At 60.9% G+C, this 57,671-nt stretch carries 47 protein-coding genes and 4 pseudogenes (1 of these 51 cut by a window edge); 28 read left to right on the plus strand and 23 right to left on the minus strand.

All coding sequences use genetic code 11. The features are described 5' to 3' along the window. Together ACFOHJ_RS01180 and ACFOHJ_RS01185 are read right to left on the minus strand one after the other, a co-directional pair. Nucleotides 1–304: the 5' portion of a RidA family protein gene (locus tag ACFOHJ_RS01180; protein ID WP_378217648.1), read on the minus strand. Its footprint begins 92 nt before the window's first position; only the first 304 of its 396 coding nucleotides appear in the window; the start codon lies at nucleotides 302–304; its stop codon lies beyond the left edge, outside the window. Between the two features lie 169 nt (nucleotides 305–473). After that, on the minus strand, nucleotides 474–911 hold the full coding sequence (locus ACFOHJ_RS01185; protein ID WP_378217650.1) for a VOC family protein: 438 nt from the start codon (nucleotides 909–911) through the stop codon (nucleotides 474–476). Between the two features lie 327 nt (nucleotides 912–1,238). On the opposite strand from ACFOHJ_RS01185, the gene ACFOHJ_RS01190 reads away from it, so the two are divergent. Further along, a complete protein-coding gene (locus ACFOHJ_RS01190; protein ID WP_378217652.1) occupies nucleotides 1,239–1,616 on the plus strand; it encodes a DoxX family protein in 378 nt (125 codons plus the stop codon). A 147-nt stretch (nucleotides 1,617–1,763) separates the two neighbouring features. Continuing rightward, a complete protein-coding gene (locus tag ACFOHJ_RS01195) occupies nucleotides 1,764–3,380 on the plus strand; it encodes an FAD-dependent oxidoreductase (protein ID WP_378217654.1) in 1,617 nt (538 codons plus the stop codon). Between the two features lie 234 nt (nucleotides 3,381–3,614). Here ACFOHJ_RS01195 and ACFOHJ_RS01200 read toward each other — a convergent pair whose 3' ends face one another. From ACFOHJ_RS01200 to ACFOHJ_RS01220, 5 genes are all read right to left on the minus strand, one after another. Next, nucleotides 3,615–4,367, minus strand: a complete 753-nt coding sequence (locus tag ACFOHJ_RS01200; RefSeq protein WP_378217656.1) for an amino acid ABC transporter ATP-binding protein — start codon at nucleotides 4,365–4,367, stop codon at nucleotides 3,615–3,617. 8 nt (nucleotides 4,368–4,375) lie between these two features. Continuing rightward, nucleotides 4,376–5,347 carry an amino acid ABC transporter permease gene (locus ACFOHJ_RS01205; RefSeq protein ID WP_378218054.1) on the minus strand — a complete coding sequence of 324 codons (972 nt, stop codon included), beginning with the start codon at nucleotides 5,345–5,347 and terminating at the stop codon, nucleotides 4,376–4,378. 183 nt (nucleotides 5,348–5,530) lie between these two features. Further along, nucleotides 5,531–6,442 (minus strand): ABC transporter substrate-binding protein, encoded by a 912-nt coding sequence (locus tag ACFOHJ_RS01210; RefSeq protein ID WP_378217659.1) that lies wholly within the window; start codon nucleotides 6,440–6,442, stop codon nucleotides 5,531–5,533. Nucleotides 6,443–6,578: 136 nt separating this feature from the next. Beyond that, nucleotides 6,579–8,270 carry a thiamine pyrophosphate-binding protein gene (locus tag ACFOHJ_RS01215; RefSeq protein WP_378217661.1) on the minus strand — a complete coding sequence of 564 codons (1,692 nt, stop codon included), beginning with the start codon at nucleotides 8,268–8,270 and terminating at the stop codon, nucleotides 6,579–6,581. Between the two features lie 45 nt (nucleotides 8,271–8,315). After that, complete coding sequence (locus tag ACFOHJ_RS01220; RefSeq protein ID WP_378217663.1) at nucleotides 8,316–9,803, minus strand: aldehyde dehydrogenase; 1,488 nt, start codon at nucleotides 9,801–9,803, stop codon at nucleotides 8,316–8,318. Nucleotides 9,804–10,272: 469 nt separating this feature from the next. Between ACFOHJ_RS01220 and ACFOHJ_RS01225 the strand changes: the two genes are divergently transcribed. Together ACFOHJ_RS01225 and ACFOHJ_RS01230 are read left to right on the plus strand one after the other, a co-directional pair. Further along, nucleotides 10,273–10,611: a type II toxin-antitoxin system TacA family antitoxin gene (locus ACFOHJ_RS01225; protein ID WP_378218056.1), complete on the plus strand. Its 339-nt coding sequence runs from the start codon at nucleotides 10,273–10,275 to the stop codon at nucleotides 10,609–10,611. A gap of 6 nt (nucleotides 10,612–10,617) precedes the next feature. Next, entirely contained in the window at nucleotides 10,618–11,130 is a 513-nt protein-coding gene (locus tag ACFOHJ_RS01230; RefSeq protein WP_378217665.1) for a GNAT family N-acetyltransferase, read from the plus strand. A 450-nt stretch (nucleotides 11,131–11,580) separates the two neighbouring features. Here the strand turns inward: ACFOHJ_RS01230 and ACFOHJ_RS01235 are convergent, their stop codons facing one another. The 4 genes and pseudogenes from ACFOHJ_RS01235 to ACFOHJ_RS01250 all read right to left on the minus strand — a co-directional run bounded on the left by ACFOHJ_RS01235 (nucleotide 11,581) and on the right by ACFOHJ_RS01250 (nucleotide 13,739). Continuing rightward, entirely contained in the window at nucleotides 11,581–12,204 is a 624-nt protein-coding gene (locus tag ACFOHJ_RS01235) for a cysteine hydrolase family protein (RefSeq protein WP_378217666.1), read from the minus strand. After that, entirely contained in the window at nucleotides 12,201–12,677 is a 477-nt protein-coding gene (locus tag ACFOHJ_RS01240; RefSeq protein WP_378218058.1) for an inorganic diphosphatase, read from the minus strand. Before ACFOHJ_RS01240 ends, ACFOHJ_RS01235 begins: the two co-directional genes overlap by 4 nt. 81 nt (nucleotides 12,678–12,758) lie before the next feature. Next, on the minus strand, nucleotides 12,759–13,541 hold the full coding sequence (xth, locus tag ACFOHJ_RS01245; RefSeq protein ID WP_378217668.1) for an exodeoxyribonuclease III: 783 nt from the start codon (nucleotides 13,539–13,541) through the stop codon (nucleotides 12,759–12,761). 14 nt (nucleotides 13,542–13,555) lie between these two features. Next, nucleotides 13,556–13,739: pseudogene (locus ACFOHJ_RS01250) on the minus strand (DUF3606 domain-containing protein). 245 nt (nucleotides 13,740–13,984) lie between these two features. On the opposite strand from ACFOHJ_RS01250, the gene ACFOHJ_RS01255 reads away from it, so the two are divergent. Together ACFOHJ_RS01255 and ligD (ACFOHJ_RS01260) are read left to right on the plus strand one after the other, a co-directional pair. Next, entirely contained in the window at nucleotides 13,985–14,473 is a 489-nt protein-coding gene (locus ACFOHJ_RS01255) for an Hsp20 family protein (protein ID WP_378217670.1), read from the plus strand. A 649-nt stretch (nucleotides 14,474–15,122) separates the two neighbouring features. Further along, the gene (gene ligD / locus ACFOHJ_RS01260; protein ID WP_378217672.1) at nucleotides 15,123–17,762 is read left to right on the plus strand and encodes a DNA ligase D; all 2,640 of its coding nucleotides are present in this window, start codon (nucleotides 15,123–15,125) and stop codon (nucleotides 17,760–17,762) included. Here ligD (ACFOHJ_RS01260) and ligD (ACFOHJ_RS01265) read toward each other — a convergent pair whose 3' ends face one another. The 3 genes from ligD (ACFOHJ_RS01265) to ku (ACFOHJ_RS01275) are packed head-to-tail and all read right to left on the minus strand — an operon-like array spanning nucleotide 17,763 to nucleotide 20,508. Next, the gene (gene ligD, locus ACFOHJ_RS01265) at nucleotides 17,763–18,818 is read right to left on the minus strand and encodes a non-homologous end-joining DNA ligase (protein WP_378217674.1); all 1,056 of its coding nucleotides are present in this window, start codon (nucleotides 18,816–18,818) and stop codon (nucleotides 17,763–17,765) included. Between the two features lies 1 nt (nucleotide 18,819). Further along, complete coding sequence (gene ku / locus ACFOHJ_RS01270) at nucleotides 18,820–19,629, minus strand: non-homologous end joining protein Ku (protein WP_378217676.1); 810 nt, start codon at nucleotides 19,627–19,629, stop codon at nucleotides 18,820–18,822. A 15-nt stretch (nucleotides 19,630–19,644) separates the two neighbouring features. Continuing rightward, complete coding sequence (gene ku, locus ACFOHJ_RS01275) at nucleotides 19,645–20,508, minus strand: non-homologous end joining protein Ku (RefSeq protein WP_378217678.1); 864 nt, start codon at nucleotides 20,506–20,508, stop codon at nucleotides 19,645–19,647. A 420-nt stretch (nucleotides 20,509–20,928) separates the two neighbouring features. Between ku (ACFOHJ_RS01275) and ACFOHJ_RS01280 the strand changes: the two genes are divergently transcribed. From ACFOHJ_RS01280 to ACFOHJ_RS01320, 9 genes are all read left to right on the plus strand, one after another. Further along, nucleotides 20,929–21,087 (plus strand): hypothetical protein, encoded by a 159-nt coding sequence (locus ACFOHJ_RS01280; protein ID WP_378217680.1) that lies wholly within the window; start codon nucleotides 20,929–20,931, stop codon nucleotides 21,085–21,087. 299 nt (nucleotides 21,088–21,386) lie between these two features. Continuing rightward, on the plus strand, nucleotides 21,387–22,292 hold the full coding sequence (locus ACFOHJ_RS01285; RefSeq protein WP_378217682.1) for an ankyrin repeat domain-containing protein: 906 nt from the start codon (nucleotides 21,387–21,389) through the stop codon (nucleotides 22,290–22,292). Nucleotides 22,293–23,036: 744 nt separating this feature from the next. Then, nucleotides 23,037–24,653: a methyl-accepting chemotaxis protein gene (locus ACFOHJ_RS01290; RefSeq protein ID WP_378217684.1), complete on the plus strand. Its 1,617-nt coding sequence runs from the start codon at nucleotides 23,037–23,039 to the stop codon at nucleotides 24,651–24,653. A 24-nt stretch (nucleotides 24,654–24,677) separates the two neighbouring features. Next, nucleotides 24,678–25,082, plus strand: coding sequence for a chemotaxis protein CheW (locus ACFOHJ_RS01295; protein ID WP_378217686.1), 405 nt, complete (start codon nucleotides 24,678–24,680; stop codon nucleotides 25,080–25,082). Then, nucleotides 25,079–26,320 carry a CheR family methyltransferase gene (locus ACFOHJ_RS01300; RefSeq protein ID WP_378217688.1) on the plus strand — a complete coding sequence of 414 codons (1,242 nt, stop codon included), beginning with the start codon at nucleotides 25,079–25,081 and terminating at the stop codon, nucleotides 26,318–26,320. Before ACFOHJ_RS01295 ends, ACFOHJ_RS01300 begins: the two co-directional genes overlap by 4 nt. A 134-nt stretch (nucleotides 26,321–26,454) precedes the next feature. Then, a complete protein-coding gene (locus ACFOHJ_RS01305; RefSeq protein WP_378217691.1) occupies nucleotides 26,455–26,994 on the plus strand; it encodes a chemotaxis protein CheW in 540 nt (179 codons plus the stop codon). Beyond that, complete coding sequence (locus tag ACFOHJ_RS01310) at nucleotides 26,991–29,240, plus strand: hybrid sensor histidine kinase/response regulator (protein WP_378217693.1); 2,250 nt, start codon at nucleotides 26,991–26,993, stop codon at nucleotides 29,238–29,240. Before ACFOHJ_RS01305 ends, ACFOHJ_RS01310 begins: the two co-directional genes overlap by 4 nt. Then, nucleotides 29,237–30,262, plus strand: coding sequence for a chemotaxis response regulator protein-glutamate methylesterase (gene cheB, locus ACFOHJ_RS01315; protein ID WP_378217695.1), 1,026 nt, complete (start codon nucleotides 29,237–29,239; stop codon nucleotides 30,260–30,262). Before ACFOHJ_RS01310 ends, cheB begins: the two co-directional genes overlap by 4 nt. Nucleotide 30,263: 1 nt before the next feature. Further along, entirely contained in the window at nucleotides 30,264–31,301 is a 1,038-nt protein-coding gene (locus ACFOHJ_RS01320; RefSeq protein ID WP_378217697.1) for a diguanylate cyclase, read from the plus strand. A gap of 552 nt (nucleotides 31,302–31,853) precedes the next feature. Here ACFOHJ_RS01320 and ACFOHJ_RS01325 read toward each other — a convergent pair. Further along, nucleotides 31,854–32,425, minus strand: a pseudogene (locus ACFOHJ_RS01325) (NADPH-dependent FMN reductase). A gap of 469 nt (nucleotides 32,426–32,894) precedes the next feature. On the opposite strand from ACFOHJ_RS01325, the pseudogene ACFOHJ_RS01330 reads away from it, so the two are divergent. Further along, a pseudogene (locus ACFOHJ_RS01330) lies at nucleotides 32,895–34,005 on the plus strand (ATP-dependent metallopeptidase FtsH/Yme1/Tma family protein). Between the two features lie 186 nt (nucleotides 34,006–34,191). Then, a pseudogene (locus ACFOHJ_RS01335) lies at nucleotides 34,192–34,410 on the plus strand (helix-turn-helix domain-containing protein); the annotation flags it as partial. A 184-nt stretch (nucleotides 34,411–34,594) separates the two neighbouring features. Here ACFOHJ_RS01335 and ACFOHJ_RS01340 read toward each other — a convergent pair. Genes ACFOHJ_RS01340 through ACFOHJ_RS01350 form a run of 3 tightly spaced genes read right to left on the minus strand, consistent with a single transcriptional unit; the run spans nucleotide 34,595 to nucleotide 36,966 of the window. Further along, the gene (locus ACFOHJ_RS01340) at nucleotides 34,595–35,536 is read right to left on the minus strand and encodes an SDR family oxidoreductase (RefSeq protein ID WP_378217699.1); all 942 of its coding nucleotides are present in this window, start codon (nucleotides 35,534–35,536) and stop codon (nucleotides 34,595–34,597) included. Nucleotides 35,537–35,584: 48 nt separating this feature from the next. Continuing rightward, nucleotides 35,585–36,187 (minus strand): NADPH-dependent F420 reductase, encoded by a 603-nt coding sequence (locus tag ACFOHJ_RS01345; RefSeq protein ID WP_378217701.1) that lies wholly within the window; start codon nucleotides 36,185–36,187, stop codon nucleotides 35,585–35,587. Between the two features lie 44 nt (nucleotides 36,188–36,231). Beyond that, nucleotides 36,232–36,966, minus strand: a complete 735-nt coding sequence (locus ACFOHJ_RS01350; RefSeq protein WP_378217703.1) for an SDR family NAD(P)-dependent oxidoreductase — start codon at nucleotides 36,964–36,966, stop codon at nucleotides 36,232–36,234. 266 nt (nucleotides 36,967–37,232) lie between these two features. Between ACFOHJ_RS01350 and ACFOHJ_RS01355 the strand changes: the two genes are divergently transcribed. Beyond that, complete coding sequence (locus tag ACFOHJ_RS01355) at nucleotides 37,233–38,129, plus strand: LysR family transcriptional regulator (RefSeq protein ID WP_378217705.1); 897 nt, start codon at nucleotides 37,233–37,235, stop codon at nucleotides 38,127–38,129. A 267-nt stretch (nucleotides 38,130–38,396) separates the two neighbouring features. Here the strand turns inward: ACFOHJ_RS01355 and ACFOHJ_RS01360 are convergent, their stop codons facing one another. Further along, nucleotides 38,397–39,437: a histone deacetylase family protein gene (locus ACFOHJ_RS01360; protein WP_378217707.1), complete on the minus strand. Its 1,041-nt coding sequence runs from the start codon at nucleotides 39,435–39,437 to the stop codon at nucleotides 38,397–38,399. Between the two features lie 6 nt (nucleotides 39,438–39,443). Then, a complete protein-coding gene (locus ACFOHJ_RS01365) occupies nucleotides 39,444–40,079 on the minus strand; it encodes a TetR/AcrR family transcriptional regulator (protein WP_378217709.1) in 636 nt (211 codons plus the stop codon). Between the two features lie 209 nt (nucleotides 40,080–40,288). Between ACFOHJ_RS01365 and ACFOHJ_RS01370 the strand changes: the two genes are divergently transcribed. The 8 genes from ACFOHJ_RS01370 to ACFOHJ_RS01405 all read left to right on the plus strand — a co-directional run bounded on the left by ACFOHJ_RS01370 (nucleotide 40,289) and on the right by ACFOHJ_RS01405 (nucleotide 48,879). Then, nucleotides 40,289–41,956: an amidohydrolase gene (locus tag ACFOHJ_RS01370; RefSeq protein ID WP_378217711.1), complete on the plus strand. Its 1,668-nt coding sequence runs from the start codon at nucleotides 40,289–40,291 to the stop codon at nucleotides 41,954–41,956. Between the two features lie 131 nt (nucleotides 41,957–42,087). Next, nucleotides 42,088–43,188: an ABC transporter ATP-binding protein gene (locus tag ACFOHJ_RS01375; RefSeq protein WP_378217713.1), complete on the plus strand. Its 1,101-nt coding sequence runs from the start codon at nucleotides 42,088–42,090 to the stop codon at nucleotides 43,186–43,188. 2 nt (nucleotides 43,189–43,190) lie between these two features. Further along, nucleotides 43,191–44,111, plus strand: coding sequence for an ABC transporter permease (locus ACFOHJ_RS01380; RefSeq protein ID WP_378217715.1), 921 nt, complete (start codon nucleotides 43,191–43,193; stop codon nucleotides 44,109–44,111). Then, nucleotides 44,104–44,904, plus strand: a complete 801-nt coding sequence (locus ACFOHJ_RS01385) for an ABC transporter permease (protein WP_378217717.1) — start codon at nucleotides 44,104–44,106, stop codon at nucleotides 44,902–44,904. The genes ACFOHJ_RS01380 and ACFOHJ_RS01385 overlap by 8 nt, the downstream gene beginning before the upstream one ends. 23 nt (nucleotides 44,905–44,927) lie before the next feature. Next, nucleotides 44,928–45,962, plus strand: coding sequence for an extracellular solute-binding protein (locus ACFOHJ_RS01390; protein ID WP_378217719.1), 1,035 nt, complete (start codon nucleotides 44,928–44,930; stop codon nucleotides 45,960–45,962). A 106-nt stretch (nucleotides 45,963–46,068) separates the two neighbouring features. After that, nucleotides 46,069–47,253, plus strand: coding sequence for a serine hydrolase domain-containing protein (locus ACFOHJ_RS01395; RefSeq protein WP_378217721.1), 1,185 nt, complete (start codon nucleotides 46,069–46,071; stop codon nucleotides 47,251–47,253). Nucleotides 47,254–47,573: 320 nt separating this feature from the next. After that, nucleotides 47,574–47,759, plus strand: coding sequence for a hypothetical protein (locus tag ACFOHJ_RS01400; RefSeq protein ID WP_378217723.1), 186 nt, complete (start codon nucleotides 47,574–47,576; stop codon nucleotides 47,757–47,759). Between the two features lie 171 nt (nucleotides 47,760–47,930). After that, nucleotides 47,931–48,879, plus strand: a protein-coding gene (locus ACFOHJ_RS01405; protein ID WP_378217725.1) for an IS630 family transposase whose coding sequence is annotated in 2 segments (ribosomal slippage) — nucleotides 47,931–48,266 and nucleotides 48,268–48,879 — 948 coding nt in all. Because the reading frame shifts where the segments join, the coding sequence is not laid out codon by codon here. 100 nt (nucleotides 48,880–48,979) lie between these two features. On the opposite strand, the gene ACFOHJ_RS01410 is transcribed toward ACFOHJ_RS01405, so the two are convergent. Both ACFOHJ_RS01410 and ACFOHJ_RS01415 read right to left on the minus strand, forming a co-directional pair. After that, nucleotides 48,980–50,965, minus strand: coding sequence for an oxidoreductase (locus tag ACFOHJ_RS01410; protein WP_378217727.1), 1,986 nt, complete (start codon nucleotides 50,963–50,965; stop codon nucleotides 48,980–48,982). A 121-nt stretch (nucleotides 50,966–51,086) separates the two neighbouring features. Next, a complete protein-coding gene (locus ACFOHJ_RS01415) occupies nucleotides 51,087–51,716 on the minus strand; it encodes a TetR/AcrR family transcriptional regulator (protein ID WP_378217729.1) in 630 nt (209 codons plus the stop codon). A 144-nt stretch (nucleotides 51,717–51,860) separates the two neighbouring features. On the opposite strand from ACFOHJ_RS01415, the gene ACFOHJ_RS01420 reads away from it, so the two are divergent. After that, on the plus strand, nucleotides 51,861–53,897 hold the full coding sequence (locus tag ACFOHJ_RS01420) for an oxidoreductase (protein WP_378217731.1): 2,037 nt from the start codon (nucleotides 51,861–51,863) through the stop codon (nucleotides 53,895–53,897). An 85-nt stretch (nucleotides 53,898–53,982) separates the two neighbouring features. Continuing rightward, the gene (locus ACFOHJ_RS01425) at nucleotides 53,983–55,632 is read left to right on the plus strand and encodes an ABC transporter substrate-binding protein (protein ID WP_378217733.1); all 1,650 of its coding nucleotides are present in this window, start codon (nucleotides 53,983–53,985) and stop codon (nucleotides 55,630–55,632) included. A gap of 1,581 nt (nucleotides 55,633–57,213) precedes the next feature. Here ACFOHJ_RS01425 and ACFOHJ_RS01430 read toward each other — a convergent pair. Next, nucleotides 57,214–57,396 (minus strand): hypothetical protein, encoded by a 183-nt coding sequence (locus ACFOHJ_RS01430; protein WP_378218089.1) that lies wholly within the window; start codon nucleotides 57,394–57,396, stop codon nucleotides 57,214–57,216. Nucleotides 57,397–57,671 lie beyond the last annotated feature (275 nt).

Here is a 57,671-nt window from a genome sequence, read left to right on the forward strand (position 1 = left end):
TTGTAGGTCTGATGTCGGCAAAGACTTCACCAAGAACCTGGGTAACGGCCGATGCCGCCTCGGCATCCGTGACGAAGACGCGGCTAACCACAGCATCGGCCAAGCTTGATCCCGCCTGACGAAGAGTGTCGTTGATCGATGAGAGGGCATTTCGTGCCTGCTGGGCAGGATCCTCGGGAAACTCGTTTGTGACTGGATCGCGTCCAGTCGTACCGGAAACGTAGATGGTCCTGCCATCGATGACGGCTTTTGCATAACCGGCGATGGCTTCGGACGGGGCACCGGAAAAAATCCTGTTGCGCATGAAGATTCCAGTCTCTGATTGAGTGATGCTGCCGATGGACTCGGAAGGCCCGGTGATCGCCGGGTATCGCAGAAGAGGGGAGAACGTGGCTTTCAGGTGCAACCCGTCTGGGCGCCCAAGCCAGATCGGCCCGGTTGGGTTGGCGCCTGTTCGCTTTCACGCGATCGCTTTACCAGGCGCCGGAGTTAGGCATAGTGGCCCAAGGCTCCGCCGGCGGCAGCGGCGCACCTTTCTGCATCAGTTCGATCGAAATGAGGTCGGGCGATCGGACAAACGCCATGCGACCGTCCCGCGGTGGCCGGCTCAGCGTAACGCCGCCCTTCACCAGCCGCTCGCAGACCGCGTAGATGTCGTCCACTTCCAGGCCCAGGTGTCCAAAATTCCGGGCCGATCCGTAGTCCTCGATATCCCAGTTGTAGGTGAGCTCGATCTGAGGTGCCCTGTCTCCGAGAGCCTCGATATCGTTAGGGGCGCAAAGGAAGACCAATGTGTAGCGGCCCTTTTCATTCTCCATGCGCTTCACCTCGACGAGCCCGAGCTTGTGCACGTAAAAGTCCAGAGCGGCATCCAGATCGCGCACCCGCACCATGGTGTGGTTGAACTTCATCGTATCCTCCGCAGTTGATCAGCCCAGGACATTGCTATACGTATCTCCTGTCAATTTCCATATCAAAAATTCCCAATAATGATATTTTAGTTGACATACGAGGCCGGTCACTTTGGCGGGTGTCATGCTGTGGCCGTTTCCCGGTTGTGGCAAGGTCCCGAGCTCTTTTGTCGATGGCGCAGGGAGCATTCTGACGCTCGCGACCATGGGGTTGGGTCCCCGAAATCGGCGGGGGAAAATCCCTCCATCGACAAATTTGGGCCGCGATCTTGATTAAAGTAGTATATTAATATAGCAGAAAAAATATCATTTATGTGGAGGGGCGGAGTGTCGACTCTTGAGGTGATTGGTCGGGTGATCATCGGCGGGTTTTTCCTGATTGCCGGGGTGCGGCACTTTCTGCATTTCAGACAGAGGGTCACGGTGGTGAAAACCAGCTACGGCTGGTTTTTGCCGGCTCCTGTCATGGCTGCCGGGTTTGCGGCCCAGGTCGTGGCGGGCCTGGCGCTCATCGCCGGATACTGGATACTGCCGGCGGTCTTTGTGCTGATTGCCTTCCTCGTGGTAGCGACCCCCCTCTACCACAACATGTTCATGTATAGCGGGCCGGAACGCGACCGGCATTTTTACATGATCCTGGTCAATTTCTCGCTCACCGCGGCGCTGCTGCTTATTGCGGCGGACGCGGGTCTGGTTGTGGCCTGAGGGCTCCAGGCGGCTCCAGGCATCATGCTCTGTCGCTTCGATCCAGGGATATTGGACCGGTGCCGCCCGAAATCGTCTGGCAGTGGGCGTCGCCGGCTGACGTGGCCTCCAGCCCACCTCACGGGGAAAACGTAAGGAGACAGGCCGATGGCGGAGGCCGACCAAGCGTTCGACGTACTGGTCGCGGGATCCGGCTCGGCTGGCCTGGCGGCGGCGCTTCGCACTTCAGCCGCGGGCCTTTCCACCATCATCGTCGAACGTGCCGATCTCATCGGTGGAACGACGGCGATCTCCGGAGCGGCCATCTGGATTCCGGCCAACCACCATGCTGCCGCTGCCGGCCTGTCGGACGACCCGGAGCGTGCCCTCGGCTACATCCGGGCTGTGGCTCCCGACGGCTGGAGAGAGACCGAAGACGCGCACTGGCGGAGCTTCGTCGATGAGGCTCCCAACATGCTGGCCTTCCTTGAAAAGGAGACTCCTCTGCGCTTCTCCCTGATCAAGGAGGCCGATCCCTATCTCGAAAAGGCAGGGGCTATGCGTATGGGGCGGATGCTTTCGCCCCGGATATTACGGAGGAATCTGGTCGGGGGATACGCCCGGATCCTGCAGCCCCCCAGCCTGCCGCATGTATTCACCTTCCAGGAGATGCTTGAACTCGACGCCTTCCACCATCCGGTCGAAGCCGTTTTCAAGAGATGGCCGCAACTGTTCTGGCGCTGGCTGACCGGCGCACGGGGGATGGGAACTGCCCTCGTCACCGGGCTGCTCAAGGGCTGCCTTGATCATGGCTGCCGGATCGCGCTCGAAACTCGCGCGATCGGCCCGATCGTCGATAGGGGACGGGTGAAAGGGCTGGTGGTGGAGGCGGATGGCCGGAAACGAAATATCCTCGCCCGCAAGGGGGTGGTCCTGGCTACCGGCGGGTTTGAATGGGATGCTGACTGGCGGGAAAGGTATTTCCCCGGACATTGTGACTTCCTCGGAAGCCCGTCGAGAAATGACGGTGATTCCCATCGCATCGCTGTCGAGGCCGGCGCCGAACTTGTTCACATGGATCAGGCGAACATCACCGGAGGCCTGCCGCTGAATGCGTCACGTCGCCCATTCGGCATCAGCTCCTTTTTTCATCAGGAACCCAACGCGATTGTCGTGAACCGCCATGGTCGGCGTTTTGTCAACGAATATCGCTTCAACCTCGGGGAAGTCATCGACGAACGCGATCCCTCCACGGGACAGGCCGCCCATCTGCCGGCATGGCTGATCAGCGACCAGGCGTTCCTCGAGAATTCGCCTATCGTAAGGCACTTTGCAGTGCGCAATCCGGGTTGGATCAGGAGCGGGAAAACAATCGCCGCGCTGGCTGAAGCGACCGCGCTGCCAGCCGGTGAACTCGCGCGAACGATCGAGCGCTTCAACATGTCCTGTGCTTCCGGGGTGGACGAACAATTTCACCGCGAGAAGGCAGTATCGAGCCAGGCCAGGACAGGGCCCGGAAGAAGCCGCCTGTCACCCATCCAAAAGGCTCCCTTCATCGCAATTCCATTCAACCGAACCATCGTCTCGACCAAGGGCGGGCCTCGAACCGACGCGGGCGGCCGGGTGCTCAAACCGGATGGAACATTGGTGGAGGGGCTCTATTGCGCGGGCGCGGCGATGGCTAACCCGTTCGGGACGTGGGCGGTGGGAGCCGGCACCACGCTGGGACCCAACATGACCTGGGGCTACATCTGCGCGAATTCCATCATCTCCGTGAACGACTAGGCCGTTCGAAAGGCGGCTGGTAGGGCGGGTACTCCACGAGTGCAATGCTTCTGAATGCTGACGGGCATGTTGAACAGCACGACGTAATACCGGGTGCCCCTCCTAAAAGATGGAGGTTCAGGGACGGCTACGCTGCCTCGACGCGGCTATCGCCCAGGACAGGTGCCGCCTTGGTCGAAAACGGGAAGGGGCGCGAAAAACGCCGCTCGTGCCTTGGATTGCTGCGTGGCAGGCTCAGATGATGCGCGAAAGAAATGCGCGTGTCCGCTCATGACTGGGGGCGCCAAAGATCAGCCGCGGCGGCCCTTCTTCAACGACCATCCCGCCATCCATGAACACGACCTTGTCGGCCACCTCTTCGGCAAAGCGCATCTCGTGAGTGACAACGATCATCGTCATGCCGTCGGCGGCGAGCGAACGCATCACATCGAGCACCTCACCGACAAGTTCGGGATCGAGCGCGCTCGTCGGCTCGTCGAAAAGCATGAGCTTGGGCTTCATCGCCAAGGCCCGGGCGATGGCCACCCGCTGCTGTTGTCCGCCCGAAAGCTGAGCCGGATATGCATCGAGCCTGCTGCCCAGTCCGACCCGATCGAGGAGCGCGACCGCCTCCTCGACGACCTCCTTGCGTGGGCGTTTCTGGACCAGGATGGGAGCCTCGATCACGTTCTGCAGCGCGGTCATATGCGCAAACAGATTGAAGCGCTGGAAAACCATGCCGATGTTGGATCGCCTGACGGAGATTTCCCTTTCCTTCAGTTCGTAAAGTCGGTCTCCCTTGCGTTGATACCCGACCAGGTCGCCGTCGACATAGAGTGCGCCGGAATCGATCTTCTCCAAATGGTTGATACATCTGAGCAGGGTCGATTTACCCGAGCCGGAGGGGCCGATCAGGCACACGACCTCTCCGAGTTCGACATCGAAATCGATCCCCTTGAGGACCTGGAGCGCACCGAAGCTCTTGCCTACCTGAACGGCGGAAACCATAGGCATTTTCATTTCAAATTCCTCATGGCTGAGCCGCCGAACATCCACCGCGACCAGGATACCGGTGCCACGCTATGCCCCCGGGAAAACCGTTTCTCTATCCGTCCCTGGACCAGGGTCATCACCGAGGTGATGGCGAGATACCAGAGGCAGGCGACAAGCAGCAGCGGAATGGTCTGGAAGGTCCGGGATGAGATCGTCTGGACCGAATAAAGGAGGTCGGACAGCGCAATGACGCTCACCAGCGATGTCATCTTCAGCATTCCGATCGTCTCATTGCCGGTCGGCGGCACGATGACCCGAACGGCCTGGGGAAGAACGATGCGCCTCAGAATCTGTCCCGGCCTCATTCCCAGCGCCCGGGCGGCCTCCTGCTGGCCCTGGTCGACGGACATGATACCCGCGCGGACGATCTCCGCCATGTATGCGCCCTCGTTGAGGCCGAGGCCGAGCAGGGCGGCGGAGTAGGGCGTGATCAGATCATTGGCCGAACCTTCGAAAAAAGTCGGACCGAAGGGTATGCCGATATAGATTTTCGGTATCAGGAACGCGAGATTATACCAGAAGATGAGTTGCACCAGGATTGGCGTTCCGCGGAAGAACCAGAGGTAGAGTCCCGCTGGGATATTGAGAAAAGGGTTCTCCGAAATCCGCATGACCGCGAGAATGACGCTCAACACCGTGCCGATGCACATTGCGGCCACGGTCAGCCAGAGCGTCAGCCCAAGCCCCCGCAAGATGACCGGCTCAAACAGATTCGCGAAGACGACGTCCCACCCGAAATTGGGGTTGGTAACGATTCCATGAGCGAGCCAGACCGCCACCGCCGCCATGACCACAGCGGCGACCCATCTGCCCGGCTTGCGGACAGGAACGACCGTCAGCTTCTGGTCGGAGGCAAGGTCGCGGTGCAGCCGCTTCGGCTCCGCTTGGTCAAGCGGCGTCTCAGGCACGGGGCAATCGAACTTTTGCGCTTGCATGGCTTCCAACGTTTCCTCCCATGCGCCGTTGTCTTGCAGGAAGATTCGGCGCTGTCTTCATTGAAGTCCAGACGGTTGGCCCGGTCGGTTCTCTCCGGCTTCGAGTCCCGATTGGGCGATCGAAGCCGGAAAGCTGCGGCGCCAAGACAATGATGGAAGCTTATGCCTTGGCTTTTTCGGATATCAGTTCGCTGTCGCGCCCTTGGAGACCAGATTGATGCCGGGCGTCTTCAGCTTAAGAGCCGCGATATCCCACTTGTCAAAGATGCGGTCATAGACGCCTTCGTCCATCAGCGCTTTCGTTGCGGCCAGCAGCGCATCGGCCAGTTCCTGGTTGTCCTTCTTCACGATGGGGCCACCGATCAGCTTCGGCAGCACATCCGGTACAAGGAGCTTCACCGGCTGGGACGACTGCTTCTTGATATAGGCGGCGGCGGAGGCATCGTTGACCAGAAAATCGACGCGACGCGAAAGCAGTGCCAGGACGGTAGCGTCTGCCGAGGCGAACTCGTTCGTCGCGATCGGCGGCTTGCCGTTCTCTACGCAGAGGGGAGAAAGCAAGTCCGTGACGCTCTGGACGAATGTCGTGCCCTTCTGCGCGCCGCTTTTCAGGCCGCACAGGCTCAGCGGATCATCGGTAACCGGGCTGCCCTCGAGCGTAAAGATGCCGTTGATGGAAACCGACAGGTCGATGAAGGTTACCTGCTTCTCGCGCTCGAGCGTGTCGGAAATGCACTCCATCGCCATGTCGTAGCGACCGCTCTGGACGCCGGGAATCAGGCCGTCGAAATTGATCGATTCCGGCTGGACCTTCACACCCAGCTTCTTTGCGATGGCATCCCAGAGGTCCGGCTCCCAGCCGATCATCGTGACATTGTCCTCCGCGAAGCTCTCGCAGGGAGGATAGTGCGCGTCGGTCGCCAGCTTGATGATCCCGGATTCCTGGATGCTCTTGGGCAGCATCGCATGCAGGGCCGGGTCGGTCTTTACCGTGGCAGTGATCGCGTCATCGGCAAGCGCGGTTGTCGGGCTGCCGAGTGCGAGAGCGGCCACGGCCAGGAAACCGATCGAAACTGCAGTTATCATTCTCTTCATTTTACTTCCCCTTTTGCTGGTGCGGTTGGAAGGGTTTGGCACCCTCTGGTTTGATCGCCCCTCTACCGAGGGCGTTCTTGCCGGCTGGCAATCGATTTGGTGGACCGGCCAATTTGCTTGCCTCATGTCGTACGGTTCAGGCCCTCTCAGACCTTCGTCTTCTCAAGTCGCTCAGCGAATAACGCGTGTGGATCGCTTCCGGGTCGAGGGCGAGTTCGATCAGCGCAGGCTTGCCCGAACCGATTGCGCGTTCGAAGGCGGGGGCGAAATCCTCGGTCTTTTCCACGCGCTCGGCGTGGGCGCCGTAAGCCTTGGCAAGCATGCAGAAATCGGGATTCACCAGGTTCGTCCCGTTGGCGCGGCCATCGAGCTTGTTTTCCTCGTGAATGCGGATCGTCCCGTACATGTTGTTGTTGAAAAGCACGATGATGACGTTCGCGCCGTACTGGACAGCGGTCGCGAGTTCCTCGCCGCACATCTGGTAGCAGCCGTCGCCGACGAAATTGACGACGGTCCGTCCAGGATAGAGCAGCTTCGCCGAAATGGCGGCCGGAAGGCTGTACCCCATCGAGCCGCTGATCGGGCCGAGCTGCGTGTGCAGTCTGTAGTGGGCGAAATACCTCTGGCTCCACGTCGCGTAAGCACCCACCCCGTTCGTGACGATGGCATCGTCGGGCAAACGTTCCCGAAGCCACTTCATCACGTTCGGCAGATCGATCGGGCCCGGACACGATCCCGGCGCCGTTTCCCTCTCGAAAGTCTGACGTAGCCGCCGGCTCCATTCCGTCCTGGCGGCGCTGTCGGCCGGAGGGAGCGCGGCGAGCGAGGCGGCAAACGCGTCATTGTCTGCAAGTATCGCGAGATCGACCTGAAACACCCGGTTCAGTTCTTCGAGACTGCCCGTCACATGGATGAACTTTTGCTTCGGCACGGGAATATCGAAAAGCGTGAAGCCCTCCATATATCCGGCGCCTATCGTGTTCACGTCGCTGAGCGCGTCGTTAACCATGATAACCAGGTCGGTGTCCTTGATGTGCGAAAGGAGGGCTGGGTTGGCGCCGATGCCGATTTCTCCAGCGTAGCATTCCAGCCGATGGTCAATGATGTCCCGACGGCGGAAGGTCGTGACGACGGGCACGCGGCAGTTCTGCGCAAATCGCTGGATGTCGTCGCGCGCCTGTTCCGTCCAGCCGGAGCCGCCAACAATGACGATCGGCCGCTCCGCGACCGAGAGCATGGCGCGGACCTTTTCCATGTCGGCCGGGGAGGGCATCCCAACGGAGGCTCGCGTATAGGGCTTTCCTTCAGCGACGACACATTCCTCCTCGAGCACGTCTTCCGGCACCACGAGGACGACGGGCCCCATGCGGCCGGTCATGGCGGTATGATAGGCGCGTTGGATGAATTCCGGGATGCGCCTCGGATCGTCGATCTGGGCCACCCATTTTGCCATGGGCGCAAACATCGTGCGGAAATCGTAGGACATGAACGCTTCGCGCTCCATCAACCCGCGCTTCACCTGGCCTACGACCAGGATCATGGGAGAAGAATCCTGGTAGGCCGTGTGCACGCCGTTGACGGCGTTGGTGGCGCCAGGGCTGCGCGTGACAAACGCAATGCCCGGGCGCCCGGTCAATTTGCCGTGGGCCTCCGCCATCTGGGCTGCGCCGTTTTCGTGGCGGCAGGTGACTGTGCGGATTTCCGGATGACGGCACGCCAGGGCATCCAGCACGGAAAGAAAACTCTCGCCAGGGACATGGTAGACGAGTTCGACCCCGTTGAGCCCGAGTTCGTCAGCAAGAATCTCGCTGCCTTTCCGCTTTATCATTTGTGCTACCTTCTCCTGGCCCGACTCCGATCTGTCCCGTCTTCTTCAACCAATGACAAAGGGGTTTTCGATCTCCTCGGCTGTTGATAGCCACACCGCCTTCGTCTGGAGATATTCGCGAATACCCTCCACGCCGTTCTCGCGTCCCAAGCCGCTCTTCTTGTAGCCGCCGAACGGGGTCGTGTAGGAGATGTCGCGATAGGTGTTGATCCACACGCTGCCCGCGTCGAGCTGTTCGGACATACGAAGCGCGCGCTTCATGTCCGAAGTCCAGACGCCGGCCGCCAGGCCGAACTCGCTGTCGTTTGCAATCGCTACCGCTTCTTCCTGGTCATCGAATATGATCGTCGAAAGGACAGGGCCGAAGACTTCCTCCCGGGCGATCCTCATATCGTTTTTGACGCCAGTGAATATGGTGGGCTCTATGAAAAACCCGTTCTCGCATTCGGCCAGCGCGGGTCGCTTCCCCCCCAGAACGAGGCTCGCGCCTTCCTGCCGGGCAATATCTATGTAGCCCAGCACCCTATCGTACTGCATGGAGTTGGCAATGGGCCCGATCTGGGTCTCCGCGCGGCGCGGATCGCCGACCCGTGCCGCGGCGCTAAAGGCGGAAAGCTTCTCGATGAACTGGTCGTGAATGCGCCTCTGCACTAGCAGGCGCGAACCGGCGATGCAGGTCTGTCCCGTCGCTCCGAAAATGCCACCGACCACCCCGCGCACGGCGTTGTCCAGGTCAGCGTCGTCGAAGACGATGTTTGGCGATTTGCCGCCCAGTTCGAGGCTGACGCGCTTCACGTCGCGTGCCGCGAGCGAATACAGATGTGCCCCGGTTGCCGTGGAGCCCGTGAAGCCCACGTGTCGCGTCAATGGGTGCGTGACGAGCGGTTCGCCGATTTCCTTGCCGAACCCGGTCACCACATTGATCACACCAGGCGGGAAGCCAGCCAACTCGACCAACTCCATAAGCTTCAGGGCAGTGGCGGAAGTATGTTCCGCCGGCTTCATGACGATGGTGTTTCCTGCGGCAAGGGCGGGCGCTGCCTTGAGCGAGAAAAGCAGCAACGGCGCGTTCCATGGAACGATGCCCACACAAACCCCGAGAGGCTCCGGACGGGAATAGCTCAGCGCCGGCTTGTCGCAGGGGTGGACGACGCCTTCGATTTTATCGGCGAGGCCCGCATAGTAGTAGTACCATTTGGGAATATAGCGGATTTGATGCCGCATTTCCGCGAGCAAGCGGCCATTGTCGCGTACCTCTATCTCCGCGAGCGAGTCCGCATGTTCTTCGATGAGGCTGCCAAGCCGATGAATGAGCCTTCCACGCTCGGAAGGATGCATGGACCGCCAGGGGCCTTCTCTGAAAGCCCGGTCTGCGGCTCGAACGGCGCGGTCGGCGTCCGCTGAATTTCCTCTCGGCACCAGTGCCCATGGCTTGGCCGTGAAGGGATCCACCGTTTCGAAGTAATCCCCGGATGCCGGCTCGACCCACTCGCCGCTGATATACATCTTCATTTTGCTGAGCTCGCCCGCCATCCGTTCTCCTGCTTTCCTGGTCCACTGCCCCGCCTGATGCTCTAAGTCGACACCGGTGAGTGATTTACGCATCATTTCTGAATGAAAGTGATATCATTTCGGAGAGAAAATACTGATGTTTTGTCCTTGTCAAGGCAGGTAATGGGGAAAAGACGCTGTATGATGGGTGATCGAGACGCCGAAAATGATATCGCGGGCCGCGTCGGAAGCACTACGAAGGGATAAAGGGTCGAAACCGGTCCAATCGATGTTCATCTTCCTTGCTGCCAGCGACCACCGTCTTCTCTGGACGGTCATCAAGCCTCTCGGCCGAGGGGCATCCCGGCGAAGCTGGGTATTGGTCCCCAATGGGATGTCCTTTTAGATAAGGTCGGATTGAATGCGATATGCTGCGAGACGTGCTGCCCAGAGATACGCAGCAGCACTCGGATGTATTGACATCGTGGATACGGAAAACTATATCCCAACCATGGCAAAACCCCGTCCTGTCCAATCCGAGTCCTCGTCCCGTTCCTCTGCCCCCGTGGCGCCCGTTGTCGCGTCCGATACGAAGGGCAGTATCAATTTGCGGATCGAAACCGGCACCCGGAAGCTCATCGACGATGCGGCGGCTATCCTCGGCAAGACACGGACCGAATTCATGATCGAGAGCGCCCGACAGCAGGCGGTCGATGTATTGCTCGATCAGCGCCTGTTCACGCTCGATCCCGAGCGTTACGACGCCTTCGTGCAGGCGCTTGATAATCCCCCCGCGCCCGGGCCGAAACTCAGGGCGCTGCTGCGTCGCACTCCGGCGTGGCAGAAATAGATTAAAGTGCCGAGCCACCCAGAAACACGACTGTCGGCTCCCGTTCCGCTGACCGCCGAGCATGATCTTTCGGCGTTCGACTGTGGTGAGCCGGTGCTGAACGACTGGCTGCGCCGTCGGGCCTTGAAGAATGAAAGCCGGTTTTCGCGCACCTATGTCGTGTGCGAGGGGCAAAGGGTCGTCGGCTATTTCTGCATCTCGGCAGGATCGGTGGAGCGTGGTGCGGCCCCCGGCAAGGTGCGCCGCAATGCTCCGGACGTCATCCCGGTTTCAGTGATCGGACGCCTGGCCATCAATCGTGATCATGCGGGCAAGGGACTTGGCGCGGACCTGCTGTCGGACGCGCTGCGCCGGATAGCGCAGGCCTCCCAAATCATCGGTATCGGAGCGGTTCTGGTCCAGGCCAAGGACGAAGCGGCGAAGCGCTTCTACCTACGCTGTGCCGAGTTCCTGGAATATCCCGAGGACAGCCGAACGCTGTTTCTACCGATAGAAACCGTAATCGCGGGTTTTGGCTAGGTGCACGACGGCACCCCGGGCATGACGCGCCGACGAAGCCGCCGGTATGCAGAAGATTTGACGCCGGATTTCTGAGGTGCATGCTCCTTGGCCATGAACTGAACGAGCCTTCCCAGATAGCGAAAACGGCGGCAATCGGCGGACTGGAAACGATCAAGCCGGAAACCTTACACCCCATTTTCCAAACCCGCCGGAACTCCGGTTCGTAGCCTTGGAGCCTCATTCCTCGCAAAAAGAGGGCCCTAGAGGAGAAAAGTCCAATGGAAGGAAGCAGATATAGATCGATAAGGACGATCCTGAGTTCCCGTCTCTTGCTTCGATGCAGATGAGAAGGCATTTCCGGCACCACCACCTCGAATGTCGGAGGGGCGATACCACCGAGTAGGTGGCCACCGCGGGGGAATCCGTCGCACAGGCCGAGCACCGCATGCATGGCAGGGCGGGTTACCGCTACAACATCCCGTTTAGCCGGGCGGCGAAAAGATCGGCGGCGGTCACCATCTCGACCTGCGTGCCGTAGCGGCTCTCATAGATGCCGAGCATCGCATCGTGCGTCGAATCAGCTCCAGAACAGATCGCATCGGCGACGATGATCACGCGGTAGCCAAGGTCGACCGCGCCCATCACCGTTGCCAGGACGCAAACCTCGGTTTCGGCACCGGACACGATAACGGAATCGATTCCAGCGGCGCGAAGGCGAGCGTGCAGCGAGCCGTGCCAAGCGGACATGACGGCCTTGTCCTCCAGCACAGCCGGAGGCACGAACCGGGCAAGCTCCGGAACAAGGTCAAGCATTTGAAGGTCGATCCGGTCACGGGTCATCGTCTTCCACTTACGATAGTACCGGCGCCAGGCGCCACCTACGTCGTCGGCGAATCTGGGCGGGATGAAGCGCGTAAAAACGGTGCGCGCCGGATCAAGCTCCACGACCGCGACAACATTCGGCAGAACCCGCTCCATCCACGGCGTGTGCCATTCGGTCGCCTCTGCGAACATGCGCTGCATGTCGATGCAAAGGTGAACCCAGCTGTCGCGGAGCGGACCGAACCGCAAGCCTTCGTCGAGTTTCGTCATGCGTGCGCGGCTTCCCTGACGATGCTTTCCGCTTCCGCTTTGTCGAGACGGGCTTTTACCTTCGCGTCCTTGCCGTCGGCGGCCTGGTAACCGACCAGGAAATCCTCGATATCCGTGAGCTGCGCGGACGGAACGTCAGACAATTCATAGGGCGGACGATCCCGATGCCGTAGCGGCGGCACCGCCAGCAGGCGGTCGTTGCGGTGCCGTCCGTCTGCGACCATCTCCTCAATCGCGATGCCGCCGATGAGCCTGCAGCCTACCAAGGAGCCCGTCGGAAGGTCGGCGTCCGTCCGAAGTAGAACGTCCAGCGGATCGCCGTCCTCGGCGCGGGTCGATGGGAAGAATCCAAACGCGAAGGGAAACCAAAGCCCATCGCCAGCAACTTCTTGGCCCGGAACAGCCCAGTTTCGGGATCGCAGGCGAACTTGGTGCGACTCCCACGCGGGGTTTCGACCACGACGTTGTAGCAGTTAGCCGTGCAAAGTGGAATCTTGTCGAGCGAAGAAGCCATCACGGGATAATTCGGATCGGCGGGCTGCGTTCCTGGCCGCTCATTCGATTTCAATCCAGGCCGGCGCTTGGTCGCTGGGCTTTTCCCATCCCCGAACGTCGGCGTCCACGCCTGCCCCTCGCAGTTGGTCGGAAAGCGGCGGGCTGATCAGGAGATGGTCCATCCTGAGGCCGGAACTGCGATCATAGCCGCCACGAAAAGAGAAATTCCAATAAGTGTAAACGCCCTTTTCGGGATGGGTGCGGCGAACCGCGTCAATCCAACCGTCCCCCAGCATTCGCGCATAGGCCTGCCTGCTTTCGGGAAAATAAACCGCACCACCCAGCCAGCGTCTCGACACGACGGCGTCGATCGGGGTGGGGACGACATTGTAGTCGCCGCACAGAACAACGGGCGCATCTTCCTGCAGCAGCGATCGGCCATAACCGATCAGGCGGTCGAACCAGCGCAGCTTGTAGTCGAATTTTCGGCCTGGCGCGGGATTACCGTTGGGAAGGTAAAGACAGCCGACGATCAGGCCATTCACTTCCGCCTCGAGATAGCGGCTATGCGTGTCGCCCGGATCGCCGGGCAAGCCGCGCCTGCGCTCCACCGGGACGGCGTCGCGCGCGAGGATCGCGACGCCGTTGTAGGATTTCTGGCCAGGCCAGATTGCGCTGTAGCCGGCGTCCCGAATGGCGTCGACCGGGAACTTCTCGTCCGAGGTCTTTAACTCCTGAAGGCAGACGATGTCGCAGGCGCTTTCATTCAGCCACTTCAGCAGGACCGGCAGCCGGCCGTTGACGCCGTTCACATTGAAGGTGGCAATCCGCGTCGCCGGCATATTCCGCGCTCTGTTTAGTGTTTCCCGAGCTTGCCCTCGACCTTCTTGCGGCTGTTGCCGACCGACTTCACCGCCGACTTGACTTGCGCTTTGCTCGCTCCCGTCTTGCCTGATTCATAGCGCACTTCGTGCTCCTTGTCCGGCGGCAACGCGTGCCCGATCCTGGTTCCGGCCGCGGGTCGTCTGGGAATTCGCCATTATCTTTCTCCGTGATTGGCACTGCCAGCATTGACAACGCGGTCGGACTCGTCCGGTTCAATTTGCCGGCTGACATGCCTCCGGCACGTTGGGGGCCTCCTCGGAAAATTTTGCGACCACCTCTTGAACGATATTTTTGCTGTCCCCAAACCGATCTGTCGTCGGGGCTTCGGCCCGACGGTTTGGCGTCGCAGAGACGCTGTGACGCTGCTTGTTACCCATGTTGCTTTACGAAGGATGTGGCTATGAGAAGCTTCGATTATTCCCCGCTCTACCGTTCAACGGTCGGCTTCGACCATCTCTTTGACATGCTCGACAATGGCGTGCGCTCGGACTGGCCTCCCTACAATATCGAGAAGGTCGGCGAGAACGACTACCGCATCCTCATGGCGATAGCGGGCTATGGCCCGGAAGAAGTGCAACTCACCCAGCACGGACCCGATCTGGTCGTGACCGGACAGAAGCAGCCTGAACAAGGTGACCGGCACATTCTCCACCAAGGTCTAGCGATCGGCAATTTCAGGCAGGTCTTCAAGCTGGCGGACCACGTCAAGGTCGCCCGAGCAGCGCTGGAAAACGGCCTGCTGTCGGTCGACCTCGTGCGCGAGGTTCCTGAGGAACTTAAGCCTCGCCGCATCGCTATCGGTTCGGCTGAGAACTTCACGGTGGCTGATGATGCTGGCAGGAAGAAGCAGATCAGCCTGGATACGGAGCCGCAGCGCAAGGCAGCGTGACTTAGACGCGCCCCAAAACCTGCGATTTGCCTTCCGGTGTCGGCCGGCAGGCACAGATTGCGGAGAAACGGAGATGATAGCTCAAACCGGTTTTCAAGATACAAGCCCCCGCGGCGCGGACGTTCCCTTCAGGCCGATATTCCGGCGTCCTGATGAGGTCCTCGGCGATCCCGAGATGAGCACGAGGAGAAGCGGGCCCTGTTGGCGTCCTGGGCGTCTGACGCGCATGCCGTTCCCGGACTGCCCTCGATGCGCCGGCTGGAGGACGGCACTCTTATTGAGATCGACGAAATCCTGCATGCGCTCAAGTCGCGGGACGCAACTCGTGACCCCGGATCTTCGAGGACGACCACAGTTGGCGGACACAGCTACAGCGCAGGAGCAGGCCGTTGCGACACTGGGCTCGCATTATGCGCCATCGCCGGCGCGATGACGACGACGATCCGCCGCCTTCTCCTGTGCTAGAAGCTGTTGTATCGAAAGCCGGTCGTGGCGGCGCCTTTGCCTATCCCGTACCGGCACGGGCATGACCGGCGCCATCTTGCGGGCTTGGCAGGCCGCGACCGGCTGCGTTGGCCGGTAACCTCGCCCAGCGGAACGTAATGTTGCTTCCGGCGTTCATGTGACAGTCCGTTCCGCTGAGGCGCTCATGGCAAATGACAAGCTCTCAACTTACAAAGCCAAGCGCGATTTCGACAAAACCCGCGAACCGAGCGGCAAGGAAGCAATCAGGCGATCGAACCGCCGGCGCTTCGTCATTCAGAAACACGACGCCACCCGGCTGCACTACGATCTTCGGCTCGAACTGGACGGCGTCTTCAAATCCTGGGCCGTGACCCGCGGGCCGTCGCTCGACCCGCACGACAAGCGTCTGGCCGTGGAAGTGGAAGATCACCCGCTCGACTATGGCGATTTCGAAGGAACGATCCCGAAAGGCCAATATGGCGGCGGAACAGTCATGCTGTGGGATCGCGGCTATTGGGAGCCGGAAGGAAAGAAGAGCCCTGAACAGGCGCTGGCCAAGGGAGACTTCAAGTTCACGCTCGATGGCGAGCGGCTGCGTGGCAGCTTCGTCCTGGTGCGGATGGCAAACGACCGCGAACGGAGCAAGCGAACAAACTGGCTGCTGATCAAGCATCGTGACGAATACGCCGTTGAGAAGAACGGCGCCGCGGTGCTTGAGGAGAACGACATTTCTGTTGCCTCCGGCCGCACAATGTCGGCGATCGCCGCCGGTAAGGGCCGCAAGCCGAAACCGTTCATGTTGCAGGGCGGCAAAGTGGAGGCAGACGCTGTCTGGGACAGCCGCACTGGCTTGGCTGCCGAGGAGCGGAAGGAGAAGGCCACCGCGAAGAAGAAGCCCGATATTGCGGCCGCCGCCGACCTTCCCGACTTTATCTCCCCGCAGCTTTGCCAGACGCTCGCCCGACCACCGTCCGGAATCGGATGGCTGCATGAAATCAAGTTCGACGGCTATCGCATCCAGATGCGGGTGCTGAATGGCGAGGCGACCCTGAAGACACGCAAGGGTCTGGATTGGACAGCCAAATACCCCGCCATCGCGCACGCCGCCGGCGATCTGCCCGATGCGATCATAGACGGCGAGATCTGTGCCCTCGACGAGAACGGCGCTCCCGACTTCGCCGCCTTGCAGGCCGCTCTCTCAGAAGGCAAGACCGATGACCTTGTCTATTTCGCGTTCGACTTGCTGTTCGACGGCGGCGAGGATTTGCGCGCGATGCCGCTCTCGGAGCGCAAGGCCCGCTTGCAACGCCCGCTGTCCGAGGTCGGCGACGATGCCCGGATCCGCTTCGTCGAACATTTCGAGACCGGCGGCGAAGCAGTGCTGCGCTCGGCCTGCCGGTTGTCGCTCGAGGGCATCGTCTCCAAGCAGGCCGACGCGCCCTACGCCTCGGGCCGCACGGAAACCTGGGCAAAATCGAAATGCCGCGCCGGCCATGAGGTGGTTATCGGCGGCTATTCCACGAGCAACGGCAAATTCCGGTCGCTTCTGGTCGGCGTCAACCGCGGCGACCATTTCGTCTATGTCGGCCGTGTCGGCACCGGCTACAGCGCCGCCAAGGTCAAGGACCTGCTGCCGAAGCTGAAGGCGCTCGCGACGGCTAAGTCGCCGTTCACCGGCATCGGTGCGCCGAAGAAGGAGCCCGGCGTGACTTGGCTGAAGCCAGAACTGGTGGCCGAGATCGAGTTTGCCGGCTGGACCGCGGACGGCCTCGTGCGACAGGGGGCCTTCAAGGGGCTGCGCGAGGACAAGCCGGCCGCGGAAGTGGAGGCGGAGAAGCCCGCTTCACCGACAGGGACGGATATGCCGGAGCCGGAGGCGCCGACGAAACCTTCCCGGCACCGCGGCAAGGTCAACGTCATGGGCGTGCTGATCTCCAACCCGGACAAGCCGCTCTGGCCCGACGCCAACGACGGCAAGCGGGTCACCAAGGAAGATCTGGCGCGATATTACGAGGCCGTCGGCTTCTGGCTCATCGAACATATCCGTGGACGACCGTGCTCGATCATCCGTGCACCGGACGGGATCGGCGGCGAGCAGTTCTTTCAGCGTCACGCAATGCCTGGAACGTCCAATCTGCTGGAACTGGTGAAAGTATTCGGGGGCAAAAAACCTTACCTACAGATCGACCGCGTCGAGGGCCTCGCCGCCGTCGCCCAGATCGGCGCACTCGAACTGCATCCCTGGAATTGCGAGCCCGGCCGGCCGGAAGTGCCGGGGCGGCTGGTCTTCGATCTCGATCCCGGTCCCGACGTTCCGTTTCCAAAAGTCGTCGAAGCGGCAAAGCAGATGCGCGATCGCCTCGACGATCTCGGTCTCGTCAGCTTCTGCAAGACGACAGGCGGCAAGGGGCTGCACGTCGTCACGCCGCTCGCCGTCGCCAAACGCAGCAAGCTCACCTGGCCGGAAGCCAAAGGCTTCGCGCATGACGTCTGCCTGCAAATGACGCGCGACAATCCCGAACTTTACCTGATCAAAATGGCGAAGAACCAGCGCCACGGCCGCATCTTCCTCGATTATCTCCGCAACGACCGTATGGCGACCGCCGTCGCGCCGCTGTCGCCGCGCGCGCGGCCCGGAGCGACGGTGTCGATGCCGCTCACCTGGACCCAGGTCAAAGCCGACCTCGATCCGAAGCGCTACACGATGCGCACCGTGCCTGGATTGCTATCGAAGAGTGCTGCGTGGAAGGACTACGGCGATGGTCATCGTCCGCTGGAGGCCGCGATCAAACGGCTCGCCCGCTCGATGAAACAGGCGGCCTGATCAGGCGTCGCGCTCGTCCATGTCGAAGACGGCCGCATTGTCCTGGACTTCGCGCAAGCCCTTGTAGGACGCGTGCCGCAGCCTGCCTTCACGGGTCCAGCCGCGGAACTCGATCTCGGCGATCAGCGTCGGTTGCGCGAAGACGCGGTTGTTGCCCTTCAACGGAACAGCAGGCGTCTTTGTTTTCAATGCGTCGAGGGCGCTGCGAAGCGAGGCGGCATCCTTGCCGTTGAAGCCGGTCCCAGCTTCTCCGACATAGACCCAGTCGTGGCCGCGTTTCGCGGCCAGCAGGAGGCTGCCGATGCCGCCACGCGCTGCCGACGACGCTTCGTAGCCAATGATCATGAAGCTTTCGCTCTGGAAGCATTTGATCTTCAGCCAGTCGCCGGTGCGGCCGGACCGATAAGGCTGGTCGCACCGCTTGGCGATGATTCCCTCAAGGCCGATGTGGCAGGCCTGCTCGAGAAGCTCGACGCCGTCGGCTTCCACTTCCTCGGAGAGCCGGATCGCTCCGTCGCTGCCCGGAACGACCAGATCCTCCAGTAGATGGCGGCTCACAGACAGCTCGGAGCCGGTGAGGTCATGTCCGTCGAGATAGAGCAGGTCGAACACCATGAGGATGGATTCGGTCGATGTTCTCTTGCCGCCGCGACCGCCAAGTGACATTTGCAGCGCTCCGAAATCCGAGCGCCCGCTGTCGTCGAGTACCACCGCTTCTCCGTCAAGGATCGCCGCATGAACGCCGAGCTGCCTGGCGGCGCGCGCGATCGATGGAAACCTGTGCGTCCAGTCATGGCCGCCGCGCGTGATGATGCGAACGTCCTGTCGGTCGATATGCACGGCAAGTCGGTAGCCGTCCCATTTTACCTCGAACAGCCAGTCCGGCCCTGCCGGCGCATTCGGTTTCAGAACGGCGAGACAGGGTTCGATCCGCTTCGGCATTGGGTCGAACGGTAGGTCGGGTTGCCTAGCATCGCGCAGGCGCAGGCGCGCTGACCGGATCGCTGGCTCAGATGGTGAGAGCAGCGCAGCCGCCGGTTTGGAGGATCGGCGCATCCTAGCGCTTGCCCTTACGGCTTTCGCCTTCGACTGACTTGCGCAGCGCGTCCATTATGTTGATGACGTTGTTCGGCGTGGCCTTCGGCTCGGCGCCTTTCGCCTTCGTCGGACGCCTGGTCTTCTTCCGCTTGGCTTCGATGATCTCCAGCAGTTTGTCCTGGACTGGGTCGGCGACGAGCTTGCTGTCCCAGTGGCGGGTCTGTTTCTTGATGAACTGCTGGATCAGCGGCATCATCTCGGAATCCGACTTGTTGTCGTTGATTCCCTCGAAATAGGCCTCCTCGTCGCGCACCTCATCGCCATAGCGCAGCGTCCACAAGACGATGCCCTTGCCGCGCGGCTCCAGCATGACGGCGCGCTCGCGGCGCGAGATCACCAGCCGGGAGATGCCGACCATGTCCTCGGCGGCCATCGCATCGCGGATCACCGAGAACGCCTCCTCACCGACCGGCTCGCTAGGTGAAAGATAGTAGGGCTTGTCCAGCCAGATCCACTCGATGCTATCGCGAGGCGAGAAGACGTTGATATCGATGGTCTTCGTGCTGTCGAGCGCAACGCTTTCGAGTTCCTCGTCTTCGAGGATGATGTAGTCGTTCTCGCCCCGCTGGTAGCCTTTAACCTCATCCTCATCGCTGACTTCCTTGCCGGTAACCGCGTCGACATAGTGGCTGACGACGCGGTTGTGGGTCTCGCGATTGAGGGTATGAAAGCGCACCTTTTCGCTTTCCGAAGTGGCCGGCATCATCTGCACAGGGCACGTCACCAGCGAGAGCTTCAGATAGCCTTTCCAGTAGGGGCGAACCGCCATGATGTCCTCCTTCGATCAGGCGGCGTGCTTCGAATTGGCGGCCCGCTTCGGTGCCTTGGCGCCGGACCTCGACTTCGCGGCGGGGCGTTTCGGCTTCTCACTTGAACCGATGCCAACGCTCTGGCGCAGGGCCTGCAGAAGATCATCTGGTTGCGAGGGCGGCGGTGCCTTCTTCTTCGGCAACGGCTTGCCTTCGATCTTCGCCTTGACCAACTCGGCGACAGCGGCGTCATATCGGTCATCGAAGCTCTTGGCGTCGAACGATCCCTTCTTGGTATTAATGATGTGCTTGGCGAGGTCGAGCATCTCGCCCTCGATCTTCATCGCGGGAATGTCCTCGAAAGCTTCCTTGGCCGACCGCACTTCATAATCGAAGTTCAACGTCGTGCCGATCAGGCCTTTGCCGTGCGGGCGGATCAGCACCGTGCGCAGCCGGCGAAACAGGACCGTGCGCGCCAGCGCGGCGACCTTCGCCTGCCGCATGCCGTCGCGCAGCAGCCTGAAGGCGTCGGCGCCCATCCTGTCGGGCGCAAGGTAGTAAGGCTTATCGAAATAGACATCGTCGATCTCGTCGCAAGGCACGAAGGCTTCGATCTTCAGCGTCTTGTCGCTTTCCGGAACCGCCGCGGCGATTTCCTCCGGTTCGAGCACGACGAAATCGCCGTTCTCGATCTCGTAGCCCTTGACCTGGTCCTCCCGCTCCACCGGATCGCCGGTCTCGCTGTCGACGAATTCGCGGCGGACACGGTTGCCGGTGGCGCGGTTGAGCGTGTTGAGGGCGATACGCTCGGACGAGGAAGCGGCCGTATAGAGCGCTACCGCGCAGGCAACTTCTCCGAACTTGATGTACCCCTTCCAGTTTGCCCGCGCTGTAACCATGACACCTACACTCCGGCACAACCTATGCGAGTCAATAAAGCCGTGGACTGCCGATATGGTTCCGGCATCAAAAAGAATCTCAATTCAAAGGGTTGGACGGCATTGCTCGATCGGAATGCCGTTTACGCCTGCGTAGCCGCAAAAAGGCACAGTGGGGCAGAATGGAGATTTGACCCAAACACGTCGCGCCGTAAGGTCAGCGACCTAGCCTTAGGTCAGCCCGCGACGCTTGCGCTCCTCCCCCAGAAAGCGGCGAGCGTCGTCGACAATCCCGAAGGGGCGAGTTTTGACATCCTATGACCGCTCAGTGATAGATTCGTAGCGGACAGATATCACCGACTGGGGAGAAGATGGAGAGAAACGGCCGTTCGGTGGTATCTCTCCGCAGCGAACAGGCTGTCAGGTCGATGCGGAGTAATCATGCGCAAGGTTGGCGACACTGCTTTCAACGGTAACGAGGTGCTCTGGAAGCACTTCCGTCCCGAGCGCTCCCTTTCAACGCTCGCCGAGAGTGGACGCTATTTCACATCGGCCAACCAGTTCATCAATCCGTTCGAAGGCGCCGTCCCGTCCAGTTGAACGTGCCGCCGCCTGATCCACCCCGATATCGGGGGGATATGGGCCGCCAGTGACATTGTTCGTCTCGGACCATGCGTTATAGGCGGAGTGACGGTCCGATCTATTTAGTTTCCGCAATGCTACTCGCAACTGGGCACTCGGCCCAAAAGGGCCGATCTTGCCGACGGCCGAAAATTACTCTTTTACGCAGTCACCGTGCAATCGAAGGCGGTATCAATCGCCTTCGTAAGTGGCGTTGTCTCCACCCAGCCGCTGTTTTAAAATATGCTCGTCATGGAACTCTCGCCAGGGAGGATGCAATGATCAACCGCAGATTCATGCGTGTGGCTCGGGCTTCGTGGGTTCTTTGGCTCTTTACGCTGCCCGTCCAAGCGAGCAACCTAGGCGATCTTGTCAAGACTGGTGACGTTGCAGCAGTGACTTCCGCCTTGGACAAAGGTGCCGCTGTTAATGAAATTGACGGGGTTACAGCGCTCTATATTGCCTGCGAAGCTGGAAGCGCCGAGTTAGCCAAACTTCTGATCGACCGTGGGGCAGACGTTAATCTACCTGTCAGTTGGCAACGAACGCCCCTCTACGCCGCCAGCAAGGGTGGGTACCCCGACATCGTGAAGCTGTTACTGAAGCACGGAGCTAATCCAAATCAGTTGGCGAAATCGCAGACTCCCCTGCATGTGGCTGCCGAGAACGGCTGCCTTCAGTGCGTCATCCATCTTGTGGATGCCGGTGCAGATGTTAACGCGCTGACAGCAAATGGAAGTCCTCCCATACATTTAGCCAAGCTTCGGGGCCACGACGACGTCGTGGCCTACCTACGCAGTCACGGCGCTGCCCGACCTGCCATTGCACCAATTTCGGCACGCCTCGCGTCAGCAAGCGCTGAATCAGGCAAAGCAATTTATGACAGAACGTGCGGGACTTGCCATCTTGCCGCGCCGGGCATCCCGAATCCCAAGCCCAATCTGTGGGGGATCGTAGGGCGACCTAAGGCGTCACAAAGCGGTATCGAGTATTCATCAAGTATGAAGGATGCCGGTGGCACCTGGACCTTTGAGGAACTCAATCTGTTCATCTCAAATCCTGCACGTGCTTTGCCTGGAACAGATATGCTTTTCTCGGGTCTACAAGACGAAAAGCAGCGAGTAGACCTCATTGCTTACCTGCGAACCTTGAGTGACACACCGTCGCCGCTTCCCGAGAACTGATTGCTCCTTTCTGGCGGGTGCTACAACCTGCGAATTAGGTTGCAGCGGCGCGATCCCAATCGAGCGAGGCCTGGCCTCAGGGCAAAAGATTTACACGGGATGCTCTAACGTCGTTGAACTCCGGCGATGTCGGCTTTCGGGCGAAAGCGGAGACGGCTGTGAAATCGTTCGGCCTAAAAAGGTATCAGGCGCATTATGCGCCGGGCGAACAGAACTTGAAAACGTCATCACCTTTCTCAGATTGCCCGATGAGCGGGTGGTCACTCGCTCGATCGCCTTGGCCGGGCCGCGCGTTGGGCATGGCATTCAGACGCCGATCGTGCCATCGTTCCCGGCGGCTTACGAAGAATTCTCATTCCGAGAAGATCAGTACGAAAAAATGCGATCCTATCACTAGCGACTGCTCAAGCAGCGCCGGGCCTTTTAACAAATCCGCCAGACGCGATACTTCCTTCGGTTATTTAAAAGTGAACATTTATGATCGCAATCCCGCCTGAGCGGAAAAATTCCGATGACGCTCCACCAGAATTGAAGCTTTTGCTTTCCAAGCTCATTTGAGTTGGAGGGGAAACTTCTTCTGCTGCCGCCTTGGCCGACGCTCCCAAGCCGGCTTTTGTTAAGTGCTTGTTAGCTTCAATATGGCATCGGTAAACTGGGATATCATGAGCCGCCAAGACCTCCCACAACGCCGCAAAAAGCGGTTTTTTTCTCTCGAATGCGCATTTGTTGCTCGGGTTCTAAATCATGAAATATCTTACCATACGCGCGCGGACGATCTTCAGCTTCGGTGTGATCCTGTTGGTCGTCCTTGCGGTCGGCCTGTTTGCCCATTTGCACCTGACGACCATCGAAGAGCACGCGCATGAATTGAAAAACGACTCGGTAGAGGGCCTCCATCAAAGCTCCCTGATCAAGGATGCGCTTGCGGCAAACTTTATGGCACTGTTCCAACTGCGTGATCCGGCGACGAGGATTGTGGCCGAGCAGGGGCTGGCCAGCAGTCGCACCGAGGTCGAACGCTTGACCGCAGACTATGAGAAAAGATTTGTAACGGACGAGGACCGTGAGGCATTTGCAAAGTTCCTTGCGGCATACGGCGACTACGAACGCGTCAGGGCGGGCATGCTAAGTCAAGCGGCGGGTCACCCGGCGCCGCCGACCGACACTTCCGATCGGGAGCTGAAATCGCGGTTTGACGCAGCTTTCAGTGCCATAGCAGATCTGGCTTCCGCCAACAGGGCAGGCGCTGTCGCGAAGGTCGATTTGATGGATGACGAGATCGAATCGCTCGCGACGGCAATGACGGCGGCTTTCGGCCTTGTTCTAGCGCTGGCAGCCATTGCCGGCCTTCTGCTCCTGAGGGCGATCACAGTCCCGCTGAGAGAGCTGACCGGATTGATGGACACGGTGAGGCAGGGCGATTTTACGCAACGCATGACTATAGTCCGGCACGACGAACTGGGTGAACTCGGCGAGGGTTTCAACCGGATGGCCGACCAGGTCATGGAACTTGTCGGTCAGGTTCAACGCTCAGGAATTCGCGTCAACACCTCGATGACAGAGATCGCGGCTACGTCGAAACAACAGCAGGCCACCGCCTCCGAAGTCGCCGCGACCACGACCGAAATTGGGGCGACGTCGCGTGAGATCGCCGCAACATCCAAGGAACTGGTGCGGACCATGTCCGACGTCACCACGATATCGGAACACGCTGCCGAACTGGCAACGGGCGGCCAGGCCGACCTGACGAACATGGAAGAGGCCATGAGTCAGGTGATGCAAGCTGCCGCTTCCATTAACGCCAAACTGGCGGTGCTGAACGACAAGGCGGGCGACATCAATCAGGTTGTGACAACGATTACCAAGATCGCCGACCAGACGAACCTCCTGTCGCTGAATGCGGCCATCGAGGCGGAAAAGGCGGGAGAATATGGTCGCGGCTTCGCTGTCGTATCGACCGAGATTCGGCGGCTGGCAGACCAGACGGCCGTCGCGACTTATGACATCGAGCAGATGGTGAAGGAAATTCAATCCGCCGTGTCCGCGAGCGTGATGGGCATGGACAAGTTTTCCGAGCAGGTTCGGCGGGGCCTTCACGACGTGCAACAGATCGGCGGCAAACTCTCCGAGATCATCGCACAGGTTCAAACCCTGGCGCCGCGTTTTAAAACCGTCAGCGAAAGCATGCAAGCCCAGTCGACCGGCGCCGAACAGATCAGCGAGGCGCTGGTGCAGCTTACCGAGGCGACGCAGCAGACGGTGGAATCGCTGCGCCAGTCCAGCGATGCAATCGAAGAACTTAATCGGGTTTCTGGTAATCTGCATGGGAGCATCTCGCGTTTCAAGCTGTCGGCGGTCTAGGCGCAAAACGATTCGGAGCCGCAGATGCTCTTCCTCCATTTCCGTATCGGCGACGACTGCTTCGCGCTCGCGGCCGAAAGCATCCTCGAGATCGTGCCGCTGGTGCCGCTGAAGAAGGTGCGCCAGGCGCCTGATGCGGTCGCCGGCTCGTTCGAATATCGAGGCCGCTATGTTCCGGTTATCGACCTGTGCGCCCTCGACGTGCACCGATCGGCACGCCGGCGGATGAGCACTCGTATCATCGTCGTGCGCCACCCTCATGATGAGGCAGGCCTCATCGGCCTGATTGCGGAGAACGTCACCGAGATGCTGCGACTCGATCCGGCCCAATTCGCCCCCTTCGCACCGGGGCCGCATGGTCTGGTGCAGCGCGTCGAGTTGAAGGATCTGCTCCCCGCCGCGCTGCCGGCGTTGGTGGCAAGCCGATGAGCGCCGCACGTTTCGGGGATCTTCTGGACCGCGCTTTGGGATTGGACCCCAAATCCATTGGTTTGTCGGCGATCGAACGCGCCGTTGAAACGCGAATCAAGGCCTGCAATCTCAAGAATGACGATGACTATTGGGAACTGCTTCGGCATTCGCGCGACGAGGTGCAGGAACTCATCGAAGCCGTCATTGTCCCTGAGACCTGGTTCTTTCGCGACCCGCCGGCCTATGCGGCGATGGTCGGTTTTTTCCTCAAACGCGTGATGAAGGGGAACCCTTCCCGGCAACAACGCCTGTTGAGCTTGCCCTGCTCGACCGGCGAAGAGCCTTATACGATGGGAATGGCGCTGCTGGACGCCGGCGTTCCAGCCAGCCGCTTCCGAGTAGATGCCATTGATGTTAGCGCCCGCTCGCTTATGCGCGCGCGGCGCGGCATCTATGGGCGAAACTCCTTCCGCAGCAAGGATGTCGCGTTTCGCGAACGCCATTTTCAATCCACAGAGGCCGGCTATCGCGTGAACGACACAGTGCGAGAACCTGTCCATTTCAGGCAGGGGAACATTGTCGATCCAAGCCTTTTGCTCGGAGCCGAACCCTACGACATCATCTTCTGCCGGAACCTGCTGATCTATTTCGATACCCGCACTCAGAACCGCACTCTCAGCCTGCTTAGGGGCCTGCTCGCGCCCGACGGGATGCTGTTTGTAGGCCATGCGGAAGCGGGCCTGATGGCCGCGAACGGATTTGCTTCGGCAAAGCTTCCGATGGCCTTCGCGTTCTTGAAAGCGCTCGCGCAGCCTGTCGAGTCAAAGGCAGAGCCGGCAACGCCGCGTTCGCCGTCCTCGGTAAAGCCGGCACGTGACCGCGCCCTTCCGGCGAAGCCAAGCACGCCCGTCGTCACGTCGCAGATTGCGCAGCCGGCGAAGCCAGGACCCGGTCTCGAGGAGCTACGACGCATCGCGGATGGCGGTCGCCTTGGCGAGGCGGCGCAGGGTTGCGAGGTCCACATCCGTGAGTTTGGCCCTTCGCCCGACGTCTTCCTCCTGATGGGCCTCATCCGCGACGCGGCGGGCGATCCGACGGGCGCGATCAACTATTACCGCAAGGTCCTGTACCTGGAGCCAACAAGCTCGGAAGCGCTCCATCACCTCGCCTTGTTGCTGAAGAAGCAAGGGGATCATCTTGGAGCAAGGCTGCTTGAAGAGCGCTTGCAGCGGCGGGAAAAGCGGAGGAGCCGATGATGCCGGCGGGTTCTTCGACTGAAATGTCGGTTGCGACACAAGACAATGTTGACCGCTGCTGGAAGCGGATCGGCATCCACGGCGACAGATCTTGCCCCGAGCTCGCACGCCATTCCCACTGCCGGAACTGTCCCGTGTTTTCGCTTGCCGCCGGCAAATTGCTCGACCGCGACTTACCGGAAACGGTAGAAACCGGTCTATTACAGATAGGAACACCGGCCGGGCAATCCAAAGCCGAGATGGAATCGGTCCTCATATTCCGGGTCGGCAACGAGTGGTTCGCGCTCCCCACTCAAGTTCTCGACGAGGTTGTCGGATCGCGTCCGATCCATTCCCTGCCGCATCGCCGACATCCTGCGCTAATGGGCATAGTCAACGTACGCGGGGATCTGGTCATCTGTCTGTCGATCGCTCAGCTCCTGATTGGCTGCTCGGAAAGTGCTGCGCCTTCGAGACTTGTCGTCGTAAGGGACGCTGGCGGTCGCCTTGCCTTTCCCGTCGACGAAGTTCAGCATACCCATTACCACAGCCTGGTCGACCTCGCACGCGCGCCAGAGACCGTGGCCCGGTCTGCTTCGCGTTTCACCAAGGGCCTGTTTTCTTGGCGCGGCAAAAGCGTCGGGCGCCTTGATGAGCGTTCGTTTTTCGACGCGCTCAATCGGTGCGTGATATGACTCAGGACTTCAGCAACCTTTCCATGCATGACCTGTTCCGCATCGAAGCGGAAAGCCAGACGCATGTGTTAACGTCTGCCTTGTTGGCGCTGGAGCAGGACCCTGGTCGCGTCGAAGAGCTTGAAGCCTGCATGCGCGCCGCCCACTCGCTCAAGGGGGCTGCGAGCATTATCGAAATTCGTGCCGCGGTCACGGTCGCCCACGCCATGGAAGACCTGTTCGTCCTCGTTCAGAGCGGAGGGGCGGTCCTCCATCAGGCCCGGATCGACCAACTTCTACGGGGCGTCGACCTGTTTTCGATGTTTGCGAAGGCGCTCGGCCCTAACGGCGGCATGTCCGATCAGGATTGGCAGGCGGAGGCCGACCGTTTCGTGGCTGACCTGAACGCGCAGGGGCCGGCACTTTCTCCCGAGCAACTGCCCGCGACCTTTCCGTCGCGGCGAACGGCGTCACTGCGATCGGCCGCAACCGAAACGGCCTCTAGTTCCGAACCTGCCGACCGCGCGCTGCGGGTGAGCGCCGACAATCTCGACCGGCTGCTTGATCTGGCGGGCGAATCGCTCGTAGAGTCCCGCAGGCTCAGGCCCTTCGCGCAGTCGCTGCTTCGATTGAAGCGGCTTCAGCGGGAGACCGCCGGCGCTCTCGGTGTGCTTCAAGACGCGTTGCCCCTGCATCTGCTGGATGAACGCGCTCGCAACGCGCTGGTCGAGGCCCAACAGGGCTTGTTCTCATGCAGGAAGCTTCTCACCGAGAAGCTGGATGAACTGGAGGCTGCCGACCATCACGCCACGACCCTGGCCCACCGTCTCTACGGCCAGGCACTGAAGGTGCGAATGCGCCCGTTCGCGGATGGCGTCGGCGCCTTTCCGAGGATGGTCCGCAATATAGCGCGCGATCTCGGCAAGCAGGTCAGTCTGGAGATCGTCGGGGAACGCACTCAGGTCGATCGTGAAATACTGGAGAAGCTTGACGCGCCGCTTGGCCATTTGCTGCGCAATGCTCTCGACCATGGCATCGAAAGTTCCGATGAAAGATTGAGCGCTGGAAAGAGGGCAGGGGGGACGATCAGCCTTGAGGCCCAGCACCATGCCGGCGCCCTGCAAATCACTGTGTCCGATGATGGAAGGGGCATTGATATCGAGCGGGTTCGCAGAGCCGTCACCGCAAAGGGACTGGCCAGCGAGGAGACGGCGGCGAAGCTCAGCGAGAGCGAACTGCTCGAATTTCTTTTCCTGCCCGGCTTCTCGATGAAGGAGGGCGTCACGGAGATTTCCGGCCGCGGGGTCGGACTGGACGCCGTGCAGGAGATGGTCCGTCAGGTTCGCGGCCTGGTGCGCGTGAGTTCCCAGGCTGGCAATGGCACGCGCTTCAAGCTTGAGCTGCCCCTTACCCTTTCGGTGATCCGCTCGCTTATCGTCGAGATTGGCGGCGAGCCCTATGCGTTTCCCTTTGCCCATATTGCCCGCGCGATCAAATTGCCCGTCGATCAGCTGCAGACGCTCGAGGGGCGCCAGCACTTCGCCTTGGACGGGCAGCAGGTCGGGCTGGTCAACGCTCACCAGGTTCTGGGCTGCAACGAGGTCGTCCATGATACAGCGGAACTTGCAGTGGTCCTGCTGGGCGGCCCGACCAATATGTACGGGCTGGTGGTGGACAGGCTGGTATGCGGCCGAGAGCTCGTCGTTCAGCCGCTCGATCCGCGACTCGGCAAGATCAAGAATCTCGCTGCGGCCGCCGTCATGGAAGACGGATCGCCCGTCCTGATCGTCGACGCGGAAGACATGATACGATCGATGGAGAAGCTCTCCTCCGCTGATGGGCTTCAAAAGGTCGGGCAGGACATCGCCAAGGCCGATCAAGAGCGACGCAAGCGCATTCTAATCGTCGACGATTCCCTCACGGTGCGCGAGCTGCAACGAAAGCTCCTGGAGCATCATGGCTATCAAGTGGATGTCGCGGTTGACGGCATGGATGGTTGGAATGCGCTACGCCAGACGCGTTTCGACCTCGTCGTCAGCGACGTCGACATGCCACGCCTTGACGGCGTCGAACTGGTACGGCGCATCCGTCAGGATCCGTCCATGCGGGAGCTGCCCGTCATGATCCTGTCCTACAAGGACCGGGAGGACGATCGTCAGCGCGGCCTGGAGGCCGGGGCAGATTACTACCTGACAAAGGGGAGTTTTCAGAGCGAGGCATTGGTCGAAGCGGTGATCGATCTGATCGGAGAGGCCGCTACAACGTGAGGATAGGCATCGTCAACGACAAGATGATCGAGGCCGAAGCGATGCGTCGGGTGCTGGCGTTGGCGCCAAGGCATCAACTTGTGTGGACAGCCAATGACGGCGCCGAGGCCGTCGACATGTGCATGCGCGATCGGCCGGATCTGATTCTCATGGATTTGGTCATGCCGCAAATGGATGGGATAGAAGCGACGCGACGCATTATGGCGCAGTCGCCATGCGCCATTCTGATCGTAACCGCCGATATCGAGACCAATGCGGCGCGGGTTTTTGCGGCCATGGGACAAGGCGCGCTTGATGCTGTCGACACTCCTTTACTCGGCACCGACGATCCGGAAGTGAGTGGCCGCGCGGTGCTGGCTAAAATTGATGCGATCGCCCGCCTTGTGGGGGAAAAAAATTCCGGCAGGCGTCTTACGGCGAACCGGAATGTGGCGCCATCGAGCCCCTTGGTGGCGATCGGTGCGTCGGCCGGCGGACCAGCGGCTCTCGCCGAGATCTTGACGAATCTTCCAAGGAATTTTCCTGCGGCCATCGTCATCGTCCAGCACGTCGACGCCCGCTTTGCGCCGGGCTTGGTAAATTGGCTGGGGCAGCACTCCGCGATGCCGGTCAAGCTGGCATGCGAGGGTGATCGAGCTGTGCCGGGGACGGTTTTGCTCGCAGGCACTGACGACCATCTCGTATTCAAGTCGAAGGCCCAATTGGGTTACACGTCAACCCCGATTGACCAGATCTATCGGCCTTCGATCGATGTGTTCTTTAACAGTGTCGGGCGGGTTTGCAGCGGCCCGCTGATCGGCGTACTGCTGACCGGAATGGGCTCCGACGGGGCGCAAGGGCTGAAAGTGCTTCGCGGGCTCGGGCATTACACCATCGCACAGGATCAGGCCACGAGTGCGGTCTACGGAATGCCCAAGGCCGCCGCTACAATCGCGGCAGCGACCGACGTCCTTCCGCTCAACAGGATTGCCTCCAAGTTAGCGGAATTGCTCGGCTCCCAGCCGCCCCTGGAGAAATTATGAAATGACCACCCCAGCATCTGGCGATCAGGACGAGGAATTGCCCGTTTCGGCTGTCAACCCACCGATCATGGTGCTTCTTGTCGACGATCAGGTCATGGTCGCCGAGGCTGTCCGGCGTGCATTACTCTGCGAGCCCGAGATCGAATTCCATTATTGCTCGAACCCTGCCGAGGCGGTCGCCATCGCAAAGCAGGTACAACCAACTGTCATCCTGCAGGATCTGGTAATGCCGACAGTGGGTGGGCTCGATCTTGTGCGCCAGTATCGCGATGAGCTCCAGACCAGTTCAATACCCATCATCGTGCTTTCGACCAAGGAGGAAGCGAGTGTAAAGAGCGACGCCTTCCGGGTCGGCGCTAACGATTATCTCGTCAAGCTTCCCGATCGCATCGAGCTGATCGCGCGGATCCGTTATCACTCCGCCGCCTATGTTTCACAGCTTCAGCGCGACGAGGCCTATCGCGCCCTGCGCAAGAGCCAGCAGGCGCTGATGGAATCCAATCTTGAATTGCAGCGCCTGACAAATGTTGACGGACTTACCGGCCTCAGCAACAGGCGATTTTTTGCGGAGTATTACGAAACGGAATGGCTTGGCGCGATCCGTGAGAAGAAGGCGATCTCAATATTGATGGTAGATATCGACCACTTCAAGCAATATAATGATACATACGGCCATCTTGCTGGCGATGAAGTACTGAAGTCCGTTGCTGAATCGCTAAGAGAAAACTTTCGAAGACCCAGGGATCTTGTGGTCCGCATGGGCGGTGAGGAGTTTATCGTGATCCTGCCGCAAACGACGGCTACGGAGCTGGCAGCTCTTGCCACGAAGGTCGTGCTGGCGGTAGAAGCGCTCAATCTTCCCCACCTCGCTTCGCCGGTCGCTCCTTACGTCACGATCAGCGTCGGCGGGGCAACGCGTCTGCCTGAACCCGACGAGTTTTCCTTCAGCCTTGTCGAAGCTGCCGACAAGGCGATGTACGAGGCCAAGCGGTCGGGTCGCAATCGTGCAGTCATGTCCAAGGGATACCTCGCAGAGTAGGTGTTCGTGGCGGCACACGACGCGGCGATCGATGTCGTTGCCCTAGAGATTGCCGAGCACATGCCCTGGAACGCGGCCCCGGCGAACTGCCGAGGCCTAGATCTCACCTTTGCCCGCCATTGGCACAAGTATTTGCGTTCGCGCTTCATGTTGCCCTGGATCATGGTGGTGCGCCTCACGCCGAGCTTTCAAGCGAGCATCTCGTCGCCCTACTGCGGACGCGGCCCCGGATATCCCCTTTCGAACGCCTTCAGGATGAGGTTGTTGTCGGCGTATTGTTCCAGAAACGCTGTCGGCCAAGGCAACGGATAGTAGTGGCACTCGTTGAAGCCCACGCTGTAGGTCTCCTTACCGTCCTTGATCGTGACCTTCTTTCTAGGCTTGGTTGGTCTGCTGCGCGACAAGCGCCAGATGCTCTTTGGGCCGATGCTGTCGCGCGCTCGTGGGGCGGCACGCCATAGCCGAAGCAACGCGCGAGGCGCTGTTTGGGAGCCTCGCAGCTGGCCGGCCCGCGGACCGTTTCGTTACGCACAGCGGTGTCCTTCCACGATGTCAGGTGGGCCTTGGATATACGGTGAGGACGCGCCGGATGAAGTCCCGGAATTCTTCCATATAGCTGCGCAGGAAATCCTCCGTGGAAGCGACGCTGACCTCGCCCTGGTCGGAGATCAGGGCCGGTACGAATTGGATATAAGCCTCGACCGCATTCATCATTGGCGAGTTGCAGAAGCTGAGGATGCTCTTGAGATGCTGCTGGCCGACGGCTGTGCCAATGGCTCCGGGCGAGGTGCCGATGATCGCGGAGGGTTTGCGGGTGAAGGCGTTCTGGCCATAGGGACGACTTGCCCAGTCGATTGCATTCTTCAAACCACCAGGAATCGAGCGGTTGTATTCCGGTGTGATGAAGAGGACCGCATCGACCTCGGCTATTGCGGCCTTGAAGTCTCTTGCGACCTGAGGATAGTCGCTGTCATAGTCGTAGCTATAGAGGGGCAGGTCGCCGAACGAGATCTCCTTCATCGCCAGCTCTGGTGGTGCCACGCGAACCAGAGCGTTAGCGAGCTTCCGGTTGTCGAACTTCTCGCCAGACTGCCTACGAAATATCCTACTGTGAAATCTGACATATTATCCTCCCGGAGTTGGAGTGCCCTTGCTTTCTCGATCATCGCCAGCAGGAAGGTCCTCGGTGCCGACAGGATCGGGGTCTGGATGAGAGAACTGGAGCGGCGCGCCTTGTATTCAAGCTGGGATCGGGACAAAACCGTTGCCGCTCGCATGCATGTTACCGCGTTTGTCGTCGCCTCTCCCGCGAGTTCAGGTGACGCGGCGCGCTTGCGCATGACGGTTGCAGACACCCCCTTTGAATAAGCCTCGCTTTGTGATCCCCGGCCTCGAGGGAGGCAAGTTCTACTTCCACCCCGGCGAGATGATGTCGGCGGTCGATAACTGGAAAGTCGAGATCATCGGCAAGGGCGGCCATGGCGGCATCCCCGCAGTGACCATTTACCCGGTGGTAGCTGTTCGTCCACCGTCCTGGCGATCCAGAGCATCGTTTCGCGCGACGTCGCGCCGGCGAACCGGGGCGCCGCGCGCGTGCGCGACCTGTTCCAAGAGGCGCGTAAGCACGCACCCGCGATCATCTTCATCGATGAGATTGATTCCATCGGCCGTGCCCGGGGCCAGGCGGTGGTCGGCGGCGCGAGTGAGCAGGAGCAGACGCTCAATCAGATACTCAACGAGATGGACGGGTTTTCTAGCCGCGAGGGGATCATCGTGCTTGCTGCGACCAACCAGCCTGACGTTCTCGACAGGGCGCTTCTGCGCCCGGGCCGGTTCGACCGTAGAGTGGTCGTCAACTTGCCCGATAAGGATGGCTGCGAGGCCATCTTCAAGGTCCACACCCGCAAAGTACCGCTCGCCGACGACGTCGACCTTGGCGGCATCGCCCAGACGACCCCCGGCGTCTCCGGGGCTGACATCAGGAACCTCGTGAACGAAGTGGCGCTCCTGGCCGCGCGCCGCCAGCAGGACAAGGTCCATCACAAAGACTTCATGGACGCGCTCGAGAAGATCGTTCTCGGGCCGGAGCGCCCCATCATCCTTAGCGAGGCGGACAAGGAACGGGTGGCATATCACGAAGGCGGACACGCCATTCTGGGCCTGGTCGTGCCGGGCGCCGACCCCGTTCACCGCGTCACCATCGTTCCGCGCGGGCAGGCGCTCGGCGTGACCTATCAGCTACCCGGAAGCCTATCTGCGGGCGAGGATCGTGGGCATGCTGGGCGGTCGCGCCGCCGAGGAAGTCGTCTACGGCACCAAGACAACGGGCGCCGAGAACGACATCGAGCAGGCCACCGGGTTGGTCCGACAGATGGTCACCCGCTGGGGCATGAGCGACAAGCTCGGCATGGTCCAGCTAGCGCCGCGCCAGAACAATTGGCTGGGTTCAAGTAGCTTCGGCGCCTCGAAACCCTACGGCGACGAGACGGCGAAGCTCATCGACATGGAAATAGTGCGCATAATCAAGGAGTGCCACGAGGAGGCCAAACGTCTCTTGCGCGAACACCGGGCGGAACTCGATCGGCTGGTGGCGGCCCTGATGAAGCAGGAATCCCTCGACGAGAAGGAGATCCTGGAAGTGACAGGTCTGCCTCCGGCTCCTTTACTACCGGACCGTCCGATAATGTTGGACAAGCCAGTATAGACTCCGGCTTAAGCGGGCGCTTGACCGGTATCCGGACGGTCCCGGTAGTTGGGTTCTCCGATCGGCTGGCACGGACGCCGGCGTTCCTGCTGCTGGAGGATTCTCCGTCCAGCTTCGGGATCGAAGGCAAGGACCCGCCGCAGGACCGAATCCAACGCCAGGTGATTGCGAAGTCGGAGGGCGCGCTTCGACGAGGGCCGTCTGGCGGTCCCTGCGGCGTTCGATCCGGATGCGATCAAGGCGCTACGCGAAAAGAATCATGTCAGCCAGCCGGTCTTCGCGCGCTATCTGAACACGTCGGAGTCAACGGTGCAGCAGTGGGAGACCGGCGCTAAGCGGCCGAGGGGGCTGGCGCTGAAATTGCTCTCGGTGGTGCAAAAGCACGGTTCGCGTGTGCTCAGCTAGCGCTTAGCAATAGTGGCCGGTAAAGCCGGACGACGAATTGGGAGAGGCCGAGAGCATGAAGACAGCGGCTGCCCTGTTTGATCTGTTCGATGACGCCCCACCGCTCGCGGGAAGTTCCGCGCTCTGACGGTGCTCATGTTCGAACTCCTGACGTTTGGAATGCGGCTTGTGACCTCGACCAGGATCAACCGACCGGGAAGTAGTGTCCGTTGTCCATGTCGGCGATCAGACCTGGCTGAACGGGTCTCCAACCGAGAGTCTGGCGGGTGATGAGGCTGGACGCCGGGACGTCCAGCGTGACCAAATTCGCGAGGAACCCGAAGTATCCCGGCAGCATCAGGACGTCTGCGGGAATGGGCACGGCGGGGAGGCCCAAACGACCGCCAATAGCTTCGGCGATCTCGCGGAACGGAACACCCTCGTCGGCAACCGCGTGCCAGTTTTTGCCGGCTGGGGCCTTCTCCAGCGCCAATCGGAATAATGAGGCGAGATCGCGAGCGTGCACCGCTGACCACCGGTTTGCGCTGTCTCCGAGGTAGCCGACGACGCCTTTCTCCTTCGCGAGTCCGATCAGCAGTGGGAGGAACCCGGCATCGTCGGTCGCGCTATGTATGATGGGAGGAATTCGCACGACCGAAGACCGCACGCCCTCTTCCGCGAGGCGGATTACAGTCCTCTCCACGGTGTTGCGAACTCGCAACGTGCCTTTGTACGCATCGCCGCCGGTAAGGGCAGGGTCATCCTCGGTGGCTGGCTGGCTCAGGCCTTCCCAACTTGGCGAGCCAATGCTCCCTGATACGACCAGCGGCTTCCCAGTCCCTGCCAGCGCCTCGCCATAGGCGAGCATGATTTGGACCTCCGCCGCCGCCACGGCGTCAATGCCGCCGGATGGAAGCAGATCCTGCCTGTGCGCGACATGGATAACGCCGTCGGAATCCGCAGCCGCCGCCTTGAGCCCGTCGAAATCCTCGAGGTTGCCGCGACGAGCGTTCGCGCCGTGCGCGGTCACTTTCGCTGCCGCCGCGTCCGACCGGGCCAGAGCGGTGACCTCGTGGCCTGCGGTGATGAGCTGGGAGATGATGTATGGACCGGAATGACCGGTTCCCCCAGTGACGAAAACATGCATGGTATTGCTCCTTGTGGGCAGCATAAAAAAGTAGTGATACGGGCGTGCTCAGCCGTCGAACTTGACCAGGTCCTTGAAGATCAGGTGACCCCAGCTGTTTCCGCGCCCTTGGACCAGCAGCCCACCTCCCGACAACCCGCCGAGTTTGACGGGTGCGAAACCGAGCTTTTCTGCAAGCCCAGCAACCTCCGTCGCCGCATCTTCATCGTCGCTTGCCAGGAACACGACCCGCCTGCCACCATGCACGGCCGGATCCTGAGCGAGGACCGCAGCGACCAGATGGTTGAAGCCCTTGACCAGTCTTGAACCAGTGAATGCCTGGCTGACGAAGCGGGAAGACGGTTGCCCTCCTAGTTTCTCAGGGGACACGCCATATGCGTTGGTCACGTCGATGATGGTCTTGCCCTGCCAGGTGGGCAGCGCCTTCGCGACATCTAAGTGTTGTTCGAAACGGACCGCCAGAAAGATAATGTCCGCCTTGACGGCTTCGGCCAACTTTTTGGGAAGGATCGTCGGCCCTATCGCGGCCGCTTTCGATGCAAAACTTGCCGGGTCGTGCGTGGTCGCAACGGATACTTCGATGCCGTTGCGGGCAAACGCCCTGGCCAGAGCCTGGCCGATATTGCCGAAACCGATAATTGCGTAGCTCATATTTCTTCTCTTCAGGTTTGCCGAGCGACGGCCCGGCGTGGAACTCAGATCTGCGCCAAGCCACCGTCGACGGCGACCTCGCTGGCGGTCATGAAGCTGCTGTCTGACGACGCGAGAAAGGCAGCCGCCGCTCCGATTTCCGCCGGTTCGGCAATGCGCTGGAGCGGGTTCATCGAGGCGAAGACCCTCATGCCCTCCTCGCCTGCCGCTTCCTTGGCGAGTTCGGTCGCTGTCGGCCCGGGCGACAGCACGTTAACTCGGATGCCGGTGCCTTTCAGGTCCTCCGCCCAGGTCCGCGCCAGATTGCGCACCGCCGCCTTGCTCGCGCTGTAGGCGCTGAACGCCGGGGCACCGGTGGTGCCGGCGCTCGATCCCGTCAGGATAATCGAACCGCCCTGGCTCATCAGCGGCAGCGCCTTCTGGACCGTGAAGATCGTACCCTTCACATTGGTGTCGAAAGTTTCGTCAATGTGCGCGGCGGTGATCTCGCCGAGGGGGAGCAGACTTCCTGTCCCGGCATTGGCGAAAACGATGTCGAGAGTTCCGCGCTCGGCCTTCACCGCCGCGTAGAGCCGGTCGAGGTCGGCCGGATCGGAAACCGAGCCCCTCACGGCGCGCGCCTTGGTTCCCAGTTCGGCCACAGCGGTGTCGAGCGCTTCCTGCCGACGGCCGAAAATAAAGACAAAGGCACCCTCTGCAATGAAGCGCTTTGCTGCGGCGAGGCCGATGCCGGTAGCGCCACCTGTGATGACTGCAACCTTACCTTCAAGCTTTCCCATGACTTTCCCTTTCGTGGTGTCGGGACAGCATCTGGCCCCGAGAACCTCGAAATGGGTCCGCCGGCGTTCGTTGTTGAGTGCGGAAGTGCGCATATCAGTGGTGCGAAATCGATCCGGCAGGGCGACTGTCGCCAGCCGCGACGATCGCTATCCATCTCCCGGAAGCGGGCCGCGCGCCGGCATATGCTATAACGGCCGCCCTTGTTGCCGTTCGGCGTGTTAGATACGGGCTTTGGAAGGCGCACCATGCGGTGCGGGGTTGCACCATGATCGACTGGGAAGACGTTCGCTACTTTCTTGCGGTCGCGCGAGGAGGCTCGGTCCGAGCCGCCGCCGAGCGCCTCGGAGTAAACCACTCGACCGTGCTGCGACGCATCGCCCAGCTCGAGCAAGGGTTGGGGGCGCAGATGTTCGAAAAGCTGCCCTCTGGCTACCGGCTGATTTCTGCGGGCGAGGAGGTCCTGGAGTTCGCGGAGCAGATGGAGGCGTCGTCGCATTTGCTGGAGACGCGAATCTTCGGCCGCGATCAGAGTGCGCGCGGACTTTTGCGGGTGACGCTTCCGCCGTTCCTGGCCACACACCTGCTCATGCCCGATCTCGCCGACTTCGCGCGTCGGCATCGCGACATCGAGATGGAAATCCTGTCGTCCGGCGAGGTGGCTAACCTGACAAACCGGCAGGCCGACGTCGCGATCCGCATTGTCGCCGACCGCAAGACCCTGCCGCTCAATCTTCACGGCCTCAAGGGACCGGAACTGTTCAGCGGCGTATACATTTCTCGCGATCGACTGGCCGCGTGGCGTGCGGGTGCGGCGGATCCCATCCGTTGGATCGTCATAGACGATCGTGGAGTTCCGGACTGGGCGCGGGAGTGTGAGATCCACGCCACGGGCGTTCCGTTCAGGGCTCCGGACGCCGAGACGCAGATCGCTGCAGTACAGCAAGGGGTCGGGATGACGAAACTGCCGTGCTTCGTCGGGGATGCAGACCCCCTGCTGGTGAGGGTGCCGAGCACTAACCTGCCCATGGGTGGAACGCTCTGGATTCTCACGCAGGGCGAGACACGCAAGACAAAGCGCGTGCGGCTCTTCACCGGGTTCCTATCCCGCAGGCTTGCCGCTTACGCGCCGCTTCTCGCGGGACTGTCTGTATTGGGCGGCTGATCAGAGCCGGTCGCCGACGACGCTTGCAGTGAAGCGGATAGTCTGGCGGACATCCACCTATCAGAGGCCTCTACGCTGGTGACTTTCTCCCAAGTACCGCTGCTGGTGCAGAGGTGATTACGGATACCGGTGTCAGTCGTGTGCGCCGACCGAGCGACACCACTGCGGCGAGCATACCTCGGCACAAGGAACGTTACATGACGGCGGCGAAACGCGAGTTCGCGCAGCGTACCGAAAGCATCATCACTTGCCGGTGGGAGCCGGGTGTCAACGGCCTACCCCTTCCTCGAAACCGGTCAGCACGCCAACCGCATTGACGCCGATCTCCTCGACCGCATAGCCACCTTCCATGACGAAAAGCGTCGGCAGGCCGAGGCGCGCAATGCGCCGGCCGATCTTCGGGTAATCGGCGCTTGTCAGCCTGAACTCACTTATCGGATCCTTTTCGAACGTATCGACGCCGACTGATACCACCATCGCGTCGGGCGCGTAGGCGATAAGCTTCGAGCAGGCATCGTCCAGCGCTACGCTCCAGGTATCGAACGCCGTGCCGAACGGCATCGGGTAGTTGAGATTGAAACCTTCGCCGACGCCTTCGCCCTTCTCGTCGGCATGGCCGAGGAAAAAGGGATATTCGGTTGCCGGGTCGGCGTGCAGATTAATGACCTGAATGTCGTTGCGGGAATAGAAGATCTGTTGGGTGCCGTTGCCGTGATGATAGTCGACGTCGAGGATCGACACGCGTGACGCGCCCTGGTCGCGATACCATTGCGCAACGACAGCGGCGTTATTGATGTAGCAGTAGCCGCCCATAAAGGCGTCGCCGGCATGATGGCCGGGCGGGCGGCAGAGCGCAAAGGCGGCGCGTTCGCCGTTCTTGACCAGCGCGGCGGCCGTGAGCGCTACGTCATAGGACGATTTGACAGCCTCCCAGGTGCCCTTCACGACCGGCGCGCCCCCATCGAAGGCGTAGAAGCCAAGCTGCGCGTCGATGGTCTTCGGCAGCACGTCGCCGCGTAGGCCGCGCGTCGGCCAGGTGAAGGGAATAGCCGAGCCGGAGCGGCCGGAAGCCTCCCAGGCCGGATAGACCGTGGGCAGGAAATCGACGTAATCGGGGCGGTGGACGCGTTTGGCGGCGACGAGGTCATGCGGCTCGGGCGCAAGTATTGATCCCAGTTTCTCACTTTCGACGCGGGCACGGATGATTTCCGCGCGCGACGGCTTCTCGAAGCCGGGCACGATGGCGCCCGAGATCAGTTCCATTGTGCCGGCATGTCCGGCGTGAAGGGGCGAGTAGACAGTCTTCATATGGTTTCATCCAGATGAACAAGGATCGGGCAAATCGAGATGCGGTAGGAGTAGTGCCAACCACATCGTTTCGAGGTCGTTCTTGATGAGGTCGAAGGTCCTGTGGTTCTTCCGCACGGCGATCGTCAGGGCTATGTGTCCGACTTCCATCATGACATGACCTAGCCGCGTGGCGTCTTCGAGCGGAAGCTCCGGATTAATCTTGCACAGCCATGCCGCATAGAGTGCGATGTTCTTCTCGTCATATTCCAGAATAATGTGCTTGAGGCCGGGGTCTAGCGTTATCGCCTCCAGCACTGGCATCAGGTTAGCGCTGTCCAAATAATGGTGTGCAATCTCGTCGAGATAGTCGTGCAGGGCCCGCCTGAAAGTCGCGACGGTCGCCGGCGCCTGCACGCGCGCGGCGATCAAGGTCGGAAAAACCGCCAACCAGTTGCGGGCGAGGTCGAGAATGATGGCCTGCTTGTTGGGATAGTATTGATAGATCGAGCCGACCGACAGCCCGGCGCGCTGGGCGATGGCAAGCGTCGTCGGTGCTTTGGTTCCCTGTTTGCGGATCAGGACCAGCGCCGCATCGAGGATCCGGTCTACGACCCTGCTCGACCGTTCCTGTTGCGGCTTCCTGCGCGGTTCCAATGTCATCGCCAAGGTCGCCACATGGCCGCGCCCCGCGCTCCACCTTCCGGGAATCCGGGATTCGCTGATCGCCTTTTTTGCCCTCGATCGGGTGCGCCGCCCGTGGTCCACCGGGGCAGTCCTTTATTGACAAACACGAATAAATAGTCGCATTTTTTCATCAGGCTGTCTGCCGAAAATTTGCGAGGGTGGCCCGCCGTCAAACCGGAGTCGCGATGACAGACCGCAGCGCCGACCTCATCGTCACCAACGGCCGTGTCCTGACCATGGACGAGGGCTGCCCGGCGGCGCAGGCGGTAGCTGTCAGGGATGGACTGATCCTTGCCGTCGGGGCCTGCGCCGCCATTGAGGCGTTGAGGGGCCCGGCGACGCAGGTCATCGACGCGCGAGGCTGCTCCGTTGTTCCAGGCTTCATCGAAGCGCATATGCATTTGTTTTCGGGCGCGGCCGAACTTGCCCACCTCCAGCTTGCCGGTGTGCACGGTTTCGATGCACTGCGTGACGCGATCCGGGTCTACGCCGCCCAAAGACCGGAGGCGAGGATGCTGGTCGGGCAAGGGGCCGACTATACGGTACTCGGCGACGAACCGGTGACGCGAAAGCATCTCGATGCGATCGTACCCGACCGGCCGTTCTGCATGGCCGCGCCTGACCACCATACGATGTGGGCCAACACCATGGCGCTGGAACAGGCCGGCGTGCTTCATGGCCGCGCGCTCGGCCCCGGCAACGAGATCGTCATGGGCGAGGATGGGCTGGCCAATGGCGAATTGCGTGAAAACGAGGCGTTCGGGCCGGTTTTGGCGCTGGCCGGCGAACAGCGCGTGCGGCTCGGCCTTTCGACCGGTGGCGAGCCGGACCCAGTGCCATCGGCGGAGGAACGGGCGAGCGACCGCGCCATCATGCGGCGTGGACTAGCCTGGTGTGCCAGGCACGGCATCACCTCCATCCACAACATGGACGGCAATCTCTATCAACTGGAACTGCTCGCCGATATCGATGCCGAGGAAGGCCTGCCCTGCCGGGTGAGGGTACCTTTCCATTTCAAGAATTTCATGGACCTGGCCATGCTTGACAAGGCCGCGATGATGGCCGAGCGCTTCCGTTCGGACCGGCTCGCCTCGGGTACGGTCAAGGTGTTCTACGACGGCGTGCTGGATTCCTGGACGGCGGTGATGCTGGAGCCTTATGCCGACCGGTCGGACTGGCTGGGGGAGCCGCTGTTTTCGCCGGAGCGCTTCAAGGAACTCGCCGTCGAGATCGACCGGCGCGGCTTGCAGATTGCCGTGCATTCGATCGGCGACGGTGCGGTGCGCGCGGTGCTCGATGGCTATGAGGCGGCCCGCAAGGCCAACGGCGTGCGCGACAGTCGCCACCGCGTCGAGCATATCGAGGTGGTCTCGGCCACCGATGTGCCGCGCTTCGCCGAACTCGGCGCCATCGCCTCCATGCAGCCGCCGCATCCGCCGGGCGCTATGGGTTTTCCGCTGGAGCCGACTGTCTCGCGCATTGGCCGGGCGCGCTGGCCGCTCTCCTATGCCTGGCGCACGCTCAAGGAGGCCGGCGCGCATGTCGTCTTCGCTTCCGACTGGCCGGTGTCGCCGATCGACCCGATTCGTGGCATGCAGGCGGCGATCCTGCGCGAGCGGTGGGCAGAGACCGATCCCGACCAGAGCTTTACGCTGATGGAATCGCTTGCCGCCTACACCGTGGAAGGCGCCTATGCCGAATTCGCCGAGAATACCAAGGGACGGCTGAAACCCGGCTTCATGGCCGACTTGGTCGTTTTGTCAGCCGACGTCGAGCAGACGTCGCCGCAGGATCTGCATCGGGTGCAGCCGGTCGCAACGGTCTGCGGCGGCAAGGTTACCTATCGTGCCTGACCGGAAGGCGAGTGCATTTCAACGCATTGCCGGGCAAAAGCCCGGTTGCCAACCCGCCTGCGCTGTGATGACAATCGGCCATGGGAACCAAACCTGCCGTGAAAGAGCAGGCTCACACAACGGGGTGGCGCGTGGCCGAGCGACCCGATAGAAATGCCATCGAAGTGCGGGACGTCCGCAAGGTCTTCGGCGCCGGGGAAAATGCCGTCGTGGCCTTGGCGACCGTCTCCGTTTCGATCCACAAAAACGAGTTTTTCACGCTGCTGGGGCCTTCCGGCTGCGGCAAGACCACGCTGCTTCGCCTGATCGCCGGCTTCGACTATCCGAGCGCGGGCGAAATCCTGCTCTATGGTGACGACATCGCGTTGCTGCCGCCCTACAAGCGACCGGTTAACACGGTGTTCCAGTCTTATGCCCTGTTTCCGCACATGACGGTGGCGCAGAATATCGGCTTCGGGCTGGAGATGCTGAACAAGCCAAAGGCGCAAGTGAAGGCGCGTGTCGCCGAGATGCTGAAGCTGGTGCGCATGGAGCAGCTTGCCAACCGCCGCACCAGCCAGATTTCGGGCGGCCAGCAGCAGCGTGTGGCACTGGCGCGCGCGCTGGCGCCGCAGCCGAAGGTGCTGTTGCTGGACGAGCCGCTCTCCGCGCTCGATTACAAGCTTCGCAAGGACATGCAGATCGAGCTGAAACGGCTCCAAGGCGAGACGGGCATCACCTTTATCTTCGTCACCCATGACCAGGAAGAGGCGCTGACCATGTCTGACCGCATCGCGGTGATGTCGGCCGGACGCATCCTCCAGGTCGGTGCGCCGCGCGACATCTACGACCGCCCGGCGGAACGCTTCGTCGCCAACTTCATCGGCGAGAGCAATTTTCTCAAGGGCGAGACGATCGGCGCGGCCGGCGGCCAAGCGACGGTGAAACTGTCGTCGGGCGCTAAAATTCTCGCCTCGCTGCCCAAGGGTTTTTCGCCATCGGGAAGCATCACCATCGCTATTCGGCCGGAGCATGCCCAGCTTGCCGCCGCCGACGGAGACGCCGCGTTGCGCGGAACGGTGGAAAATATCGTCTATCTCGGCACCGACACGCATTTTCATCTGCGCCTCGACGACGGCGAGCCTTTCATCGTGCGACGACAGAACGCGCGCGGCAAGATGGACGGTTTGGCGCAGGGTAGTCGCGCCGGCGTCCTGATCGGGGCCGATGCCGCGCAGGTCCTGAAGGATTGACGATGGCGAGCGCCGAGGAAATCGCCCGCGCCGCCGACCGCAAGGACATCCGTAATCGCTGGCTGCTCTCGGCGCCGGCGCTTGTCATCATCCTGGTAGCCGCCACCGGACCGCTGCTCATCGTACTTGTCTATTCGTTCCTCACATCGGCCGCCTATGGCGGGGTGGAATGGAAATTCTCGCCTGATGCATGGATTTCGGTGCTTGTCGAACGCGATATCTTCGACGATACGCTTTCTTTGGCCGACGCCAACATCACCATCTTCTGGCGCTCGGTGAAACTGGCGCTGATGACCACGCTGGTCACGCTGATCCTCGGGTTTCCGACCGCCTATTTCATGGCTACGCGCGCCGAGAAGACGCGCGACCTCTGGCTTTTCCTCATCACCATTCCGTTCTGGACGAACCTGTTGATCCGCACCTTCGCGGTGCTGCAGATCATTCGCAACGAAGGCATAATCAACACGCTCCTGATCAAGGCCGGCTTCATTTCGTCGCCGATCCAGATACTGTTCACCGACACCGCCATCCTGATCGGCATGGCGTATGTCTACCTGCCGTTGATGGTGCTGCCTATTTACGCCTCGATGGAGAAGCTGGACTTCCGTCTGGTCGAGGCCGGCTACGACCTCTACGCGTCGCGCTGGCAGGTGCTGCGGCGCATCATCTTCCCGCTGGTCAAACCAGGCGTCATCGCCGGTTCCATACTCGTCTTCATTCCGGCCGTCGGCGCCTATGTCACGCCAAGCATCCTCGGCGGTGGCAAGAACATGATGATTTCCAACTTCATCGAGCTGCAATTTGGTCAGGCGCGCAACTGGCCGCTCGGTGCGGCGCTGGCGATCACAGTGATGGTGGTGGTGATGATCGCGCTGCTGGTCTATGTGCGCAATGCGGGAACCGGGGAGGTCCGCCGTGACTAGGCCGTTTTCCATACGCCACCAGCCGGGCTTCACCACAATAGCTGCGATCTGCTTCTTCGCGCTCTATCTGCCGATTCTCGTCTTGGTGGTCTATGCTTTCAACGCCGCCACATCGACCTCGGAATGGGGCGGCCTTTCGCTGAAATGGTTCAAGTCGGCCGCGCAAAACACCCAGGTGATCGACGCCACCATCCGTTCCTTCCAGATCGCTGCCATTGCAGCGGTGCTCGCCACCCTTGCGGGGACGATGGCGGCGCTCGCCACCACGCGAACGCCGCCCTATCCGGGACTGACCTTCAAATATGCCGCCATCAACCAGCCGCTGATGGTGCCTGAGATTGTTACCGCCGTGGCGCTTCTAATTTTCTTCTCGCGGGTAAAAATCTTTACCGGCTATTCCGGCCTCGGCTACCTGATCGCGGCGCACACCGCGTTCTGCATCCCGTTTGCCTACCTGCCGATCCGGGCGCGGCTGGAAAACATGGACCTGACGCTGGAACGGGCGGCGGCCGACCTATACGCCACGCCTTGGCGCGCCTTCCGGCGCGTGACGCTGCCGCTTCTATGGCCGGGCATCCTGGCCGGGCTGATGCTTGCCTTCGTCATCTCGCTCGACGACGTGGTTATCACCGAGTTCGTCAAGTCGGGCGGGCAGGACACATTGCCCACCTACATGCTGGGCCAGATCAGGCGCGGCATCACGCCTGAGATCAACGCGATATCGACCGCCTTCCTGCTGTTGTCGGTCCTCATCGTCACGTTGTTTTTCTTCATCAGCAGCAAAAGAAACTAGCTTTGAAACCGGGAGGAAGAACCATGAATTGGAAGATGAAAACGGGCGCCGTGGCCGTGGCGCTTATAGCCTCGACGGCGCTCGCACACGCCGAAGGCGTCCTCAACATCTATAACTGGGGCAACTACACCAGCCCCGACGTGATCAAGAAATTCGAGGAGAAGTACGACGTCAAGGTGACGATCACCGACTATGATTCCAACGATACGGCACTGGCCAAGGTGCGGCAGGGCGGCACCGGCTTCGACATCGCGGTTCCCTCGCAGACTTTCGTGCCGATCTGGATCAAGGAAGGCCTCGTCCTCGAAACCGATCCGACCACGATGGAGAACTTCAAGAACGTCGCGCCGGAATGGGTTAATCCCGACTTCGATCCTGGCCGCAAATATTCTGTGCCGTGGGCCTGGGGCACCATCGGCATCGTCGTCAATACCGATGCCTACAAGGGGCCGTCCGACAGCTGGGGCATCATCTTCGATACGCCGGATGAACTAAAGGGCAAGGTAAACGTCGTGCCGGAAATGAACGATGTGCTGTTTGCGGCGACGAAATATGTCGGCGGCGAGCAGTGCACCGACGACAAGGCTGTGCTGAAGAAGGTGCGCGATACGCTGGTGGCGGCCAAGCCGAACTGGATCGCGATGGAATACAACACCATCGAAAAAATGGGAGCCGGCGATTTCAAGGCGACCAGCGACTGGAACGGCTCGGCGCTGCGCCAGCGGCTCGCCAACCCGGCGATCCACTTTTTCTATCCGAAGGAAGGCTACGGCATCTGGAGCGACAACGTCGTAGTGCTGAAGGAAGCCAAGAACGTCGAGAATGCCAAGCTGTTCATGAACTTCATCATGGATCCCGAGAACGCCGCCGGTTTGTCGGCCTTTCATCGCTATGCCAACGGCATTGCCGGGTCGGACAAGTTCATGCCGGCCGACATGAAGGACGCCCCCGAGGTCGTTATCCCCGAGGAAGCGAAAGCGCGTGGCGAATTGCAGCGTCTGTGCTCGCAGGAAGTGCAGGACATCTATTCCAAAATCTGGACCGACCTGCAGAAGTAGCTTCACCCGGGGCCCGGTTCGCCGCGCCCCGACTGACGGCTTCCGGCGCGACCGCCTGCCGGCCTTGAGCGGGTAGGCGGCAGCCGCGTGTGTGAAAGGACGCACCATGACCGCCCCGACCGCGTTCGAACAGGCCTTCGGCTTTCCCCGAAAGGCTGTCACCCTCGCCAACTGGCGCACGAACCCCTACAGCCGCTGGGCCTTCCAGAATGTTGGCGAACTGGTGCCGAGCGCGGGTATAGAGACCTGCCTCGCTGCGACGCCGGAGACTCCACAGGTCGGCGACGAGTTGCTGCGGAACCCGGCGGGAACCAGTGCCGCCTCCGAGACGGTTGAAGCCTTTTTGCGGCGCTCTCACACCGATGCGCTGACGGTGATGAAGGGCGGGCGGTTCGTCGCCGACTGGAGCGCGTCGCACATGACGTTCGGCACGCGCCACATCGTCTTTTCGATCAGTAAGTCGCTGACGGCGCTGTTGGCCGGCATATTGGCGGGCGAGGGCCTGCTCGACCCTGATGCGCCGGTCACCCATTACGTCCCGGAAATAGCTGGCTCCGCCTACGGAGACGCCACGGTGCGGCATGTGCTCGACATGGTCGTCGCCGTCGATATCGAGGAGAGCTATCTCGACCCCGACAGCGCCTATGGCCGCTATCGCAAGGCGACGCTGTGGAATCCGGGCGGCGGCAGCGAGAGCATGCTGGCCTTCCTGGCCAACATCCCGCGGCTGAAGGAGCCGCATGGCGCGGTTTTTCGCTACCGCTCGCCCAACTCCGACCTGCTCGGCATCGTCGTCGAGCGGGCGGGCGGGCGTCGCATCCCCGACCTGATGCGCGAAAAGCTGTGGCGGCCGCTCGGAGCGAGGAGCAATGCCGCGATCACCGTCGATATGGAAGGGACGGCCCGAACCGCCGGGGGCGTATCGATGACCGCCCGCGATCTTGCCCGCGTCGGCGAAATGATGCGGCAGGGCGGCGTGATGGACGGCCGGCGTATCGTTCCCGAGGCTTGGGTGTGCGACACGGTGGCGGCCGGTGGCGACACTGCTGCGTGGCAGCGCGGCGACATGGCTTTCCTGTTTCCCAAAGGCCGCTACCGCAACAAGTGGTACCAGATGGGCGATGGCGCTTATTGCGGCATCGGCATCCACGGCCAGTGGCTCTTTGTGGAGCCGCAATCTGAGGTAGTCATCGTCAAGATGTCGTCGCAACCCGAGCCGGTGGACGATGCACTCGACCAGGACTGCGTGGCTTTCTTCCGTCACATGGCGAAACTGTGCGCCTCGGCGTGAACGCACATCAAGCCGCTGCAGGGGGAGCGCGCCTCAAATCAAAATCGCAGCTGTGATGCTGTGATGAGTTGCCGATGCAGATAATCGAAGCCCCGGTCCGCGTGATGCTGTCAGGACGGCTCCCAAACAAAGCATACCCCAGCGCGGTCGTCGCGCCTCCCAGGCAAAGGGCGCTAGCGTCGCCGGCGCGTTGCCAAAGCCAGGATCAACAAACAAAGGCCGGGGGCTGCGGTCAGCCCCGGGGCTGCCATCAATATCCAGTGCTCCGATGGCCTGCATCCCCAAGGCGGCCTGGAATATAGGAAAAGCGGTGCATAGACATGGTGTCGCCAACCATTGGCGGTGGCCGTCACGACGCGTGGCCACGGGTGCATCGCAAGGAAGACGCTCTCGAGCACAATACCAGCAAGGAGGAGATTGCTGAAGCACTCGGCGTCGCCATCGCGGTGAATGCGTGCGGCGTTCGTCTGTTCGACACGTCTTCTGGATTTGCGTGGACGAAATGAGCCAATCGCAACACTAGCGGCAGGCAACGGGAACTGGCATCCCCACCCTGACCGAATGTCTCCACCTTCGGCAGCGGCTAGAGCGGTTCAAGATTTGACGGAATCGGAGGGGATTCCCGATTTGTCGGATTTGTGATTCAAGATGCTGGCTGGAATGGAGGCCAGCATCTGATGGCGCGACCTCTTTCGGACGATCTTCGCGAACGGGTTGTGGCAGCGGTATTGAGTGGTGAGAGTCGCCGGTCGGCCGCCAAACGGTTCGGCATTTCGGTTTTGGCGGCGGTGAAGTTGTTGCAGCGTCATCGGGCGACTGGCTCGGTTGCGCCCGGCAAGATGGGTGGACATCGCAAGAGGGTGCTGGAGCCGCATCGTGCTTTCATCGAGGGCCGTCTGCGTGAAACACCGCATCTGACGCTGTATGGTCTGAAGGATGAGTTGGCCGCTCGCGGGGTCAAGGTCTCGCACAACGCGGTGTGGCAATTCCTGCGCCGCGAGGGCCTGAGCTTCAAAAAAAACGCTGTTCGCCCTTGAGCAGGCACGCGCCGATATTGCCCGCAGGCGCCAACGATGGCGATCCTGGCAGGCCGGCCTCGATCCCCAATGCCTGGTCTTCATCGACGAGACCTGGATCAAGACCAACATGGCTCCGCTGCGCGGCTGGGGGCCGAAGGGCAAGCGGCTGCGCGGCCTGGCTCCGTACAGCCACTGGCGCACGCTGACCTTCCTCGGCGCGCTGCGCTGGGATCGGCTCGCGGCGCCTTGCGTCTTCGACGGGCCGATCAACGGCCAATGCTTTCGCGCTTATGTCGAACAGCAGCTCATCACTGTGCTGAAGCCCGGCGATATCGTCGTCATGGATAACCTGGGAAGCCATAAGTCGGCGGCCATCAGGCAGATGATCAAGGCCGCTGGCGCCAGGCTCTGGTACCTGCCGCCCTACTCACCAGACCTCAATCCGATCGAGCAGGCCTTCGCCAAGATCAAGCACTGGATGCGCCAGGCACAGAAACGCACCGTCGAGGACACCTGGCGCCACATAGGCCACCTCGTCGAAACCATCGAGGCAGCCGAATGCAACAACTACTTCGCAAACGCCGGATACGCTTCCGTCAAAACGTGAAAGACTCTAGGACATCGACATTGACCGTCGCACTAGATGCCCTGATCGATGACTAGGGGCAGGCAGGCCGCCAGGCTCAATTCTACTTCTTCTCCCATCGTCAAACTTCCAGTCCTGCCTTCCTGCCTTCGAAGAAGGCGTAAGGCGCTTGCCTCGGCGCGGCGCTATCGCCGATCAGGCGCGTCGTCAGGCCCCGCTCCGCAAGGCCCGGCGCCAGCCAGTCCGCCGCGAAATTCGTCGTGGCCATGACCAGTGCATCAGCCTCGATAAAACGCCGCTCGGCGGTATTGTGGTCGAGGATGGTCGCACCGTTTCCATGCCATTCGGCGATGCTGGATTCGACAGTCCAGTCGACGCCGAGCTTGCGTAGTGCTTGGCGCATCGGAACGTCAGCTGCCGTTCTTTGCAGTTCTTTGCCGACAAAAGGGTCCGGGGTCACGATCGTGACCTGGTGGCCGTCCTCGGCCAGTTTCCAGGCCGTACCGCAGCCGCGCCAGCCGCCGCCTTCGTCAAGCAGGAGAACGTGGTGGCCGGGCCGCGCTTGGCGAGCCATGACGGCCTCGGCCGTGAACACGTTGTCTCTCTCGATACCAAGCATCCTATCAAGCGTTGGCAGTGCCTTCTGAAAGCCGGTTTCGGGAGAATAAGATCCCGTCGCGACGATGACGACGTCGGCTTCGGAAGGGTCGATATCCTGGGTCTCGATATAGGAATTGAGCCGAACCTCGACACCGAGCTTTTCTAGCTGGCGTTCATACCAGGCAATAAGATCAAGGATCTGCGCGCGCCGTGGCTGTATGCCTGCCAGCAGGAAATTGCCGCCGAGACGGCTCGATGCTTCGGCCAAAGTCACCGTATGGCCTCGCTCCGCCGAGACCCGCGCGGCTTCAAGCCCTGCTGGACCACCGCCTACGACGAACACTTTCTTTTTAACGGCGGCAGGAGTGAAACGATCGCCGCCCCATTCGAACTCACGTCCGGCCGAAGGATTGATGAGGCAACTGATCCAATAGTCACGCGAGCGGCGGCCCCAACACATCTGGTTGCACGAGATGCAGCCGCGGATATCTTCCGATCGCCCCTCGCCAGCTTTCCTGGCAAGATGCGGGTCAGCGATCTGGCCACGCACGATCGAAACCAAATCCGCAGAGCTCTCGCCAAGCACCGTTTCTGCGTTTTCCGGCGTCCGGATGTGGCTCTCGGCTGTAACCAGCGCGTTTCTGACCACGCCTTTTAAAACGGCCGCGAGATCGACGCCGAGTTTTTCCGGATAAAGAAAGGTCGGCATCAGCTTGTAGAAGTCGAGATAGCCACCCGATCCGCAGGTCACATAGTCCATTAGGCCCAGCTCATCGTGTAACCCGATGATCTCGGCAAGTTCCTCGCGCTGGAGAGCTACCTTCACGTCCGGCTCGTCGCTGACCGCAAGGCCAACGATAAAGTCCGGCCCGCAAACTTCCCGGATACGCGTGAGGATTTCCCGCGACATGCGCGTGCGATTTTCGAGTGAGCCACCCCATTGATCGTCACGCCGGTTGCACCAAGGGGTCCAGAACTGATCGACCATGCCAAGATAGGCAGCCCAGACTTCGACCCCATCGAAGCCAGCCTCCCGACATCGACGGGCGGCCTGTACGAACCCGTTGATCGTTTCCCAGATTTCCGCTTCCGTCATCGCATGCGAGCCGTCGCTGTCGTGATAACTGGGCAGTCCGGATGGCGACCAATGAGGATGGTAGGAGTTGTCGGAATCACCATGGGCGCCGATGTGGTAAAGTTGCTGGACCGCAACGGCCCCATTGCTCTTGATCGCCTCCGTCACGCGCCGAAAGTGGGGGATTACGCTATCATCGCATGGGCGGAAATTGCCGCGTGTCAGAACGGCCGCGGGATGCACCGGCATGGGCTCGACGACGATCATCGCAGCGCCGCCCAGGGCTCGTTCCGCATAATATGCCACGTGCCGTTCCGTGGGCACGCCATTTTCAGCCATATTGGCAGTATGTGCGCCGAATACGATGCGGTTGCGCAACGTACGCCCGCGTAGCGTGACAGGCGAAAACAGGTGGGGAAAGCTGTTCGGCATCGCGGCTTCCGGTTTCAGATTGTGAGTCGAGGATGCCGACGCTTACCCGGGGAGGCGAACCGTCCCGCTGCCGCAATCGTCAATGGTTTGCCCGACGGCTGGCTCATGGCCGACGGTCTCTCTATCGCGGCTTGTAGCCGTGGCGCGCGCAAAAGCGATCGAACTCGCGCTTGCGCGGCCGGTGCCCGGTGTAGATCGCGATATACTCGGGCATGCGTTTCAAGCGGAGCGCGATGTCCTCGTCCGACTGCATGGAGATATAACCGATCTGTACCAGATAGGTCGTACGGGCATGAACGTCGGCTACCGTCTCATCGAAGCCGAACCGCACGAACATGCGCGTCAGCGCCTCAATGCGCATTTGGTCGGCTTTTCGGACTTCAGCGAGGATATCCGGCGCCTGCAACGCCCAACTGCGAACGGCGAATTCGAACTGGGAATCGAACAGATCTCTGTCCAGCCAGCAGTCGAACACGTTGAGCATCGCCTCGGCCAGGCTCTCGGCATAAGCTTCGCTCTGCCGGATCAGGCCTCCCGTGTTCTTGTCGCGCCAGCGTGCGACCAGAGCCGCCAATAGTTCCTGCCTGTCTCGGAAGAACCAGTAGAAGCTTGTCCTCGAAATCCCCAGTCGCTTGGCCAGCGGCTGAATCTTCACGGCTTCGATACCGGATTCAAGCAGGGCGTCCGACGCAGCCTGAAGCCAGATCTCCAGGGAGCCGCGCCAGCCGCTATCGATCGATACCTGATCCATAGGTCGTTTTCTTACCAAGATGGCCGATCAGAAACAAGAGGAATGTCCATAGGTGTCGCCATGCATGACACTGATGTTTTCACAATTGACATATGTGAACATTCTGCCCTAGCGTTATAAGCATGTCTCGGATGGAGTCCGGCAGTGAGCAACGACCCTCTCCTTCAGCCCTTTCAACTCAGGCACCTGACGCTCCGAAATCGCATCATCGTCACCTCCCATGAGCCCGCCTATCCGGAGGAGGGCATGCCAAAAGGACGCTACAGGGCGTACACCGTAGAACGGGCCAAGGGCGGTGTGGCGCTGACGATGACCGCTGGATCGGCGGCGGTGTCGCGTGACAGCCCACCTGTCTTCAATAACCTCCTCGCCTACAAGGATGAAATCGTTCCCTGGATCCGGGAAATGACAGACGCGGTTCATGAGGAGGGTGCAGCGATCATGATCCAGCTGACCCATCTTGGGCGGCGTACGCGCTGGGACAAGGGTGATTGGCTGCCGGTTGTTGCCCCCTCTCATCACCGGGAGGCCGCGCATCGCGCATTTCCCAAGAAGATCGAAGATTGGGATATCGAACGCATCATCAAGGATTTCGCGGACGCCGCTGAGCGCATGAAGGCCGGCGGCATGGATGGCGTCGAAGTCGAGGCCTACGGCCACCTCATCGACCAGTTTGTTTCACCGCTTACCAATGAGCTCGACGGGCCTTATGGAGGCTCTCTTGAAAACCGAATGCGCTTCTGCCTGGACGTTTTTTCTGCCATGCGCCAGCGCGTCGGTGACGCCTTCATTTTGGGGGTGCGTTACACGGCGGACGAATGCCTTGCGGGCGGCACAGGCAAGGCCGATGGGCTCGAAATCTCAAAACGCCTCAAGGATAGTGGCCTTATCGACTATCTCAACGTCATTCGCGGTCATATTGATACGGACCCAGGCCTTACCGACGTCATCCCCATCCAGGGCATGACAAGCGCGCCACATCTCGACTTCGCAGGCGAAATCCGTGCTGCCACCGGCTTCCCAATCTTTCACGCTGCTAGGATTCCGGACGTCGCCACAGCCCGGCATGCGATTGCGGCAGGCAAGGTAGACATGGTCGGCATGACTCGCGCGCATATGACTGACCCGCACATCGTGCGCAAGATCCTGGAAAAGCGCGAGGACGATATCCGCCCTTGTGTCGGCGCCAACTATTGTCTCGACCGAATCTACCAGGGCGGCATGGCGTTTTGCATCCACAACGCCGCGACAGGGCGCGAAGAAACGATGCCGCACGTGGTGGCGAAGGCGAAGGAGCGCAGGAAGGTCGTCGTCGTCGGGGCGGGCCCCGCGGGCCTGGAGGCGGCGCGCGTCCTGGGTGAGCGTGGACATGACGTCGTCGTGTTCGAGGCGGCAAACAAGCCCGGCGGCCAGATCCGGCTCACCGCCCAGAGCGAGCGACGCCGCGAGATGATCGGCATCATCGACTGGCGCATGAACCAATGTAGCAAGCTCGGCGTGGCCTTTCGCTTCGATACTTGGGCCGATGCCGACACCCTCCTTGCCGAGCACCCGGACGTGGTGATCGTGGCAACGGGCGGTCTGCCGCATACCGAGGTCCTTGCACAGGGCAACGAACTAGTCGTTTCCTCCTGGGACATCATATCTGGTGACGTAAAGCCGGGCACCAACGTGCTCATCTTCGACGACGCGGGCGACAACGCCGGCCTGCAAGCGGCCGAAGTGGTGGCAAAGGCTGGCGCCAAGGTTGAAATCATGACACCGGATCGCTCGTTTGCGCCCGAGGTCATGGCCATGAATCTCGTCCCCTATATGCGCGCACTACAGAAGCTTGACGTGGTCTTCACCGTCACCTGGCGGCTGGAACGGGCGGAAAAGAGCGGCAATCAGATCGTCGCCCACATTGGCAGCGATTATGGCGGCGTCGCGCAGCAGCGCCATGTCGACCAGATCGTCATCAACCACGGCACCGTTCCGCTGGATGAGCTCTATTTCGACCTGAAGCCCCGGTCGAGCAACCACGGCGAGATATCGCACGATCAATTAATCGCTGGCCAACCTCAATCGGTCGTTCGCAATCCAGAAGGGAAGTTCCAGTTGTTTCGGATTGGCGACGCCGTGTCCGCCCGCAATACGCATGCCGCCATCTACGACGCGCTGCGACTAGCGAAGGATATCTGATTACCCAGCTTTCGCGCTTACTCGCATAACCCCGGTTGGAGAGCATCCGGTCTCATCTGGTAAGAACCATAACAGGGAGGAAGATATGGGATTCTACAAAAGCAACGGCGACCGCGTTCCGCCGATCATCGAAAGGATGGCCGAAGAAGCCCAACGCGGGCGCGTGGACCGACGCGAATTTCTGGCGCTGGCGAGCGCGCTCGGCGCTTCGACAGCATTCGCCTACGGCATGATCGGCCTTGCCGCGCCGACGCCGGCTCTCGCACAGCAGGCCAAGAAGGGCGGAACGTTGCGAGTGTCCATGCCGGTCAAGGCCCAGAAGGACCCGCGCACCTACGACTGGGTCGAACTGGCTAACGTCTCGCGCACTTGGCTGGAACCGCTGGTACGCTACACCCGCGAATTCACGTTCGAGCCAGTGCTGCTCGAAAGCTGGGAGGTCAATGACGACGCTACCGAATATGTCCTGCATCTGCGCAAGGACGTAACATGGAACAATGGCGATGCCTTCAATGCCGACGACGTCGTCTACAATATTGGCCGCTGGTGCGAAAAGGCGGTCGCGGGCAACTCCATGGCCGCCCGTGTCGTCTCACTGACCGACGAGGCGACGGGGAAAGCCAGGGACGGTGCCATCACCAAAGTGGACGACCATACGGTCAAGCTCAAGCTCAGCGAACCGGACATTTCGCTCATCGCCAATTTCACCGATTATCCAGGGCTGGTCGTGCATCGCGGCTTCGATGCCGAAGGCGCCGATCCGGTAGCCAAGCCGATCGGCACCGGGCCGTTCGAACTCGTCTCCTACGACGTCGGCACGAAAGCCGTCGTGAAGCGGCGGGAGAACGGAAAATGGTGGGGCGGCGAAGCGCTTCTCGATGGCGTCGAGTTCATCGACTACGGCACGGATTTTTCGGCCACGGTTAATGCTTTCGATTCCCGTGAAATCGATATGAACCTGGAAACGCCCCCCGACTTCATCGAAATCCTCGACAGTGCAGGTCTGGTAAGCTCGGAAGTCGCCACCGCGACGACGGTGGTCACCCGTACCAACGTTACCCACAAGCCGTACGAGGACCAGAAGGTGCGTAATGCCTTGCAGATGGCCGTCGACAACAATGTCGTGCTCCAGCTTGGCTACAGCGGCCGCGGCACGGTAGGCGAAAACCACCATGTCAGCCCGATCCATCCCGAATATTACCCGCTTCCAAAGAAGGAACGCGATGCCGAGGGCGCGAAAAAACTGATGGCCGAAGCCGGCCAGGCCGATTTCGAACATGAACTGATCACCGTCGACGACGACTGGCAGAAGAATACCGGCGATGCGATAGCGGCTCAGCTTCGCGAGGCGGGGATCAAGGTCAAGCGCACGGTGCTGCCAGGCGCGACCTTCTGGAACGACTGGACGAAGTTCCCTTATTCGATGACAATCTGGTACATGCGCCCGCTGGGCGTCCAGGTCCTGACATTAGGGTACATGACGGGCGGCGCCTGGAACGAAACCGGCTACTCCAACCCGGACTTTGATGCCAAGCTGAAACAAGCGCTCTCCATTAACGACGTCGATAAGCGACGCGAGGTCATGAAGGACCTGGAGCAGATTCTGCAGGATTCGGGCGTCATCATTCAGCCCTTCTGGCAAAAGGTCTTCAGTCACATGAACAAAAACGTCAGGAATTACGGCGTGCACCCTACATTCCAGATGGACCTTCAAAACGTCTGGCTTGACGCCTGATTTTTTCCAAGGTGAAACGTCTGCGGTGTCCAGCGTCCGTGCTGGACGCCGCTAGACGACCTTGCTTCGTTGACCGTTTACGGCCGGGCTTCTTCCGGCCACCAAACGTGATCCGCGCCTCCGGTATCTATAGCCGCTGGCGTGGCTCTGATTGCGCTTGGCACCGGCGGCACCAATCTCGGCCACTTGATCACCGGAAACTCCTTCCTCAAGGAAGGGGCGGCAATGCCCCCGTGCTTTCCGGCAATCTATCCAGATCGAATATTTCCGACCACGTCTTGAACCTTAACGCGGTGATGGACATGTCGCTCATCACTACCGATGTGGACAGCCGCATAGCGAACAATGGGAGGTTCAAAACGGAACATAGCGGGTCATTCACCTTCACGTCCGGTGCGACGACCTACACCCCTCCCATGCGATGGGCGTCGATATTGCTGCATCCGATGTGATAATCACGCCGTGTTCTACGTCAACAGGCGCCGCGAACATGTGGGTTTCATCGGTGGACAACGTCGACAAGACGTTCACCTTGACGGCCTCTGCCGCGATGGGCGCAACCGCCGTTTTCGGCTATCGGATTAAGAAGTTCTAAGAGATGGGCCAGCCCAGCAGTCGCTACGAGCGGGACACGATGCTCCCGTTCGTAGGCGCGCAAACTGTTGTGAGTGCGGACTTTCAGTGTTCCGTGGCAAATTCGTATTCGAGCAAGTGTCATGATCAATCTCGCCAGTTTGTCGCTGGCGCATAGATGCCCGGCCTTAGGGGTCTGTGCTGGACAAATCATCCGAGATCGGGGACCCGCGGCAGTGGGTCGGGCTTGTCGACGCCAAGTCGTCTGGCCCACGGGTCAAACAATTCAACGGAATGATCCGGTATGTTCTTCGGCTGGCTATCCGCATCGTCTTTGCGGGTGCTGCTCATAGTGGTAGTTCCGCGGCTCATCAATTTAAGGATGAGCTCTAGGTCTATCCAAAAGGTAAAGCATCCTCATTTGCGACTAAAAAAAGCTCGGTCGCAAAACTGGGATGAGCGGCCGGATCTAATGTCACCGAATATGAGGTGCCGGAGTGCGGATCATACTCCGACGCACGGAAGGGGCAATGGAAAAGCCAGGTCGCCACAGGAGGTAGCGGCCGAGCCTGGGGTGCCTGGCGGCTTGGGCAAACCGGGCAGGGCTAATCACACTTCGAGATTCTGTAGCGGCAATAGAAAGCCCCGGTGCAGAAGGGGAACGCAACCACGCCTGGGATTGTCGATCAGTTACTGCGCTGGAATAAACGAATGGTTACCGGCCCGCGTGTCCTGATGGATGCGCGGGCTTGTGCATCTCATGTGGATCGTCGGAGGCGGCTAATTAGTGCCCGCGAGCATGCGTGCCCTTCAACCCAAGAGGTCGGCTAAGCTCTACTTTCTCATGAAGGACCGCCAGCGTCTCGATCCATGCCGCGGCCTTGGGTGGTATTTCAACCCAGCCGGCGAGCCATGCCGCTATCAGGGACACGTCGCAGTCCATGGCTCGGGCCAGTGTGTCGGGTGACCAGCGGATAATAAACAGGGATTCGTTGAGCCGCTCCGGGGTCACGCATCACCCTCCGGGTCATCCACAGGGATCCAGCCTTCTTCGCCCGGTTGCGGGTCTGTGTTGCGCAGGCGCAGTGCGGCGCGACGCAGCAGAATGGCCAGTTCATGGCGCGGCATGTCGCTGATGTGGTCGGCGGCGTCTTCAAGCTGGCGGATGAAGCGGTCACGGGCTGTTGCCATCCCCAAGCCCTCCCCAGAGCAGGGCAAGACTTTCACTTTTCTATCCCTGACGCAATTACTGATTGCGACCAGGTCGCGCGCTGGCTTTGGTTGGCGGGCTTTTTGTCGTTGGAACCAATTAAGCCGGGCGGAGTTTCGGGCTTATTCCATGACAGGTCCCTCACATCTGCTTGGATAAGCCCGTACCGGTTCGCTGGTGCAGGCTTTCATCGCAGGATTACATCTATTCTCGACCAGGACGTTGGCAAGGACCCGCCATGCAGCATGTTTGCAGC

It is taken from the genome of Aquamicrobium soli (genome assembly GCF_042646345.1).
Classification (GTDB): domain Bacteria; phylum Pseudomonadota; class Alphaproteobacteria; order Rhizobiales; family Rhizobiaceae; genus Mesorhizobium; species Mesorhizobium soli_A.

Bases quoted from the DNA above. Each gene is read 5' to 3' on its own strand.
- ACFOHJ_RS01185 (WP_378217650.1), bottom strand. From the start codon at position 911: ATGAAGTTCAACCACACCATGGTGCGGGTGCGCGATCTGGATGCCGCT.
- ACFOHJ_RS01195 (WP_378217654.1), top strand. From the start codon at position 1,764: ATGGCGGAGGCCGACCAAGCGTTCGACGTACTGGTCGCGGGATCCGGC.
- ACFOHJ_RS01200 (WP_378217656.1), bottom strand. From the start codon at position 4,367: ATGGTTTCCGCCGTTCAGGTAGGCAAGAGCTTCGGTGCGCTCCAGGTC.
- ACFOHJ_RS01205 (WP_378218054.1), bottom strand. From the start codon at position 5,347: ATGCAAGCGCAAAAGTTCGATTGCCCCGTGCCTGAGACGCCGCTTGAC.
- ACFOHJ_RS01210 (WP_378217659.1), bottom strand. From the start codon at position 6,442: ATGAAGAGAATGATAACTGCAGTTTCGATCGGTTTCCTGGCCGTGGCC.
- ACFOHJ_RS01215 (WP_378217661.1), bottom strand. From the start codon at position 8,270: ATGATAAAGCGGAAAGGCAGCGAGATTCTTGCTGACGAACTCGGGCTC.
- ACFOHJ_RS01220 (WP_378217663.1), bottom strand. From the start codon at position 9,803: ATGGCGGGCGAGCTCAGCAAAATGAAGATGTATATCAGCGGCGAGTGG.
- ACFOHJ_RS01225 (WP_378218056.1), top strand. From the start codon at position 10,273: ATGGCAAAACCCCGTCCTGTCCAATCCGAGTCCTCGTCCCGTTCCTCT.
- ACFOHJ_RS01235 (WP_378217666.1), bottom strand. From the start codon at position 12,204: ATGACGAAACTCGACGAAGGCTTGCGGTTCGGTCCGCTCCGCGACAGC.
- xth (WP_378217668.1), bottom strand. From the start codon at position 13,541: ATGCCGGCGACGCGGATTGCCACCTTCAATGTGAACGGCGTCAACGGC.
- ACFOHJ_RS01255 (WP_378217670.1), top strand. From the start codon at position 13,985: ATGAGAAGCTTCGATTATTCCCCGCTCTACCGTTCAACGGTCGGCTTC.
- ligD (WP_378217672.1), top strand. From the start codon at position 15,123: ATGGCAAATGACAAGCTCTCAACTTACAAAGCCAAGCGCGATTTCGAC.
- ligD (WP_378217674.1), bottom strand. From the start codon at position 18,818: ATGCGCCGATCCTCCAAACCGGCGGCTGCGCTGCTCTCACCATCTGAG.
- ku (WP_378217676.1), bottom strand. From the start codon at position 19,629: ATGGCGGTTCGCCCCTACTGGAAAGGCTATCTGAAGCTCTCGCTGGTG.
- ku (WP_378217678.1), bottom strand. From the start codon at position 20,508: ATGGTTACAGCGCGGGCAAACTGGAAGGGGTACATCAAGTTCGGAGAA.
- ACFOHJ_RS01280 (WP_378217680.1), top strand. From the start codon at position 20,929: ATGCGCAAGGTTGGCGACACTGCTTTCAACGGTAACGAGGTGCTCTGG.
- ACFOHJ_RS01285 (WP_378217682.1), top strand. From the start codon at position 21,387: ATGATCAACCGCAGATTCATGCGTGTGGCTCGGGCTTCGTGGGTTCTT.
- ACFOHJ_RS01290 (WP_378217684.1), top strand. From the start codon at position 23,037: ATGAAATATCTTACCATACGCGCGCGGACGATCTTCAGCTTCGGTGTG.
- ACFOHJ_RS01295 (WP_378217686.1), top strand. From the start codon at position 24,678: ATGCTCTTCCTCCATTTCCGTATCGGCGACGACTGCTTCGCGCTCGCG.
- ACFOHJ_RS01300 (WP_378217688.1), top strand. From the start codon at position 25,079: ATGAGCGCCGCACGTTTCGGGGATCTTCTGGACCGCGCTTTGGGATTG.
- ACFOHJ_RS01310 (WP_378217693.1), top strand. From the start codon at position 26,991: ATGACTCAGGACTTCAGCAACCTTTCCATGCATGACCTGTTCCGCATC.
- ACFOHJ_RS01320 (WP_378217697.1), top strand. From the start codon at position 30,264: ATGACCACCCCAGCATCTGGCGATCAGGACGAGGAATTGCCCGTTTCG.
- ACFOHJ_RS01340 (WP_378217699.1), bottom strand. From the start codon at position 35,536: ATGCATGTTTTCGTCACTGGGGGAACCGGTCATTCCGGTCCATACATC.
- ACFOHJ_RS01345 (WP_378217701.1), bottom strand. From the start codon at position 36,187: ATGAGCTACGCAATTATCGGTTTCGGCAATATCGGCCAGGCTCTGGCC.
- ACFOHJ_RS01350 (WP_378217703.1), bottom strand. From the start codon at position 36,966: ATGGGAAAGCTTGAAGGTAAGGTTGCAGTCATCACAGGTGGCGCTACC.
- ACFOHJ_RS01355 (WP_378217705.1), top strand. From the start codon at position 37,233: ATGATCGACTGGGAAGACGTTCGCTACTTTCTTGCGGTCGCGCGAGGA.
- ACFOHJ_RS01360 (WP_378217707.1), bottom strand. From the start codon at position 39,437: ATGAAGACTGTCTACTCGCCCCTTCACGCCGGACATGCCGGCACAATG.
- ACFOHJ_RS01365 (WP_378217709.1), bottom strand. From the start codon at position 40,079: ATGACATTGGAACCGCGCAGGAAGCCGCAACAGGAACGGTCGAGCAGG.
- ACFOHJ_RS01370 (WP_378217711.1), top strand. From the start codon at position 40,289: ATGACAGACCGCAGCGCCGACCTCATCGTCACCAACGGCCGTGTCCTG.
- ACFOHJ_RS01380 (WP_378217715.1), top strand. From the start codon at position 43,191: ATGGCGAGCGCCGAGGAAATCGCCCGCGCCGCCGACCGCAAGGACATC.
- ACFOHJ_RS01390 (WP_378217719.1), top strand. From the start codon at position 44,928: ATGAATTGGAAGATGAAAACGGGCGCCGTGGCCGTGGCGCTTATAGCC.
- ACFOHJ_RS01395 (WP_378217721.1), top strand. From the start codon at position 46,069: ATGACCGCCCCGACCGCGTTCGAACAGGCCTTCGGCTTTCCCCGAAAG.
- ACFOHJ_RS01400 (WP_378217723.1), top strand. From the start codon at position 47,574: ATGGTGTCGCCAACCATTGGCGGTGGCCGTCACGACGCGTGGCCACGG.
- ACFOHJ_RS01410 (WP_378217727.1), bottom strand. From the start codon at position 50,965: ATGCCGAACAGCTTTCCCCACCTGTTTTCGCCTGTCACGCTACGCGGG.
- ACFOHJ_RS01415 (WP_378217729.1), bottom strand. From the start codon at position 51,716: ATGGATCAGGTATCGATCGATAGCGGCTGGCGCGGCTCCCTGGAGATC.
- ACFOHJ_RS01425 (WP_378217733.1), top strand. From the start codon at position 53,983: ATGGGATTCTACAAAAGCAACGGCGACCGCGTTCCGCCGATCATCGAA.
- ACFOHJ_RS01430 (WP_378218089.1), bottom strand. From the start codon at position 57,396: ATGGCAACAGCCCGTGACCGCTTCATCCGCCAGCTTGAAGACGCCGCC.